At 40.8% G+C, this 57,671-nt stretch carries 60 protein-coding genes and 3 riboswitches (1 of these 63 running past the window's edge); of the genes, 42 read left to right on the top strand and 18 right to left on the bottom strand.

The window, feature by feature from the left end:
- The 4 genes from CZ434_RS09575 to CZ434_RS09565 form a co-directional block, all read left to right on the top strand.
- Positions 1-544 carry the 3' portion of a flotillin family protein gene (locus tag CZ434_RS09575; RefSeq protein WP_077622930.1) on the top strand. Its footprint begins 968 nt before the window's first position, so 544 of the gene's 1,512 nt are visible here — the last part of the coding sequence; its start codon lies off the left edge, out of view; it ends in the stop codon at positions 542-544.
- 89 nt (positions 545-633) lie between these two features.
- The gene (locus tag CZ434_RS22135; protein WP_179107233.1) at positions 634-801 is read left to right on the top strand and encodes a hypothetical protein; all 168 of its coding nucleotides are present in this window, start codon (positions 634-636) and stop codon (positions 799-801) included.
- 57 nt (positions 802-858) lie between these two features.
- Complete coding sequence (locus CZ434_RS09570; protein ID WP_077622929.1) at positions 859-1,299, top strand: NUDIX hydrolase; 441 nt, start codon at positions 859-861, stop codon at positions 1,297-1,299.
- A 191-nt stretch (positions 1,300-1,490) separates the two neighbouring features.
- The gene (locus tag CZ434_RS09565) at positions 1,491-1,757 is read left to right on the top strand and encodes a hypothetical protein (RefSeq protein WP_077622928.1); all 267 of its coding nucleotides are present in this window, start codon (positions 1,491-1,493) and stop codon (positions 1,755-1,757) included.
- A gap of 37 nt (positions 1,758-1,794) precedes the next feature.
- Here the strand turns inward: CZ434_RS09565 and ymzB are convergent, their stop codons facing one another.
- Positions 1,795-2,157 (bottom strand): protein YmzB, encoded by a 363-nt coding sequence (gene ymzB, locus CZ434_RS09560; RefSeq protein ID WP_077622927.1) that lies wholly within the window; start codon positions 2,155-2,157, stop codon positions 1,795-1,797.
- 137 nt (positions 2,158-2,294) lie between these two features.
- Here ymzB and CZ434_RS09555 point away from each other — a divergent pair, with 137 nt between their 5' ends.
- From CZ434_RS09555 to CZ434_RS09525, 7 genes are all read left to right on the top strand, one after another.
- Complete coding sequence (locus tag CZ434_RS09555; protein WP_095742912.1) at positions 2,295-2,522, top strand: hypothetical protein; 228 nt, start codon at positions 2,295-2,297, stop codon at positions 2,520-2,522.
- A 189-nt stretch (positions 2,523-2,711) separates the two neighbouring features.
- A complete protein-coding gene (locus CZ434_RS09550; protein ID WP_077622926.1) occupies positions 2,712-3,212 on the top strand; it encodes a GNAT family N-acetyltransferase in 501 nt (166 codons plus the stop codon).
- Between the two features lie 13 nt (positions 3,213-3,225).
- The gene (locus CZ434_RS09545; protein ID WP_179107232.1) at positions 3,226-3,999 is read left to right on the top strand and encodes a class I SAM-dependent methyltransferase; all 774 of its coding nucleotides are present in this window, start codon (positions 3,226-3,228) and stop codon (positions 3,997-3,999) included.
- Between the two features lie 94 nt (positions 4,000-4,093).
- Positions 4,094-4,783, top strand: coding sequence for a response regulator transcription factor (locus tag CZ434_RS09540; protein WP_077622924.1), 690 nt, complete (start codon positions 4,094-4,096; stop codon positions 4,781-4,783).
- Positions 4,780-5,787 carry a sensor histidine kinase gene (locus CZ434_RS09535; RefSeq protein ID WP_077622923.1) on the top strand — a complete coding sequence of 336 codons (1,008 nt, stop codon included), beginning with the start codon at positions 4,780-4,782 and terminating at the stop codon, positions 5,785-5,787. The genes CZ434_RS09540 and CZ434_RS09535 overlap by 4 nt, the downstream gene beginning before the upstream one ends.
- A 99-nt stretch (positions 5,788-5,886) precedes the next feature.
- On the top strand, positions 5,887-6,648 hold the full coding sequence (locus CZ434_RS09530) for an ABC transporter ATP-binding protein (RefSeq protein ID WP_077622922.1): 762 nt from the start codon (positions 5,887-5,889) through the stop codon (positions 6,646-6,648).
- Complete coding sequence (locus CZ434_RS09525; protein ID WP_077622921.1) at positions 6,638-8,584, top strand: ABC transporter permease; 1,947 nt, start codon at positions 6,638-6,640, stop codon at positions 8,582-8,584. The genes CZ434_RS09530 and CZ434_RS09525 overlap by 11 nt, the downstream gene beginning before the upstream one ends.
- Positions 8,585-8,691: 107 nt before the next feature.
- Here the strand turns inward: CZ434_RS09525 and CZ434_RS22130 are convergent, their stop codons facing one another.
- Positions 8,692-8,844, bottom strand: coding sequence for a hypothetical protein (locus tag CZ434_RS22130; RefSeq protein WP_179107231.1), 153 nt, complete (start codon positions 8,842-8,844; stop codon positions 8,692-8,694).
- Positions 8,845-9,056: 212 nt separating this feature from the next.
- On the opposite strand from CZ434_RS22130, the gene CZ434_RS09520 reads away from it, so the two are divergent.
- The 4 genes from CZ434_RS09520 (at position 9,057) to CZ434_RS09505 (ending at position 16,022) form a co-directional block, all read left to right on the top strand.
- Positions 9,057-10,613, top strand: a complete 1,557-nt coding sequence (locus CZ434_RS09520; protein WP_077622920.1) for a BCCT family transporter — start codon at positions 9,057-9,059, stop codon at positions 10,611-10,613.
- A gap of 187 nt (positions 10,614-10,800) precedes the next feature.
- Entirely contained in the window at positions 10,801-12,618 is a 1,818-nt protein-coding gene (locus CZ434_RS09515) for a sensor domain-containing protein (protein ID WP_077622919.1), read from the top strand.
- Positions 12,619-12,767: 149 nt separating this feature from the next.
- A riboswitch (purine riboswitch) is annotated at positions 12,768-12,871 on the top strand.
- A gap of 107 nt (positions 12,872-12,978) precedes the next feature.
- Positions 12,979-13,056, top strand: a riboswitch (ZMP/ZTP riboswitch).
- Between the two features lie 115 nt (positions 13,057-13,171).
- On the top strand, positions 13,172-14,368 hold the full coding sequence (locus CZ434_RS09510; protein ID WP_077622918.1) for a phosphoglycerate dehydrogenase: 1,197 nt from the start codon (positions 13,172-13,174) through the stop codon (positions 14,366-14,368).
- 178 nt (positions 14,369-14,546) lie between these two features.
- Positions 14,547-16,022 (top strand): Na+/H+ antiporter NhaC family protein, encoded by a 1,476-nt coding sequence (locus CZ434_RS09505; protein ID WP_077622917.1) that lies wholly within the window; start codon positions 14,547-14,549, stop codon positions 16,020-16,022.
- Between the two features lie 1,029 nt (positions 16,023-17,051).
- On the opposite strand, the gene CZ434_RS22125 is transcribed toward CZ434_RS09505, so the two are convergent.
- Positions 17,052-17,201 carry a hypothetical protein gene (locus tag CZ434_RS22125; RefSeq protein ID WP_179107230.1) on the bottom strand — a complete coding sequence of 50 codons (150 nt, stop codon included), beginning with the start codon at positions 17,199-17,201 and terminating at the stop codon, positions 17,052-17,054.
- A gap of 164 nt (positions 17,202-17,365) precedes the next feature.
- Between CZ434_RS22125 and CZ434_RS09495 the strand changes: the two genes are divergently transcribed.
- Both CZ434_RS09495 and CZ434_RS09490 read left to right on the top strand, forming a co-directional pair.
- A complete protein-coding gene (locus tag CZ434_RS09495; protein ID WP_077622915.1) occupies positions 17,366-17,710 on the top strand; it encodes an ArsR/SmtB family transcription factor in 345 nt (114 codons plus the stop codon).
- Between the two features lie 19 nt (positions 17,711-17,729).
- Positions 17,730-19,028 (top strand): arsenic transporter, encoded by a 1,299-nt coding sequence (locus CZ434_RS09490; RefSeq protein ID WP_077622914.1) that lies wholly within the window; start codon positions 17,730-17,732, stop codon positions 19,026-19,028.
- Positions 19,029-19,179: 151 nt separating this feature from the next.
- On the opposite strand, the gene CZ434_RS09485 is transcribed toward CZ434_RS09490, so the two are convergent.
- Positions 19,180-19,917, bottom strand: coding sequence for a DsbA family oxidoreductase (locus CZ434_RS09485; RefSeq protein ID WP_077622913.1), 738 nt, complete (start codon positions 19,915-19,917; stop codon positions 19,180-19,182).
- Between the two features lie 96 nt (positions 19,918-20,013).
- Positions 20,014-20,361 carry a winged helix-turn-helix transcriptional regulator gene (locus tag CZ434_RS09480; protein WP_077622912.1) on the bottom strand — a complete coding sequence of 116 codons (348 nt, stop codon included), beginning with the start codon at positions 20,359-20,361 and terminating at the stop codon, positions 20,014-20,016.
- Positions 20,362-20,826: 465 nt separating this feature from the next.
- Here CZ434_RS09480 and CZ434_RS09475 point away from each other — a divergent pair, with 465 nt between their 5' ends.
- Both CZ434_RS09475 and CZ434_RS09470 read left to right on the top strand, forming a co-directional pair.
- Positions 20,827-21,885 (top strand): LLM class flavin-dependent oxidoreductase, encoded by a 1,059-nt coding sequence (locus CZ434_RS09475; protein WP_077622911.1) that lies wholly within the window; start codon positions 20,827-20,829, stop codon positions 21,883-21,885.
- Between the two features lie 13 nt (positions 21,886-21,898).
- Complete coding sequence (locus CZ434_RS09470) at positions 21,899-22,465, top strand: NADPH-dependent FMN reductase (protein WP_077622910.1); 567 nt, start codon at positions 21,899-21,901, stop codon at positions 22,463-22,465.
- Positions 22,466-22,572: 107 nt separating this feature from the next.
- Here CZ434_RS09470 and CZ434_RS09465 read toward each other — a convergent pair whose 3' ends face one another.
- Together CZ434_RS09465 and CZ434_RS22485 are read right to left on the bottom strand one after the other, a co-directional pair.
- Entirely contained in the window at positions 22,573-23,538 is a 966-nt protein-coding gene (locus tag CZ434_RS09465) for a bile acid:sodium symporter family protein (RefSeq protein ID WP_077622909.1), read from the bottom strand.
- A gap of 157 nt (positions 23,539-23,695) precedes the next feature.
- Complete coding sequence (locus CZ434_RS22485) at positions 23,696-23,956, bottom strand: Parvovirus coat protein VP1-like protein (RefSeq protein WP_077622908.1); 261 nt, start codon at positions 23,954-23,956, stop codon at positions 23,696-23,698.
- 335 nt (positions 23,957-24,291) lie between these two features.
- On the opposite strand from CZ434_RS22485, the gene CZ434_RS09455 reads away from it, so the two are divergent.
- The 3 genes from CZ434_RS09455 (at position 24,292) to CZ434_RS09445 (ending at position 27,191) form a co-directional block, all read left to right on the top strand.
- The gene (locus CZ434_RS09455) at positions 24,292-25,281 is read left to right on the top strand and encodes a cation diffusion facilitator family transporter (RefSeq protein ID WP_077622907.1); all 990 of its coding nucleotides are present in this window, start codon (positions 24,292-24,294) and stop codon (positions 25,279-25,281) included.
- A gap of 123 nt (positions 25,282-25,404) precedes the next feature.
- Positions 25,405-25,833: a MerR family transcriptional regulator gene (locus tag CZ434_RS09450; protein WP_179107229.1), complete on the top strand. Its 429-nt coding sequence runs from the start codon at positions 25,405-25,407 to the stop codon at positions 25,831-25,833.
- Positions 25,834-25,886: 53 nt separating this feature from the next.
- On the top strand, positions 25,887-27,191 hold the full coding sequence (locus tag CZ434_RS09445) for a hemolysin family protein (protein ID WP_077622905.1): 1,305 nt from the start codon (positions 25,887-25,889) through the stop codon (positions 27,189-27,191).
- Positions 27,192-27,291: 100 nt separating this feature from the next.
- Here the strand turns inward: CZ434_RS09445 and CZ434_RS09440 are convergent, their stop codons facing one another.
- Positions 27,292-29,184 carry an LTA synthase family protein gene (locus CZ434_RS09440; RefSeq protein ID WP_077622904.1) on the bottom strand — a complete coding sequence of 631 codons (1,893 nt, stop codon included), beginning with the start codon at positions 29,182-29,184 and terminating at the stop codon, positions 27,292-27,294.
- A 202-nt stretch (positions 29,185-29,386) separates the two neighbouring features.
- Here CZ434_RS09440 and CZ434_RS09435 point away from each other — a divergent pair, with 202 nt between their 5' ends.
- Positions 29,387-30,391: a phosphotransferase gene (locus CZ434_RS09435; protein ID WP_077622903.1), complete on the top strand. Its 1,005-nt coding sequence runs from the start codon at positions 29,387-29,389 to the stop codon at positions 30,389-30,391.
- 63 nt (positions 30,392-30,454) lie between these two features.
- On the opposite strand, the gene CZ434_RS09430 is transcribed toward CZ434_RS09435, so the two are convergent.
- A complete protein-coding gene (locus CZ434_RS09430; RefSeq protein ID WP_077622902.1) occupies positions 30,455-31,585 on the bottom strand; it encodes a CAP domain-containing protein in 1,131 nt (376 codons plus the stop codon).
- 185 nt (positions 31,586-31,770) lie between these two features.
- Between CZ434_RS09430 and CZ434_RS09425 the strand changes: the two genes are divergently transcribed.
- Positions 31,771-32,493: a 3-ketoacyl-ACP reductase gene (locus CZ434_RS09425; protein ID WP_077625139.1), complete on the top strand. Its 723-nt coding sequence runs from the start codon at positions 31,771-31,773 to the stop codon at positions 32,491-32,493.
- Between the two features lie 362 nt (positions 32,494-32,855).
- On the top strand, positions 32,856-33,296 hold the full coding sequence (locus tag CZ434_RS09420) for a hypothetical protein (RefSeq protein WP_077622901.1): 441 nt from the start codon (positions 32,856-32,858) through the stop codon (positions 33,294-33,296).
- A gap of 245 nt (positions 33,297-33,541) precedes the next feature.
- On the opposite strand, the gene CZ434_RS09415 is transcribed toward CZ434_RS09420, so the two are convergent.
- Positions 33,542-33,973, bottom strand: a complete 432-nt coding sequence (locus CZ434_RS09415; RefSeq protein WP_077622900.1) for an Rrf2 family transcriptional regulator — start codon at positions 33,971-33,973, stop codon at positions 33,542-33,544.
- A gap of 130 nt (positions 33,974-34,103) precedes the next feature.
- Here CZ434_RS09415 and CZ434_RS09410 point away from each other — a divergent pair, with 130 nt between their 5' ends.
- The 3 genes from CZ434_RS09410 (at position 34,104) to CZ434_RS09395 (ending at position 37,298) form a co-directional block, all read left to right on the top strand.
- Complete coding sequence (locus CZ434_RS09410; protein ID WP_077622899.1) at positions 34,104-34,745, top strand: NAD(P)-dependent oxidoreductase; 642 nt, start codon at positions 34,104-34,106, stop codon at positions 34,743-34,745.
- 104 nt (positions 34,746-34,849) lie between these two features.
- Entirely contained in the window at positions 34,850-36,547 is a 1,698-nt protein-coding gene (locus tag CZ434_RS09405) for a DUF2207 domain-containing protein (protein WP_077622898.1), read from the top strand.
- A gap of 478 nt (positions 36,548-37,025) precedes the next feature.
- Positions 37,026-37,298: a hypothetical protein gene (locus CZ434_RS09395; RefSeq protein ID WP_077622896.1), complete on the top strand. Its 273-nt coding sequence runs from the start codon at positions 37,026-37,028 to the stop codon at positions 37,296-37,298.
- An 809-nt stretch (positions 37,299-38,107) separates the two neighbouring features.
- On the opposite strand, the gene CZ434_RS09390 is transcribed toward CZ434_RS09395, so the two are convergent.
- The 5 genes from CZ434_RS09390 to CZ434_RS09370 form a co-directional block, all read right to left on the bottom strand.
- Complete coding sequence (locus CZ434_RS09390) at positions 38,108-39,208, bottom strand: ABC transporter permease (protein WP_077622895.1); 1,101 nt, start codon at positions 39,206-39,208, stop codon at positions 38,108-38,110.
- Complete coding sequence (locus tag CZ434_RS09385) at positions 39,209-40,489, bottom strand: ABC transporter permease (RefSeq protein ID WP_077622894.1); 1,281 nt, start codon at positions 40,487-40,489, stop codon at positions 39,209-39,211.
- Between the two features lie 12 nt (positions 40,490-40,501).
- Positions 40,502-41,434, bottom strand: a complete 933-nt coding sequence (locus tag CZ434_RS09380) for an ABC transporter ATP-binding protein (RefSeq protein WP_077622893.1) — start codon at positions 41,432-41,434, stop codon at positions 40,502-40,504.
- A 154-nt stretch (positions 41,435-41,588) separates the two neighbouring features.
- Positions 41,589-42,224 (bottom strand): response regulator, encoded by a 636-nt coding sequence (locus tag CZ434_RS09375; RefSeq protein WP_077622892.1) that lies wholly within the window; start codon positions 42,222-42,224, stop codon positions 41,589-41,591.
- Positions 42,202-43,374, bottom strand: coding sequence for a sensor histidine kinase (locus CZ434_RS09370; RefSeq protein ID WP_077622891.1), 1,173 nt, complete (start codon positions 43,372-43,374; stop codon positions 42,202-42,204). The genes CZ434_RS09375 and CZ434_RS09370 overlap by 23 nt, the downstream gene beginning before the upstream one ends.
- 181 nt (positions 43,375-43,555) lie before the next feature.
- Here CZ434_RS09370 and CZ434_RS09365 point away from each other — a divergent pair, with 181 nt between their 5' ends.
- From CZ434_RS09365 to CZ434_RS09325, 9 genes are all read left to right on the top strand, one after another.
- Complete coding sequence (locus CZ434_RS09365; RefSeq protein WP_077622890.1) at positions 43,556-43,738, top strand: hypothetical protein; 183 nt, start codon at positions 43,556-43,558, stop codon at positions 43,736-43,738.
- A gap of 141 nt (positions 43,739-43,879) precedes the next feature.
- Complete coding sequence (locus CZ434_RS09360; RefSeq protein ID WP_425442094.1) at positions 43,880-44,695, top strand: DUF4037 domain-containing protein; 816 nt, start codon at positions 43,880-43,882, stop codon at positions 44,693-44,695.
- 11 nt (positions 44,696-44,706) lie between these two features.
- On the top strand, positions 44,707-45,252 hold the full coding sequence (locus CZ434_RS09355; RefSeq protein ID WP_342745678.1) for a GNAT family N-acetyltransferase: 546 nt from the start codon (positions 44,707-44,709) through the stop codon (positions 45,250-45,252).
- 4 nt (positions 45,253-45,256) lie between these two features.
- Complete coding sequence (locus tag CZ434_RS09350) at positions 45,257-45,811, top strand: class I SAM-dependent methyltransferase (RefSeq protein WP_425442028.1); 555 nt, start codon at positions 45,257-45,259, stop codon at positions 45,809-45,811.
- Between the two features lie 61 nt (positions 45,812-45,872).
- Complete coding sequence (locus tag CZ434_RS09345) at positions 45,873-46,460, top strand: kinase (RefSeq protein WP_077625137.1); 588 nt, start codon at positions 45,873-45,875, stop codon at positions 46,458-46,460.
- Between the two features lie 183 nt (positions 46,461-46,643).
- On the top strand, positions 46,644-46,823 hold the full coding sequence (locus CZ434_RS09340) for a hypothetical protein (protein ID WP_077622887.1): 180 nt from the start codon (positions 46,644-46,646) through the stop codon (positions 46,821-46,823).
- Between the two features lie 966 nt (positions 46,824-47,789).
- On the top strand, positions 47,790-48,338 hold the full coding sequence (locus tag CZ434_RS09335) for a 2'-5' RNA ligase family protein (RefSeq protein WP_077622886.1): 549 nt from the start codon (positions 47,790-47,792) through the stop codon (positions 48,336-48,338).
- Positions 48,339-48,388: 50 nt separating this feature from the next.
- Positions 48,389-48,568, top strand: a complete 180-nt coding sequence (locus CZ434_RS09330) for a hypothetical protein (protein ID WP_077622885.1) — start codon at positions 48,389-48,391, stop codon at positions 48,566-48,568.
- Between the two features lie 65 nt (positions 48,569-48,633).
- Positions 48,634-49,092 (top strand): GyrI-like domain-containing protein, encoded by a 459-nt coding sequence (locus CZ434_RS09325; RefSeq protein ID WP_245830956.1) that lies wholly within the window; start codon positions 48,634-48,636, stop codon positions 49,090-49,092.
- 85 nt (positions 49,093-49,177) lie between these two features.
- Here CZ434_RS09325 and CZ434_RS09320 read toward each other — a convergent pair whose 3' ends face one another.
- Together CZ434_RS09320 and CZ434_RS09315 are read right to left on the bottom strand one after the other, a co-directional pair.
- Positions 49,178-49,837 (bottom strand): hypothetical protein, encoded by a 660-nt coding sequence (locus CZ434_RS09320; protein WP_077622883.1) that lies wholly within the window; start codon positions 49,835-49,837, stop codon positions 49,178-49,180.
- A gap of 101 nt (positions 49,838-49,938) precedes the next feature.
- Positions 49,939-50,724 (bottom strand): SDR family oxidoreductase, encoded by a 786-nt coding sequence (locus CZ434_RS09315; protein ID WP_077622882.1) that lies wholly within the window; start codon positions 50,722-50,724, stop codon positions 49,939-49,941.
- Between the two features lie 180 nt (positions 50,725-50,904).
- Here CZ434_RS09315 and CZ434_RS09310 point away from each other — a divergent pair, with 180 nt between their 5' ends.
- Genes CZ434_RS09310 through CZ434_RS09300 form a run of 3 tightly spaced genes read left to right on the top strand, consistent with a single transcriptional unit; the run spans position 50,905 to position 52,770 of the window.
- Complete coding sequence (locus tag CZ434_RS09310) at positions 50,905-51,696, top strand: hypothetical protein (RefSeq protein WP_077622881.1); 792 nt, start codon at positions 50,905-50,907, stop codon at positions 51,694-51,696.
- A gap of 4 nt (positions 51,697-51,700) precedes the next feature.
- Positions 51,701-52,084, top strand: coding sequence for a GntR family transcriptional regulator (locus CZ434_RS09305; protein ID WP_077622880.1), 384 nt, complete (start codon positions 51,701-51,703; stop codon positions 52,082-52,084).
- The gene (locus tag CZ434_RS09300; RefSeq protein ID WP_077622879.1) at positions 52,081-52,770 is read left to right on the top strand and encodes an ABC transporter ATP-binding protein; all 690 of its coding nucleotides are present in this window, start codon (positions 52,081-52,083) and stop codon (positions 52,768-52,770) included. The genes CZ434_RS09305 and CZ434_RS09300 overlap by 4 nt, the downstream gene beginning before the upstream one ends.
- A 25-nt stretch (positions 52,771-52,795) precedes the next feature.
- Here the strand turns inward: CZ434_RS09300 and CZ434_RS09295 are convergent, their stop codons facing one another.
- A complete protein-coding gene (locus CZ434_RS09295) occupies positions 52,796-53,278 on the bottom strand; it encodes a divergent PAP2 family protein (RefSeq protein WP_077622878.1) in 483 nt (160 codons plus the stop codon).
- Positions 53,279-54,054: 776 nt separating this feature from the next.
- Positions 54,055-54,136, top strand: a riboswitch (ZMP/ZTP riboswitch).
- Positions 54,137-54,191: 55 nt separating this feature from the next.
- On the opposite strand from CZ434_RS09295, the gene serC reads away from it, so the two are divergent.
- Both serC and CZ434_RS09285 read left to right on the top strand, forming a co-directional pair.
- Positions 54,192-55,274 carry a 3-phosphoserine/phosphohydroxythreonine transaminase gene (gene serC / locus CZ434_RS09290; protein ID WP_077622877.1) on the top strand — a complete coding sequence of 361 codons (1,083 nt, stop codon included), beginning with the start codon at positions 54,192-54,194 and terminating at the stop codon, positions 55,272-55,274.
- A gap of 142 nt (positions 55,275-55,416) precedes the next feature.
- On the top strand, positions 55,417-57,033 hold the full coding sequence (locus tag CZ434_RS09285) for a BCCT family transporter (RefSeq protein WP_077622876.1): 1,617 nt from the start codon (positions 55,417-55,419) through the stop codon (positions 57,031-57,033).
- The last annotated feature ends 638 nt before the right edge of the window (positions 57,034-57,671 follow it).

The raw sequence follows: 57,671 nt of genomic DNA, 5'->3' as shown, positions 1-57,671 counted from the left end.
CTCGATTGCCGATGCCCAAGCTTATGAAGTGACGAAACGGGCAGAAGCGGAAGCTGAAACAGAGAGGATTAAAGGGGAATCAGAAGCAGAAGTCATCCGCCAGCGCGGTATCGCCGAAGCAGAGTCAAAAGAACGTATGGCGAAAGCGATGGAGCATTATGGCGAAGCAGCCATTGTCGAAATGCTCATAAATGTCTTACCTGACTATGCCGAGAAAGTATCTGCACCGTTGTCTCAAATTAAAGATATGAAAGTCATTGATTTGGGTGGATCTAACTCACAAGGGGGATCTTCCAGAATAACCAACAGTGTCACCTCCACTATGCTCGGCATCCAGGAATCATTGAAAGAGGCCACTGGAATGGATTTGAAAGCCATGCTTGAAAGTTATGTCTCAAGAGGAAACGTAAACAATTTTGATTCCGAAACGGAAAGGCCTTATCAGGAAATCTCTGCGACGACCGGGAATGAGAAGGAACAAGACGAAATAACGGAAACAGATAAAACTGCAGAAGATGAGAAAGATACAGAGGAAAACGAATAAAGAAAAAACGGGAAAAGGCGTGCATTTTTGCATGCTTTTTTCCAATGGCCAATCATAAGTCTTCTCCTGGGAAGGTGTTGTAAATAGAGATGGAATTGTACTTGATGATAGTATTAGGTGTTATTGTAGTCAGCCTGATAATGGGAGCATATTCAACCAAAAAACATTACAGAATAAAGGAGCAGGAATTAAAAATCGAACAGGAAAGACTTGAACTGGAACGTAAGAGGCTTGAATTGGAAGAAAGAAGAGTCTAACGTATTTTTAGGTTGGTTTTCCAACGTGCGATTTTAAAACACAAAGCAGGTGTGACCATGAAAAAATTATCGGCTGGTTTAATACTGACAGATGGCGAGAAGTTTCTTGGTTGTCATTCAACAGGGAACTGGTTTTATGATTTGCCAAAGGGAGAGATAGACAGTCAAGAAAGTCCGGAACAAACGTGCATCCGGGAGACAAGGGAAGAGACCGGACTCGATATATCCAAAGAAAAGCTTTTTGATCTTGGGATTTTTGATTACAATCCAAAAAAAGATTTGCATTTATTTTTGTTGCGGGTAGAACAACTACCAGATATAACGCTGATGAATTGTTTCTCTTGTTTTATCCATCCACTTACAAAAAAAGAGACAAAAGAGGTGGATGGGTACAAATATATTCCTTTCGAGACGGTAGAAAGCTTTATGACGAAGAATATGGTCAAAGTAATTCGTCGAATAATTGACGGAAAAATCTCAAATACGTCTCTCGATTAATATGTAGAGAACTTCCTTTCATTAGAAAGGAAGCTTATTTTATATAAATGAACTATAACGATAAAGCAGCTGTTCGGGGGTCTGGATAATCGTTATTCCCCCCACAATATCGTCCTTTCTTTCAAATACATATTCGTGGAGAAGAAAGGGACAATAATGTGTAGAATTCCAAATAAAACGGAGGAATCCAGATGTCCAATCAAAATTTACATGAGCAGTTGCAGCAAATCAGCAGGCACTTGCAAGAAGCGCAAAGCAGCATTTTGGAAGCAAGAGGAACTGATCCTGAACTAATGGCCCAAGCGCATGAACAATTGCAGAGGGTGGAGCAGGAGCTGCAAGATACACAGCATCAATCCGGAAAAGAGGCAACAGAGAATTCACAGTTTCAGCAGGCATATGAACAATTGCATGATACACGGCAGCAAATGCAACAACTCAAGCAAAATAATGACTAGATCAAAAAAAGGCGCTGCTTTCATGCAGCACCTTTTTTTAATGAGGGTCTTCCGTTGCTATTTCAATTGTATAAGTACCTCTATCGGTAACAAGGGTGAACTGAGAGTCACTGTACTGATAAAGGGTTGAGTCCTCTAGCGGTATTTCGTAATAAGAAGAAGGTATCGGCTGGAATTGCTCATCCCCGGTCTCGATTAATCCAGGTCCATTTAACTGTAATGTATGCATCGGTTCATAGTCATCTATTCTTCTCGTATCTTTCGAGTAGGATATGGAGTTCAATTCAATCAGCATGCTGTCTTGATCATTAAGTTCGCGTTTGGAAATCTGGATTGTTTTTCCGTTCCATTGTTGAAGCAGTTCATTGAATTCTTCTACAGATAAATATCGCTGTGTCATTATCTTCCCTCCTTGTCCTTAGACTTTCCAACAAATCGCCAATGATACGGAATTGTTTCGATGGAACAAAGAGTATGAATAAACGACAAAGGACAGAGAATTCTATCTATAAATACACTTGATAAGGGGATAATTGCGTGAAGTCCTATCTAATAAAAAACATGATTATCGATGACGACTTTTATGGCGAAGAAACAGTTACAGCAGGATTCACCCATAACAATCAAGATTACAGCATCAGTTTTAATAAAGCTGACATGGAATTGATCAACATTTGGGTATTTGCAAATGAAACCTCCGTTCCTGCACATTTGTCAGATGCGATGATCGACTCATTAAGAGAAGATGTGGGGAAGCTTATTTGAAATTTCATACGAATAGACAATCCATACCGGGATCTCTTTCTTTAATCGAAGGAGGTCCTTTTTTAAAGGGTTGTGTTGGCAAAAAGAAATAATGGTAAAATGAGAAATATTAGGAATGTTGATATTCATGAAGAATTGCTTGTGAGGTAAATCTTCCGGCATATTGGATATATAGGAGGAGAGCACACAATGAATCCGGTTATCATAAAGCCAAGAGTAGAACATACAGAAGCTATTGCCGCCATTTGTGCAAACGGCTGGAAACAAACAGTAAACGGCAAATTAAGTGAAGAATACCAGAATAAGAATATTGATTTCTGGTACAGTCACGACAAGGTTAGTCATGACATCCGGGAAGGAAACTATACGCATGCAGCCCTGTTTGAGAATAAAATTGCCGGAGTAATAGGAGGTGGCATAACGAAGCCTGGCAGGTGTGAAGTATTCGTTCTCTATGTTGATGAAAATCAACGTTATCAAGGCATAGGAAGCCTGCTTCTTGACGCACTGACCGAACAACAGCTCGAACAAGGTGCAACAGAGCAATGGGTTTCTGTTCAGGAAGGGAATCAGTTCGGTATTCCTTTTTATGAGGCTAGAGGTTTTTCTTTTAAACAGAGGAAGGTTTCCATAACAGAAACAGATGAAGAGCGAGTATCGCTTAGGTATTCAAGATTTATCGGTACATAGGAGAGGATGCGTAGTGGGCGAACTGTTTGATAATGTGGCTGATGACTTTAACAAATACCGGTCAGGCTACCCCCGAAAGTTTTATCAAAAGTTAATAAATGATTATGATATAACACTTAAAGGAAAAAAGGCTCTCGACATGGCTACTTCTAACGGCTTGGCGGCCAGGGATATTGCCAGACAAGGCTGCATGGTGACAGGTATAGATAATTCAGTTGAATTGATCAAGGAAGCGAAAAGGACAAATGAAACAGATAATTTACCTATAGACTATCTGGTGGGCGATGTAACACAATTGCCTTGGAACGAGCAGTCTTTCGATATCGTGTTTGCGGTTCAGTGCTGGGACGTGCTACCAGGAGTGGAAGCAGCGTTAGAAGTTTTCCGGGTGCTGAAAGATGATGGTTATTTTATCCTTGCTCAGTTTGATCAATTGGCGTCTGAAAGTGATATAGTTGATCGCACCGAAAAGCTAGTTTCCCAATATACGGAAAATAGCGAAAAACACAATCGATATGGTATGTATCCTGAATGGATGGAAGAAATGTATGAGACCGGTTTTTCAAGGGTGGAAACATTTACGTTCGATCAGGAGGTCACATACACACATGAGGAGTGGCGCGGAAGGATGAGGACAGACTCGGAAATTGGCGGCAATTTACCGAAAGAATTCGTTTCTGCCTTTGATAAGGATCTGGACAACCTTCTTGAAAAGTATTTTCCTGATCAAACACTGTCCATTCCCCATCGAATGTTTGCCGTCGTCTGTCAAAAAGTCAGGAAATAGTGGGCGGGAAACAGCATGTATTACTGCAAAAAAGCCAGCAAAGAACTGATTTATTGGAGAGCGAAATTATTAAGAGTTAAAGTGTGGTGATAGGTTGTTTAAAATTTTGTTAATAGAAGATGACACATCTTTGTTTAAGGAAATAAAAGAGCGGCTGGCCCAATGGTCTTATGAAGTTTATGGGGTAGAAGACTTTCAAAAGGTATTGAATAGATTTACCAATGTAAATCCGGATCTGGTCGTTATTGACATCCAACTTCCGAAATTCGATGGATTTCACTGGTGCCGGATGATCCGGGAACATTCCAGTGTTCCGATTATTTTCCTGTCATCGAGGGACCATCCGACTGACATGGTAATGTCGATGAATCTGGGGGCAGATGACTTCATACAAAAGCCTTTCCACTTTGATGTATTGATCGCCAAAATTCAGGCCATCCTCCGAAGGGTGTACAATTACAATACAGAAGTGACGGGTTTGAAAACCTGGTCTGGGGCTGCGATTGACAAAGAGAGAAATAGAGTAACAAATGATCAGGGAACGATTGAATTGACGAAAAACGAAATGTACATACTACTGCTGCTCGTTGAGCGAAAAAATAAAATAGTCAGCCGAGAAGAACTTATCAATCGATTGTGGGATGACCAACGGTTTGTCAGCGACAATACATTGACTGTCAACGTCAACCGTTTAAGGAAGAGGTTGGCAGAAATCGGTATGGGAGAGGCGATTCAAACAAAGGTCGGCCAAGGATACGTAGCAGTTGAGATGGAAAGAACATGATTAGAAAGTTTTTAGCAGAGCGAATCAGTTGGATATTATTAGTTCTTTTTTTACAACTCCTGGCTTTGTTTATGGCTTATTTAGATGCAGATCTGGGATTCGACTCTATGCTTTATTACGTTTTCTTATCTGTAGTTATTTTTGGAGTGTTTGCAGTGTTCCGATATCATAGGGAGACCAAATTTTACAAAGAACTTTCCGAACGGGAAAATAACTTTGATTTGGACAGTTTGCCGGAACCAGACAGCCCCTTTGAACAATTAATTGATCAAAGCATCACCCATCCCATCGAACGGTTGAAAGTGGAAGCTGCAAACAGCCAACAGCATTTGGAACAGGAGAAGGATGAGCTTCTCTCCTGGATTCACGAAGTTAAAACACCGTTGACTACCATGCATTTAATTATCGACCGGATCGGGGACAGTCAGTTGAAAGCTGAGCTTGTACAGGAATGGCTCCGGATCCACCTGCTGCTCGACCAGCAGCTTCACCGGAAGAGAATGCCTTTTATTGAAAATGATTTATACATAGAAGAGTTGGATTTAGAATCTCTTCTTACCCGGGAAATTAATATGTTGAGATCGTGGTGCATGAAAAAAGGCATCGGCATCGATGTGGGATTACCAGTAAGAACCGTTCTGAGTGATGCAAAATGGTTGGCCTTCATCATTCGCCAGCTGCTCACAAATGCTGTGAAATATAGTGTGTATGCATCCGAAATCCAAATAAAAAGCGGGTGGCAAAATGGGCAGACATTCCTGCAGGTGAAGGATTTTGGAAGAGGCATCAAATCGAAAGATCTCCCACGTATTTTCGACAAAGGTTTCACTTCAACAAGTCAGCACGAAGACAATACAGCCACCGGCATGGGTCTGTATTTAGCTAAAACAGCTGCAATCCCCTTGCAAATAGAAATATGTGCTGATTCAACTTATGGTTCTGGGACAACCATTACTCTGTCCTTCCCTGAAAAGAATACATTTGTGGATATAAGAGGGATGTGACGAAAGTGTCACATCCTTTTGTCATTTGTTAGGAGAATGAAAGGACATAAAACAGCAAAGTTATTAAAATGAAGATATCAATTCATTGGGGGTCTTCGTATGGATATTTTAGAAGCCAATAAAATCCGAAAAAGTTATGGAAATAAATTTACGAAACAAGAAGTATTGATGGGGATTGATTTGAACATCAAAAAAGGAGAATTCGTTTCCATCATGGGTGCTTCCGGGTCAGGGAAGACGACCTTGCTGAATGTTCTCTCATCTATTGACAAAGTTAGTCAAGGCACCATCAAAATCAACGGCGAAGAGATCACCGGCAGGAAAGAGAAACAGCTTGCTGAATTTCGAAAAAACCACTTGGGTTTTATTTTCCAGGAATACAACTTATTGGACACGTTGACGGTGAAGGAGAATATTCTTTTGCCACTGTCTATTATGAAGGTCTCGAAAAAGGAAGCAAATGAGAAGTTTCATGCTGTGGCCAAAGAACTGGGAATTGAAGAGATCAAAGACAAGTATCCAAATGAAATATCGGGAGGACAAAAACAGCGCACCTCAGCGGGAAGAGCGTTTATTCATGAACCGAGTGTTATCTTTGCAGATGAACCAACGGGTGCGCTTGATTCTAAATCGGCTTCCGATCTATTGGATAAATTGGCTGATTTAAATGAAAAACGGCAGGCGACTATTGTCATGGTGACCCATGATCCTGTAGCGGCGAGTTACAGCAGCCGTGTGATTTTTATCAAAGACGGTCATATTTATACCCAGTTGAATAAAGGAGAAGAAACTAGACAGACGTTCTTGAAGGATATAATGAAAACGCAAGGTGTTTTAGGCGGGGTTCAATATGAGCATTAATCAACTAATATTCCGCAACTTGAAAAAGAATCTGAAGAACTACTATCTATATGTGTTTGCGTTAGTATTTAGTGTAGCGCTATATTTCGCTTTCGTCACCCTTCAATATGATCCGGCATTGGATGCCGCCAAAGGTTCGATTAAAGGCGCAGCAGCGATTCGGACTGCATCCATTCTGCTTGTAGCAATTGTATCTATTTTTCTTTTGTACGCTAATACGCTCTTTATCAAGAGGCGCAGTCAGGAAATTGGTTTGTTTCAGCTGATCGGAATGACGAAAAACCGGATCTTCAGGATTTTGAGTGTGGAAAATCTGATTATTTATTTCGCCTCCCTCTTAATAGGAGTTTTCATCGGCTTTTCTTTCTCCAAGCTGATCACCATGATCTTGTTTAAAGTTACAGGAGTGGAAGCTGTGGCGGCTCTTCACTTTTCAAAGGAAGCACTTATCCAAACAGTGATCATATTCGGAGCCATTTATCTTCTGATCATGCTGATGAATTACTTATTCATTAGACGGCAAAGTATCCTTTCTTTATTTAGAGTGGTATCCCAGACAGAAGGCAAAGTGAAAGAAATTTCTGTTATGGAAATTATAATGGGAATTCTGGGGATTGGTTTAATAGGGACTGGTTACTTTGTATCCTCCAAGTTATTTGATGGTGATTTAATTTCGATGGCACAGTTATTCATGGCCATGATTTTTATTCTTGCTTCGGTCATTTTAGGAACCTATTTTTTCTACAAAGGTTCTGTCAGGTTTGTGGCCAATCTGATTCGCAAAAATAAAAATGGTTATATGAATGTTAACGATGTATTATCGCTATCCAGCATTATGTTCCGGATGAAGTCGAATGCCTTGTTGCTGACAATCATCACTACCGTTTCTGCTTTGGCAATTGGTTTATTGTCCTTGAGCTATATTTCTTACTATTCAGCCGAGAAAAACGCCGAAGATATGGCTGCTGCCGATTTTGCCTTAATAGACAATGCTCATGCAGATGCTTTTGGAGAGAAACTGAGTGAGAATGGAATTGAGTACAAGCAAAGAAACATCCAAGTGCTCGAGGCAAAGATAGATGTGGAGAAGGTGCTTGAACAGGATATTAGTACTTTAAACACAGACGATGGGTTGATGGGAGTGCCTATTGTCAAAGATACAGAAGTGGATGGAGTTGAATTAGCGGATGGGCAGATGTTGTTTACTGGGTACAGTGACGCCCTCCAGGGGATTATATCTTTTAAAGATTCAGGAGAAGTGGTCATCCATGGACTGAATGAAGAGTATGACCTTAATTTCATCGGAATGACCACAGAACATGTTATTTCCAATTATTTTTCAAGTGGCGGTCTCCCGACAGCAATAGTAGATGAAAAAGACTTTCAACATTTGCAGAATGATTTTGATCCTGAATTGCAGAATAAATCGACCATCTATATTGGTATTGACCTGGATGATGAAGAAAAGGGCGAGTCAGCAAATTCCATTTTTCAGAATATGCCCTTTAGTGAGGAATTTGGCTACTACTCAGTCTATCAGCTATCAAAAGATTTGAAGCTATCCATGGGTCTAACCATGTTCATCGTCGGTTTCCTGGGATTGGCTTTTCTTGTCACATCCGGTTGCATCCTTTATTTCAAGCAAATGGGTGAAAGTGAGGAGGAAAAGCCTAACTACACCATTCTCCGGAAATTAGGCTTTACAAGGAAAGACTTGCTGAGAGGTATTCAGGGAAAGCAAATGTTTAGCTTCGGCATCCCGCTTGTGGTCGGTTTATCACATAGCTATTTCGCTGTTAAATCTGGCTGGTTCTTCTTTGGGACGGAATTGTGGACACCGATGTTCATTGTAATGGGATTATACACAATTCTTTATTCATTATTTGCAGTTCTGTCTGTGCTTTATTATAAGAAAGTGATAAAAGAAGCACTGTGAAAGGGAATGTTTTATGGTGACGATGTCCGTCAGGCTAACGGCCGGGGCATCGTCATTTCTGCTTCTAATTTTAAGGCCTCGCCAGAAGCGACAATCTCTTGGTAATCTCAAGAAGCGATGTTTATATGTTCTACCCCTTCTTCCACATCCTTTTGAATATTGACGGTGCCAATAGAAATCTTCTTTATTTCATTCGTGATATTTTCGATACTGTGATTCACTTCCCCTATGGACCTTTTGACATAGAAGTTGACATTCATGTTCTTCCTCTCAGAATTAAATTTGAATTTAAGAATCTCGAATTCTAGATATATTGTAATTCTATCCATTCTAATAATCAAATTATAGGGTGCATAATAGGGAGAAAAGAAAGGGAATATTATCCACTGCGAAATTCATCTAGTTCCTTAGTTATATTTTTTCACTTAAAGGGTAAAGAGAAAAGGCGAGTGAAAAAGTAGAGGAGGATTCGATGAACAAAAAGAACTTAATCGATTATAAAATTTTCTTACCAGCACTGATTATTATCATCGCAATCAGTATTCCGTTTGCTTTATATGAAGCGGAATCTTTGGAACTGCTGAATTCCATATTTGATTATATTGTAAAAGTATTCAGCTGGGGCTATCTGTGGTACGGGGTTATACTCGTGGCAGCTGGTCTTTATTTATCTTTTTCTAAGTATGGACAAGTTGTGTTGGGGGATCCGACAGAAAAGCCGCGGTTCACGCTTTTTGAGTATGCTTCCATCTTAGTGGCAATGGGAGTAGGTTCGACAATCATGCGGACAGGAATGCTCCAGTGGACATCGGTAGCAAATGATCCGCCGGTTGGTGTTGAGCCTGGTTCGGCGGAAGCATTGATGTGGGGAAACTCCTACAGCATGTTCTTATGGAGTTTTCAAGTGTTCGCTATATTTGTCATGGCTGCACCAGCAATGGGATATATTCTTCATGTGAAGAAACGCCCGTTAATGAGAATATCGGAGGCATGCCGTTCTTTATTCGGCGATAAGTTTACCGACGGAATTGGCGGTAAGGTCCTGGATGTTCTTTTCTTGATCAGTATCTTGTCCGGAGCGGCGGTGACACTTGGCCTGGGAGCGCCAATAGTTACTTATAATTTATCCGCTCTTACAGGTATGGAAGTAACCTTTACAATGACCATCATTGTCACGATTATTTGGGTTATGTTGTTTTCCCTTAGTGCTTATCTAGGTATTGAAAAAGGGATTAAACGGTTGAGTACGATCAACATGTATTTGGCAGGGATTTTTGCTTTATTTATTCTCATAGCAGGACCAGGTGTGTTTATATTAAACTATTTTTCCGATAGTTTGTACTTCTTGTTTTCTAATTATCTGAATATATCATTGAACACGGATTCGGTTCATCAAGGAGAAGCATCCCACGTACAAAGTAACACTGTCTTCTGGTATGCCTACAGTGCGACATGGGCAATGCTGCACAGTGTCTTTGCAGCTAAAATCTCCAAAGGAAGAACAATCAAAGAAATGATTCTTACTTATTTATTGGCGCCGACCTTGATTTCCTGGTTTGCTACAGGGGTTCTTGGTGGATTGGGAGTGCACAGGTACCTGTCAGGAGATTTGTCCGTCTTGGAATTAGTTGAAAACAATGAAAGAATGGCAGCTATACCAGATATTCTGTCAACACTTCCAATGGGAGAAATTTCTATTATCATTTTCATGATTGTAGCTCTTATCTTCTTGACGACCACACTAGACTCTACGACTTATACGGTGGCTGCTTATACGAGTACAAAAGATATGAGTAAAAATGAACCGCCCAAAATCCTGCGTATTATCATAGCTGCAGTAATTACAGGTATGGCATTAGTGTTGATGCGGATTGGAGGACTCGCCCCGCTAGAAGTGATATCCGGCTTGATGGGTCTACCGATAATCTTGGTCCAATTCATCCTCATCTATGCAGCGAAAAAGATGATTGATAAAGACCAGGCGTGGAAGCACAATATTAGAAAGGATTCTAATTCTTACCAGGAATAATAATGCCAAAATAGCAGCACCGGTTTTCACAGCTGGTGCTGTTATTTATTATTTTATCTTAGGTCCATTTTTCAGTTTATATTCATAATATTAATAATACCAAGAATTTTGTCTTTTCATGTCTAATGGTGGAGGGTATAATTTACATAATTATATCCATAAAGCCCTTAAATGACGGAGGAATACGATGGCATACTTAGGAAGGGTCCTATGTCCGATACTTATAATGACAGTTAACATTACTTCTTTAACCTACAATGCTGCCTTTACGGCAGTCAGTTTAATGGTATTAATAGCAAATGGCCTGTTGGGTTTTTTCATAGGTATGATAATCGACAAATTCATTTTTTCATACAAGCAATTAAAGAGAGGGAAACTGGAACTGGAGCAATATAAGCAAAGCCTTCAAGCTACGACTGATGCAATAGGAATTACAGATGAAAACGGATATTTTGAATTTATGAACGAGTCACAGTTTAAGATGTACGGATACACATCTTCAGAGCTTAAGAATTGGAAAGACTGCTATAGCCAGGAAACGCTGGATTGGATAGAAGAACAAGTTATGCCGAAATTTCAGTTAACAGGACATTGGCGTGGAGAGCTAGAGGGAGTAAGAAAAGACGGTTCCACATTTCCACAAGAAATGTCCATCTCGAAAATTAACGAAACTGGCAAGGTGATTGCCGTAGTCAGGGATATCACCAAACTAAAAGAAAGCGAAAACCTCATACAACACATTGCATTGCACAATGATTTAACCGAAATTCCAAACAGACGCTCGATGTATGATAAATTAAATGAACTTATGGAAAAAGAAATCCCTTTTTCCTTATTCTTTATTGATTTAGATAGATTCAAGTACATCAATGATATGCTCGGGCATAACGCCGGCGATCAATTATTGGTAGAGACAGGCCGAAGACTAGAGGGATTGCAACAGGACATGTTGTCCGTTTACCACCTTGGGGGAGACGAATTTATTGTATTATCTTCAAAAACATCACAACGGGAAGTACAACAACTTGCAATGGATATTTCAAAGCAAGTTTCCTGGCCGCAACTGTTAAATGGGAATCAAATCCAAATCACACCTAGTATTGGTATAAGCCGCTATCCCGAAGACACCGACAATAAAGAAGAATTATTACAATTTGCTGATTTAGCAATGTATCATGGCAAACAATCTGGAAAAAATCGATTCGTCTTATATAACGATTCTATTAAACGTTGTCAGGAGCGAAAGTTAATAATCGAGCAGCAATTGGGAAATGCGATAGCAGAGGGAGAACTTTCCCTTTATTTTCAACCTAAATACGATATGGAGGCAAAATGCCTGGTTGGCTTGGAAGCATTGATCAGATGGGAAAGTGCGGTTTTGGGAGACGTGTCGCCAGCAGAGTTTATTCCAATTGCAGAAGAGTCTACCCTGATTGTTGATATCGGAAAGTGGGTTATCAATGAATCACTATCCCGCTTATCAAAATGGGAAGACAAAGGCTACCGTCCTGTCAAATTATCCGTCAATATTTCCAATCGACAATTGCAAGAGAAACAGTTTGTCTCCTTTTTAAGGGCAATGATGGAGGAATTTCAAGTTGATCCTCAGTATTTAGAACTGGAAATCACGGAAACAATTACAACCGAAGCAAACATTATCCCGTTGTTGAATGCTATAAAAGACCTCGGGGTTGGTCTATCCATTGATGATTTTGGGACAGGTTATTCTTCTCTGAGTGTTTTGAACTACCTTCCAATCGATACACTGAAGATCGATCGTAGCTTTGTACACCATATTTCATCGGGAAAATATGGAGAAGAAGTTATCAAAAGTATCATCGATATAGGCAGGAATATGGATTTGGTTGTAGTAGCAGAAGGGATTGAAACCGAAGAACATTTCAATTTACTTAGAAAGTTGAAATGTCCAATCGGTCAAGGCTACTATTTCGGCAAACCGGTAAGTTATGAAGAGATTGAGTGGAAGCTGAAGCGTATATCATGAATAGGAATTTTCTAAGTGATGGAAGGCGGGATTTCCTATTCACAATATGTGTGTGGAGAATTTCTTTTTCTGATCCCGGCTATCTTTAATCTCAAATCTGCCAGAAAACTTATTGAAACTATTTGGTGAATCTGCTATATTATCCATGTAATCTATTTACATATATTACTCGTATATTCTCGGTAATATGGACTGAGTGTTTCTACCTGGTTCCCAATGGAAGAACCAGACTACGGGTTAAAGTATTTATTGAATTTATTAGATATCAGCACCTTCGTGCTTCTTCTTAAATACTTTGACTTCCGTAGGTCGGGAAAGGAATGCACTTTCCGGACCTTTTTCCGTCAAAAATAAAAAGACAATACTATGTGTGACTGGCGAACGCGGAAAACCGTGAGGGAGCACATAGTGTCGCAGCCGTTCGCCTGGGCAGAGGTAAGGGAAAAATTCCCTTGCCTCTTTTTGTTTTCTAGGGGGGATATATGTAAACTGTTCTTAGAATTTAGGACGCCCTGTTCGGAAGTTATCTTTTTAATCAAGAGGAGGAAACAGAATGAGCTCAATATTAATGGAAAAAAGAAGGACAATCAAAACACTAAACAATATAGCAGATAGCGGACTGGATGTGTTCAGTGGCGACTATCATTTGGATGATAACAGTGAAAATCCGGATGCTATTGTGGTGCGAAGCTTTAATATGCACTCAATGGAGTTTGGAAACAATCTGAAGGCAATCGCACGGGCCGGGGCGGGTGTCAACAATATTCCGGTTGATAAGTGTACAGAAAAGGGAATCGTCGTCTTCAATACACCCGGCGCTAATGCAAATGCGGTAAAAGAACTTGTCTTATCCTCTCTGATGGCGTCTTCACGAAACCTGTTTGATGGCGTAGCCTGGACAAAGACTCTAGGAAACGAAGGTGATCAGGTTTCAGGACTGGTGGAAGCAGGAAAAAAGCAATTTGTTGGCAATGAGATTGCCGGCAAGACACTGGGAGTAATTGGTTTAGGTTCTATCGGTGCTTTGGTGGCGAATGATGCACTTGCATTAGGGATGGATGTCATTGGCTTTGACCCGTTTATTTCCGTTGACACAGCCTGGAACTTGTCCAGCCATGTGCAGCGTGCAGAAACAATGGAGCAGTTATTTGCTAAGTCTGACTTTATAACAGTACATGTTCCATATACTGACGGGACAGCTGGAATGTTCAACGAGGAAACATTTAATCTGATGAAGCCAGGTGTTCATCTATTGAACTTTTCACGGGGCGAACTTGTGAATGAAAAGGACATGAACATGGCACTCGACACCGGGAAGGTCGGTAAATATATAACAGACTTCCCGAATGAAAAGGTCTTGAAAATGAAAAATGTAATTACCATCCCGCATCTTGGTGCTTCAACAAAAGAATCAGAAGTAAATTGTGCAAAAATGGCAGCCCGTCAGGTTAAAGAATTTTTGGAAACTGGGAATATTAGAAATTCTGTCAACTTCCCTAACACATATTTACCTTATTTAGGGAGAAGCCGTGTTGCTGCATTTCATAAAAATGTGCCGAATATGGTCGGCCAGATTTCTTCTGTTATTTCAACTTCCGATTTGAATATAGCCGATATGGTTAATAGAAGCCGAGGAGACTATGCCTATACAATGGTTGATATCGAAAACCATGTTGAAGACGAAATCATTCCTGAATTGAAAAAACGGATGGAACAAATCGACGGAATGGTGACAACCCGGATTATTTAATCAGTCAACGAGGGGCACAGTAAAGGACCAAGAAAAATTCCAACTGGAATTTTCCTGGTCCTTTTTTATTTGGAAAAACCATTAATTGTCAGATAGGGAGTCGGAGCAATCTGTTTCTATTCTGATTTTTCTCTGATAAAATATTTCCCATTAGAGATTTATATTGCAGGAGGTAATGATGGAGAAAAGTAATGAAGAACTTGCACGCGCAGTTGGTAATTCGCGTGTACAGAAATTAGAATTTAGAACAGGAGCATTCGGGGCGGCGGTCCCGTTACTATTTTTTGTTATCTGGGCTATTACGACAAGTGTGCTCCAAATGTCATCTGAAATTGGTCTGGTTATGGGGGCGGTTATTGGCCTTACCCTAGGTTTGTTCTTTTGTAAAAGTAAGTGGGAGGATTATGCACAAGGATTATTTGATGGATTGGCTCAACCAATCGGTGTTATAGCCATGGTTGCCTGGTTCTATGCGGGTATGTTCTCACAAGTGCTGCAAGTCGGAGGATTGGTTGAGGGGCTTGTCTGGATTGGAGCTGTCACTGGTCTTACAGGAGGTTTGTTCGTTGCCCTTACGTTTCTTCTTGCAGCAACCTTTTCTACAGCAGTCGGGACAGGCTATGGTACTACAGTAGCTTTTTGTACGTTAATGTATCCTGCTGGCATTGCGGTGGAAGCCGATCCTGTTATGCTGTTTGCAGCTATTCTGGCTGGGGCTGTGTTCGGTGATAATCTGGCACCTGTATCTGATACAACAATCGTATCGGCTACTACTCAGGATGCGGATGTCCCGGGAGTTGTTCGTTCCAGGTTCAAATATTCCATTCTGGCAGCTGTGCCTGCCGCCATTCTATTTGCCGTTTTTGGCGGGGGAGAAGCCGCACATACAAACGAGGCCGCGATTGCAGAAATGTCCGGCTCGACGAACCCTGCAGGCTTGGTAATGTTGATACCTTTTGCGGTTGTTCTCATCCTTGCTTTATCCGGACAGCATCTCATTACATCACTAACATGGGGGATAGTCTCCGCGGTTCCTTTGATATTGCTCATGAATCTGGGTACATTAGGAGATATTATCCGCTTTAACCCGGAATCAGATGCTGTCGTAGAAGGTGCTTTGATCAGCGGTATATCAGGCTATATAAATATGGCAATTCTGATCTTGCTCATTGTGGCAGCTGCACACTTGCTAAGGCTTGGCGGAACAATGGAAGCAGTGATGAGCGGCTTGGTGAAATGGGTGAAGTCCTCTATCCGACGTGCCGAACTTTCCATCTGGGGAATCGTAGCCTTAATGAACAGTGCAATTACTATTAATACCGCTGCGGAAATAGCCGCTGCTCCGTTTGTAAAAGAACTTGGGGAAAAGTACCAGATACATCGATATAGAAGGGCGAACATGCTTGATGCACTGACATCGGCTCTTGGTTATATTTTTCCATGGGGGGCACCGGTTTTATTAGGGTGGTCTACAATTAAAATGATGCAAGAGCAGTATGACTGGCTTCCAGTTGTAGAACCAACTGCTGTTTTTCCATTTGTATTTCAGGGCTGGTTCCTTGTAATTGTCATGTTTATTGCTGCAATTACCGGCTGGGGATTGCGGTACGAAGGTAAAAGAGGAGAAGAGCTGAAAGAAAGGCCACGCGATTAAAGCTGGCTTTTCTTTCACATTAATCAACTGCAGTAACTCGCGTCTTCGTGAGCACTTGTCACTTGTTCTATAAAGTTTCAAAGAAGAGGGGAAATGCGAACTAGTGAAAATTCACTTTAGTGAGACTTCCTTACGTTCTGATGATAGTGAAAAGGATATACTCGCTGCGGCAGAACACTTCGCTTTCCGCGGGCACGGCCTCAGCCAGGGGAATACTAGAATAAGCTTCCTTGCTCCCTTTGGGACTGCGATTACTCGCCCCATCGAAGAACATTTGGGACTGCGATTACTTGTCCCATCTAAGACCTGCGCTATTCCCACAGGATAAGGAAAGCTTCGTCAGCATGGCATCGCACGAAGAAAATCGTTTTGTATTTTCGAGGAGTCTGTGTGTTCTGCCTTCGCTGGTAGGGATTTTCTGAATTTCGATTTTAGTGAAATTATAGGATGTCATCTCAATTAATCAAAGATCTATGTTAGGCAGCGGAAATTATTTATGCTACTATGTAGTTCGATTTTTTTCTTGCCGTATAAATTGATGGGATGCCTTTTAAGATATTGGACTTCGGATATTAGTAAATGCTGTTCTGCAAGGGTCTTAGGGTTCTGCCTCTCGCTACGTAAGATTTTTCTCCATTTTTGTTAAGGAGAGCCTTGTTAGACATATACCAGGATCCCTTCTCGCCTAATCAGAAAAACTATACCAAGCTGCGGAAAAATGCGAGACTCCTTGAAAATAAAGTTCGATTTTCTGCGTGTCGTGTAAATTCATCGAGGCCTTTTCAAAGTCCAGTGGGAAAGGAACAGTCTGAAGACCCCGCAGGGCTCTTTTCCCGAGGAGGCTGAAGCGTTCCCCACGGAAAGCGAGTGTTTTTCCGCAGCGCTGGACCACCTCTTAATCAGAAAAGGATGGTAGAAAGCCACGTTTAGTGAAGCTAGTTATGTCGCATTATATCTATTTTGTGCACCATTTACTAGAATATAGTCATACAGAAAAAAGGCGGCTCCTGAAGGATTCGCCTTTTTTGGTTATTGGGGTCTTTTTGTTTGGATGCCGTCCTGTTCATTTAGCTGTGACGTTTTATTTTTGGTACTTTGAAATGGAGAGTCAAGGGGGGCTAAAAGACCTTTAGCAGCCATGACTTCCCTGAAAGCTCTTTTCCGTTCATCTTTGTTCATTGTTCATTACCTCCCTGTCATTTCTTCTTTATTTTGGATGGAAAAATAATAAAATATCCACTCTTTTGAATAAAGTTACTACCAAGCTCACAAGGCTTGACAATTTGCTTATATAAGCAAATTATTATATATTAATATACGAATGAAAAAGGAGATGTTTTGTCATGACAAAAACAACAATCGAAATGGAAAAGGCGGCCATGATTTTAAAATTGCTTGGTGATAAGACGAGACTCACGATGGTTAAGATTCTTGATGATAGTGACTGTTGTGTCTGTGAGTTTGTAGAGATTTTCCAAACTAGTCAACCATCAATCAGTCAGCATCTTCGAAAATTACGAGATGTCGGATTGGTTAAAGAAGAGAGAAAGGGTCAGTGGATTTTTTACTCGATCAATAAAGACAATGAATATTATTCCTTTGTGGAATCTGTCCTAAAGCAGCTTCCCGATCAAGGATACAAACTAAGAGAATTAGAAAAGAATGGAACGAGAATAACTTGTTGCTAATTAAGAGGGGGAAACGATTTTGTCAGCTTCAGTCATACTAGCATCCATCATATTCCTGGCTACTTTAATTTTGGTTATTTGGCAGCCAAAAGGGTTATCCATTGGGTGGTCAGCTTGTGGTGGTGCTATTCTTGCTCTGTTAGTAGGAGTAGTAGGATTTAACGATGTAATAGAAGTAACGCAGATTGTCTGGAATGCAACGCTCGCCTTTGTAGTAATAATCCTTATTTCTTTAATATTGGATGAAATAGGATTTTTTGAATGGGCCGCTTTACATATGGCCAGGGCTGCAAAAGGGAATGGAATAAAGATGTTTGTATATGTCAGTCTTTTAGGTGCAGTGGTGGCAGCCTTTTTTGCAAATGACGGTGCGGCGCTTATCCTGACGCCGATTGTTTTGGCCATGGTCCGTAACTTGAATTTCCAAGAAAAAATGATCTTTCCTTTTATCATGGCAAGCGGGTTTATTGCCGATACAACCTCCTTGCCTTTAATTGTCAGTAACTTGGTAAACATTGTTTCAGCAGATTTCTTCAATATAGGCTTTGTTGAATATGCCTCACGAATGATTATACCGAACTTTTTTTCACTTGCTGCAACAATTGTGGTCTTATTGATTTATTTTAGAAAAAGTATTCCTAAACAATACAATCTATCACAACTGAAGAAACCAGCAGAAGCAATCAAAGACTTGAGAATGTTCCATCTTTCCTGGTATGTACTGGCAGTACTGCTAGTCGGTTATTTTGTCAGTGAATTTATAACTCTTCCAGTTTCCATAGTCGCTGGAATCATCGCGATCTTTTTCTTACTGATGGCAAGAAAGAGTAAGGAAGTCAATACAAAAGCTGTCATCAAAGGAGCTCCATGGGAAATTGTCTTCTTCTCTATCGGCATGTATGTTGTTGTCTTCGGCCTTAGAAATGCCGGATTGACTGATTTGCTGGCAGGATTGATCGAGGCAAGTGCCGAACAAGGTTTGTTTGTGGCAACGATAGCAATGGGATTCATTGCTGCTATACTTTCTTCAATAATGAACAATATGCCGACAGTCATGATCGATGCCATTGCAATTGCGGATACCGAAACTTCCGGTGTGATGAGGGAAGCATTGGTTTATGCAAATGTGATCGGTTCTGATTTAGGTCCGAAAATCACCCCGATTGGTTCCCTTGCGACATTATTGTGGCTTCATGTCTTGTCACAGAAAGGAGTCAAAATTTCTTGGGGAACATATTTCAAAACAGGGATTATCTTAACGATACCGATACTATTTATTACATTGTTAGGGTTGTATTTAACACTTTTAGCACTTTGAGTGGTAGACACTAGAAAATTTATCACTTAGTGGTTGTTGAAGGTATATGGGGAACCAGTATTACCAAATAAATCACCAAACTAACCATTCATTATTGAAATCCTCCTCCAAAACATATTTGGAAGAGGATTTTTTTACAGACGTAAAACATCTAATCATTGTTGTTAATGGGTGGTACGATACAATCCGTATCAGTACAAACTGTATCTTCTCCGCTGCTAGCTGACAGGTCCTGGAATTCTGTCTTAGCTTTTTCTTCTTCCCAAATTTTTTGAAGAGCAGAAGAAAAAGTACTTTGAGGCTGGGCACCGGAAATGACGTATTTTTGATTAATGACAAAATACGGAACTCCTGAAATTCCCAGTTGTCTTGCCTGGTTTTCATCTTGTCTTACTTCTTCCGCATATGCATTATCATCTTTTAAAACTCTCAAAGCTTTCATTTTGTCGATACCTGTATCTTCAGCAATTTCAGAAAGTGTATCAATATCCCCCACATTCCTGGAGTCTGTGAAATATCCGTATAACAACTTTTCTGTGAGGATAGCTTCTTTGCCAAGCGTTTTCGCGTATTTGGCCAGTCTATGGGCATAAAATGTATTGGTTGGTTTCATATTATCGTAATGATAGGTGAGACCAATTTCTGCAGCTTGTTGGATAAGTCCTTTATTCATTTGTTTTACTTGCGCTTCGCTTGTTCCGAATTTGGCAGCAAGTGCTTCATAAATGCTCTGGTCTGTATGTGTCGGTGCTTCTGGGTCTAATTCAAAACTTTTATATTCAATGTCAACTTGGTCTTTATGTGGAAACTGGTCGAGCGCGATTTCCAATCTCCGTTTGCCGATATAACAAAATGGACAGACAAAGTCTGACCAGATTTCAATTTTCATCATTGACCACCTCGATTTTCCCGAATCATTGTTGCTATTGTAGCATATGCAGAGTGCAAGGCTATAAAAGCCTGCTCAGGCGAAAGGCAGCTTTTTTCAGGAACTTTTATTTTTCCATTTGTTCTGTTTATGCAATGTATGTTTCTTACCCCATTCATGCATTGCTTCTAATATCGGTTCCAAACTTCTGCCATACTCGGTTATGGAGTACTCTACTTTCGGGGGGACTTGAGGATACACGACTCGTTCGATGATATCCTCCTCCTCTAATTCGCGCAATTGCTTTGTCAGCATTTTCTGGGTGATGCCAGGCATGCTGTGTTTTAATTCGCTAAACCGTTTGGTCCCTTGTTGTAACAGGTATAATAAAATAATTGGCTTCCATTTTCCGACCAAAATCCCAAGTGCATCTTCGACCTGGCAATTCTCTGGCACTTTCTCCATATTTGTTCCTCCTAAGTATCTTTCGGGATACTATACCACTTTAAAGTGCGTACTTATCATGTGGAATATTATTAACTATAATAACATTTGGGAATGGTAATAGGGAAGGTATTAAACATCTACTCACCTGTTACCATGTATTTAATATTTTCTGTTCTATCATAAAGCATCGATTGTTGCTACAAAAATATATAACTGCGACCTAACTTTTATGGCTTTCTTTCCATTCTTTTGAGATTAGCGCTCTTTGCTGATGAGGAGGCTGAGGCCGTGCCCGCGGAAAGCGAAGTGTTCTGCCGTAGCGAGTACCAACACTCAATAAACATCAGAATGAGAGAAAACGTCACAAAAAGTAATTTTCACGCGGCTCCCTCAACAGGGACTTATAAACGATTAGGGCTTGTACACAGATGAATTTTTTAAAATATATAAGGACACATACCAGGAAAGACAGGTGATTGTTACATGGAAAAGTATCGTATCGATCAAAGTAAAGGATTGGAGTTTGGCATTTATACATTAGGGGATCATTTGCCAAATCCCGTTACCGGTGAAAGAATCTCTGCAGAGGAACGGATTCAGGAAATCATCGAATATGCCAGACTGGCAGATCAGGCAGGATTGGACTTTTTTAGTGTAGGTGAAAGTCATCAGGAGTTTTTTGCCACCCAAGCGCATTCTGTTGTGCTTGCAGCGATTGCACAAGCAACGGAAAACATTAAAATAGCGAGTTCTTCAACCATCATCAGCACCTCTGATCCTGTCCGGGTTTATGAAGACTTTGCGACTCTGGATTTAATATCAAAGGGGCGCGCTGAAATAATAGCAGGTCGTGCATCCAGAATAGGTTTGTTTGATTTATTGGGGTATGATTTGAAAGATTATGAAGGGCTATATGAAGAAAAGTTTGACTTATTACGGAAGATAAATGAAGAAGAAGTGGTGAACTGGTCAGGAGAATTCAGGGCTCCATTAAGAAATGCCAAAGTCCTGCCTCGTCCTCAAAATGGATCCATGCCGATTTGGCGTGCAGTCGGCGGAACACCAGCCAGTGCAATAAGGGCAGGTTATGCTGGAGTGCCGATGTTCATGGCACATTTGGGAGGATCAGCCTCCGTATTCAAACGAACGGTTGATGCATACCGAGAAGCGGCCAGGAGTCAAGGATTCAATCCAGATGAGCTGCCTGTTGCAACTGCCGGTTTCTTCTATGCAGCAGAGTCTTCCCAGCAGGCGTTAAAGGATATGTATCCACATATTAACGAAGGAATGAAGCGGACGAATGGACAAGGATTTCCGAAACAACACTTCGCGCAGGGCGTTGATCCACATAACATCATGAATATCGGAAGTCCACAGCAAATCATTGAGAAAATCCTTTATCAACATGAAATGTTCGGACATCAACGTTATATCGCTCAGATCGACTTCGGTGGTGTGCCGTTTGAACGTTTGCAGAAAAATATTGAGTTAATCGCCACAGAAATCCTGCCTGCGATTAAAAAATATACAGCGAAGAAGTAGGGGGTTACAGAATATGAAGGTTGTAGCGTTATCAGGTTCGAATGTCGGCTCGAAAACGAGAACAGCTATGGATTATACTGTACAGTTTCTTTCTGAAAAATATCCGGAAACAATAGTGACATTAATCGACTTAGCAGATTATGACGTGCAATTCAGCGATGGAAGAAATTACTTGGAGTATGAAGGGGACACAGGATATGTAACAAAAGCAATTATGGAGGCTGATGCTATTATTATTGGTACACCAATTTTCCAGGCGTCCATACCTGCTACATTGAAAAATATTTTTGACCTGCTTCCTGTAAATGCCTTTCGTGACAAAGTTGTCAGCATGGTTGCAACAGCTGGATCTGCCAAGCATTATCTGATTGTTGAACAGCAATTAAAACCGATTTTGGCTTATATGAAAGCACAGCTGGTTCAAACCTATGTATTTATCGAAGAGCAGGATTTTTATCGCAAAGAGATCACCAATGACGATGTCTTGTTCAGGATTGACCGATTGGTGGAAGATACCGTTGTTCTGGCGGAGACTTTTGCCAAGATCAAAGAAGAAAAAGAAGCACAATACGATTTCTGAAGATATTGATGATCTAAAATGGATGAATGCACTCGATTTTACGATTGTAAAAAAGAGCTGCCGGTTTAAAATTCCCGGCAGCTCTTTTTTTACTTTTCTTGGTTGCCTCAGGCGGTGAACCGTGTATTCATGTCATTATTATCTTCATTTTCCTGTTGCTTCCGGAAGATAGTTGCAATGATTGGTCCTGAGATGTTATGCCAGACACTAAAGATGGCGCTAGGTACTGCTGATAATGGACTGAAATGGGCAGTGGCCAGTGTTGCTCCCAGCCCGGAATTCTGCATTCCTACCTCGATGGATACAGCTTTTTGCTGTTTTGGCCCCATTTTCAATACCTTTCCTAATCCATATCCAATAATATAGCCTAATACATTATGAAGGACGACAATTGCGAAAATAAGCGCACCGGTTTCAGCAATCTGGGCCTGATTGACACTGACAACTGCAGCTACAATTGCTACGATTCCGATTACCGATACCAATGGAATGGATTTTACCCCTGCTTCCACTTTGTCTTTTAATATTGATTTGATGACTAATCCCAACACTATTGGTATCAATACGATTTGGACGATTGAGATAAACAAAGCACTTGCAGAAACAGCGAGCCACTGACTGGCAAACAGGAGGATCAGTGCCGGTGTCAAAATAGGCGCCAAGACGGTTGATACCGCAGTAATTGAAACAGAAAGGGCTGTGTCTCCTTTGGACAAGAAAGTCATAACATTGGAAGAAGTTCCTCCTGGACAGCATCCAACCAGGATAACACCGACCGCGACTTCCTCGGAAACGGGCAAAAGTGTTGCAAGCCCAAAGGCTATTAAAGGCATGATGGTGAATTGGCCAACCACCCCGATCGCTACTTCCTTTGGACGCTTAAATGCTTCTTTAAAATCACTGGTTGACAATGTAAGCCCCATACCGAACATGATGATGCCCAATAAAATGGTGATGTAGGAAGCGATCCAGGTGAATCCGGAAGGGAAAAGGAAGGATAAGACCGCAAATAGCAATACCCAGATCGCGAATGTGTTCCCGACAAAGCTGCTAACCTTTTCTAGTGTTTTCATGATAATTCTACTCCTCTCGTGATGAATATTCACAGATTATACAATAAATTCTGAATATTTAAAATAGGTGTGGAGTATTTTGTTAAATTTTTTTACAAGATGCTTGTTAAATTGTAAGAAAACAAAAGAGGTGCTGAGTGCACCTCTTTTGTTGGTCTTATAAACGAGGGGATATGTCGCCCAGGCGCCGTTTCAACAACATTGCACGATACATAAGCATGGCATCTCTTCCCAATTTATCTCTCCTATGGATAAAAGGTCGGAGCCTGTTCAGAAATAACTCATCGCAATTTCTGTGGGTGCCAGAACGGAGATAGCAGGAATCATGCTGCCGGCAAAGGGCGTCAAGCTGATTTAACGGTTTACCAGGCCCTCTACAACCTGGCCCGCAGTAACGATAGCCGGGTAAGCAAACCATCAACTTCCCTCCTTTCCAATAGCTATTCGAAACTGAAGTGCCTGAACACAAACTATAGAAAGCTCTACATACTTTCAATACTACTATTTTATGTTTAAGTTATTTGGAAGAATAGACGGGTTAATCAATGTATTAGTGGATAATATAAGACAATAACCATACATGGCGAACTAAAAGGAAAAAATCCAATAGGCGACAAGTGTTTTGTTCCCGGTAATTAATGGTATAGGTGGGATGTACAAAAATATTTTCAGTGTAGAAAATAAACACCTTCTACTTTATTTGCAACTAGCTGGTGAAGTTGAATATTACTAATAAATTGAAAGGGTTTTTCGATGAAAGAATTTTTTGGACTATTGAAAAAAGGAAATCAATCTGCCTTAATGGCAAGCATCATGAATACGATAATAGCGATTATAAAAGGCATTGCCTACGTTATCACTGGTAATGTGGCGATGTTTGCCGAGTTGATGCACAGCATTGGCGATGCGGCGAATCAATTCTTCGTTTTTATTGGCTCTGCTTTAAGCAAGAAAGCGCCGACCGATCGTTTTCCGGGCGGCTTTGCAAGATTGGTCAACTTAGTATTGCTGGGAGCGGTATTAGTGGTGGGAATCCTTGCGTATGAAACGGTTAAAGAGGGTTTTCATCATATAATGGAACCTCCAGAACCAAATCAATGGTTCTGGTTGAACATCGGAGTGTTAGGGCTTGCGGCTATTTTAGAAGCAAGTGTTTTGGTCAAAGCGATGAAAGAAATAACAGCTGAGCTGGCAGATGAAGATATAAAAGGGTTAAAAATCGTGACGAAGAGCTTCCAAAATATAAGTCATGCAAAACCTGCTACAAAACTTGTATTCCTGGAAGATTTAGTGGCGACGGGCGGAGCGGTAATTGCTATATTATCTATCATCATTGCCACATTTACACCATTCCACCAAGCTGAAGGCTATGCCTCTATTCTCATTGGTCTTGCCTTGTTTTACGTAGTGGGACGGATTTTTCTGGATAATGCGGCAGGGGTGCTTGGCGTTGCAGACGAAGATATGGAGAGAAAAATCGGTCAGATTGTTTTTCAAGAACCTCACATTAAAGACATTCAAGAACTGATGGTAGTTAAGGAAGGCGAGGAATTGCATGTAGAACTAAGAGTGGAGCTGGATCCAGATATGTCCATTGGGACTGCTTCAAAAATCCTTGCAGGTATGGAGAAAAAGATATTAATGGAAAAAGGTGTAACTGAAGTGATCATTGAATCAGATAAAGATGATCAAATTCAGACATGGAATGAAACTGATGAAAAAGCACCCGGCAGCTACCAATAGCAGATAAATCACCATTAAATCCCGGCATGACAAGGAATAAATACAGGCGACAAAGCATAACGTTCTACTGTACAGTTTGAATAATCTGAAATATAATTATGAAGAGGTGAGTACATTGGGAAGTTGCTTAGAATAGGGGAGTTAGCAGAAGCATGTCATGTATCAAAACGGACAATTGACTATTACACAAGGTTGGGTCTGTTGAATTGCAGACGTTCGGATTCCAATTACCGATTATACGATCAGGAATCCGTCAGCGACTTGAGATTTATCATTCAATGTAAGAATAACAATATGACATTGGATGAGATAAAAAATAGATTGATTTTAAGGAAGTCTGACGAAATCAAGCAAGAAGAAGTCCATATACAAGTCGAAGTGATTGCCAATAAGATTGAATTCTTACAAGCCGAAGTGGAAGAACTATATGCTGCAGTTAAAAAAATGAACGAAAAAGACCAAAAAGTATTATTCGGCAATATCAAGCCCGAGACAGCTGCTTTCCTACAGTCGCTGATTTCGAATACCACTCAAGACATTATTACGATATAATATATCAAAACAGTTACGATTTGAAAAAACATTAATTAGGAGTGTGAAATTCTTTGGACGATGTGCCGCTGAATTCAATTATTTTGTTAGTTTCATTAATTCTTTTATCTGCTTTTTTTTCATCAGCCGAGACCGCTTATTCCAGTGTGAACAAGATAAGGCTGAAAAACTTTGTGGATGAAGGGAAAAGGGGAAGCAGAAAGGCTCTTCACATTGCAGAAAACTTTGACAAGACATTATCAACAATCCTGGTGGGTAATAATATTGTGAACATAGCAGCTGCCAGTATATCAGCCGCCTTGGCGACAGAGATGTTCGGGGGCAATACAGGCCTGGTCATCAGCACTGTGGCCATGACCATCCTGATTTTGATTTTCGGTGAAATACTTCCGAAATCATTGGCAAAAGAGCATGCAGATTCTTACTCACTGGCAATTTCAAATGTGTTGTTTCTATTAATTCAATTGTTGACACCAGTCAATTTCTTTTTTATCAAATTAAAATCAATCGTCTCCAAACTCTTTTCGAAAGGGAATGACATGCCTTCCGTAACCGAAGAAGAAATAAAGGTTATGCTCGACATAAGTCAGGAAGAGGGAGTTATTGATAAAGAAGAAAGGGAATTGATTTACAGGTCTATGGATTTTAATGACACTTTGACAGGGGAGGTGCTGACTCCCCGGATTGATATGGTGGCAATTGATATCAATATGCCAATTGAAGAAATAAAAAAAGTTTTCTTCGAAGAACGTTTTTCCCGTGTCCCTGTCTATGGAGAAGGAATTGATGACATTATCGGAATATTGACGGAAAAAGAGTTTTTCACTCATTTAATAAAATACAACGATGTGGATATAAAAGCGTTATTGAGAGAACCTCTGTTTGTCGTCGAATCCATGAAAATCTCTTCGCTAATGCCATTGTTGCAAAAAGAAAAGATCCATATGGCGATCGTATTGGATGAATTTGGCGGGACATCCGGACTGGTGGCCTTAGAAGATGTCATAGAGGAAATTGTCGGTGAAATTTGGGATGAACAAGATGAAAAGGTCAATGCCATGTCTAAGGTGAAGGAAAATGTTTATGCGTTTGATGCACAATATCAATTAAACGACTTTGCAGAAGTGATGAACATTTCCTCACCAGACAGCTCATACCATACATTAGGCGGTTGGGTTATCGAAAATTTGGAAACTGTTCCTGACCAAGGTGACTTTTTTCACTATGAAAATCTGAAAATTATTGTGGAAGAGGTTGTAAACAGACGGGTGAAGAAGGTACTCATTGAAATAGTGGATGGAGAAATAATCAAGAGCAATAATTTTTTCCCTGCTAAGTATGTAAGTGAACTGCAGTAAAAAAAGAAAGGGAGATATCCCGGCAGTGGGGATGTCTCCTCTAAATTTAAAACCCCCCTCCCTGAATCCAAACAGGAATTACAGGGAGGGGGGTTTTTGCTTATTCTTCCGTTTTTTCTGTTTCACTTTCCAGGAAGCGGAGTAAATCACCGTTGACTACTTTGTCTGAATAATTTAGTTCCGTTTGGGCTTCCTGTTTTAATGGCGCACAGGCTTCTCCATCTATTTCTTCACCTGTTTCTTTGTCATAACATAATTCTGCTTCCGCGGCATACACATATTTATCTGTTACCACACTGCCATCACGAAGGATTGTTTTATCCTCCCTGTCTTCAGAAAATAAATCCGTACCAAATTGAACATCGTTGTTCTCATCGATTCCCAATAAGTTCAATATAGTCGGTTTCAAGTCGATTTGTCCGCCGACTGTTGTCATTTCTTTCCCTTCCATACCAGGGATATGAATGATCAATGGTACTTTTTGAAGCTGGACATGCTCAAATGGCCGTATTTCCTTTCCAAGGATCTCGCTCATCGCACGATTATGGTTTTCGGAAATTCCATAGTGATCACCGTATAGGATGAAAATGGTGTCTTCATACTCGCCTTGTTCTTTCATCATTTCAAAGAATTTCTTCACAGATTCATCCATGTAACGGACAGTCTGGAAATAACGGTCCACAGATCCATCACCGGTTTCAGCCGGTTCGATCATTTCCATATTTTCATTATTCGTAACATATGGATAATGGTTTGTCATTGTAATGAATTTTGCATAGTAAGGCTTGTCCAATCCTTTGATCATCGGCATCGACTGTTCAAAGAAAGGTATATCTTTCAGTCCGTAGTTAACAGAGTTTTCATCTGTTACATGGTATTCTTCTTTGGAATAAAAGTGATCGTATCCAAGCGTTTTATACATGGTATTACGATTCCAGAAGCTGTCATGGTTTCCATGCAAACTTACAGGTGTGTAGCCATGTTCTTTAATGATTTCCGGAGTAGCGTTATATTCGTTATTCGCATTAGTAGTAAATACTGCGCCTCTGGATAAACCATATAAAGAGTTGTCGATGATAAACTCGGAGTCGGATGTTTTTCCTTGGCCTGTATTATGGTAAAAATTACTGAAATAGAAACTGTCATCAATCAAATCATTCAAGAATGGAGTGATTTCCTGGCCATTCATTTTTCTGTTGATGACGAAATTCTGAGTCGATTCCAGGGAAACCAGTACAACGTTTTTGCCTTCTGCTTTTCCGAAGTATTCCCCATTTACTCCGGCTTGTCCCTGTTTGGAATTGACATAGTTCAACACCTCGGTCAATTCGTTACTGTCCGCAAATACTCTGCTGGAAGACGTTTTTGCTGTCATGACACTATCATAAATATGATAGTTGTAGATTCCCAACAACTTGACAAGTTTTGCACGGTCAAATGTTCTTACCAGAAGTTCCGGACGTTCCTGTTCGGCAAGATTCAAGTTTACAGCTGCTATTCCAATGACAGCAGCGTAAATCATTCCGATAGTACGTTTTCTGAAGGCAAGCGCCGGTTTAGCTTTGCTGCGCAACAACCAGATTAATAGAATCGCAAAGTCAACCCAGTAAAGCAAGTCCATTGGATGCATCAGCGACTTCGCACTTCCCCCGAGATCCAGAAAGTTTTTGTATTGCATAAGCACCGGAAGAGTAATGAAATCATTGAAAAACCGGAAATACACTACGTTTGCATAAAGCACGAAAGACAAAAGAAAGTAAATAGTCATAAATGCTTTATTCCGCCGTTTCGGCGAGAAGAAGAATGCTAGTCCAAGAAAGAATAAAATGGAACTTATCGGAGTGATTATTAAAATGAATTGTTGTATGCTGTTTTCAATATCTAATGTAAAAGCTGTTTTCAATCCGTAATAGGTTTTTGCCCACAAAAAGAGGACGGCTACTGTAAAGAATAACCAACCTTTATTTAACCATTCTTTATAGTTTTTGTTCATGATGAATGAAACCTCCTATGTTTCTATCATGTAGGATAATATATAAATTTAACAAAAAATCTCTTGGAAGTAAACCCTACTAAAAGCCTATTATGATGAAAAAGTTAAGAAAAAGTTAAGAAAAAGTGCCGATAGGATTGCACAGGCGTGATGGAGAATATAATATCATAGGATTTTGTTGTAAAGGAAGAAGGGAAGAGAGATGGATAAACATTTTCTCAGTGAAATGCCGGTCTGGAGTGAACTTGATCAAAGATGCATGGCGGATTTTTGCGAAACGGTTTCCGTTTGGATTAACAAGGAAATCGCAAAAGCCGGACTGATAATAATAGGAAAAGGGAAGCAGGTAAAAGCAAATGACTATTGTTTGGTTCAACGGATTCCTACCAATAAAGGGGATGTTTACTTTAAAGCATCAGGACCAGCTTCCCTTCATGAGTCAATTCTGACGAAACATTTAGCATCCACCTTCCCGGGAAATTTGGTATCTGTCATTGCGGCTCAGGAAAAAATGGGCTGGTTGTTGATGAAAGACTTGTGCGGGGAGGCTCTGCGTGAAAAAAAGGACAAAAAATTATGGCAGCGGGCTATTCAGGAATATGCCGAGATTCAAGTTTCGGAGGCAGATAATGTGCATTTATTATTATCCATGGGGATACCAGACCGAAGAATGAAAGTTTTGAAAGAAGAGATTTTTAATCACTTGGCTGGTATGTGCACTACAGGACTGTCGGCAGCAGAAACAGTAAAAATCATGTCACTCAAACAAGAGCTGATGGAAGCTTGTGATGAGCTTGATTCCATTCTGCCTCCCTCTATCGACCATGGTGATTTGCATTCGAATAATATCAGACTATCAGAGGGCAGGTTGGTTTTCTTTGATTGGGGTGACGCTTCTGTAACACATCCGTTTTTCAGTACACGTGTATTCTGGAATGCGTTGGATGATTTAGCGGCATCCGAGCTTGAGTGGCTGGAATTGATAAATGAATTCCGGCCATATTATTTAGAACCATGGACAAAATTCGCCTCTATCGATAATTTGGAGAAAGCCTTGTTGATTTCGGATGAACTGGCTTGTGTGCAGCGGGCGTTGAGCTGGTACTTATACTTGTCGCCAAGCAAGGATAAGATATCCGATTCCTTCACCAAACCCGCTCAATGGCTGCAGCTATACATGGAGCATCGGACTTTGATTGGAAAATGAGGAAGAATCAAAGGAATAAAAAATGGAGAGCCCGTGTAACAGGTCTCTCCTCCCATGTTTTTATTATTTTGTAATGAAATTCTCGGTGTAAAACGGACGTGACTCTTCATTAAATGCCACCCCGACCGCCAGCGATTTATATCCTTCCTGCAAAATATTTTCCCTGTGCCCTAGTGAATTCATCAAGCCTTCATGGGCATAAATGCTGCTTGGCTGGCCCGATGCAAGGTTCTCACCGGCCATCCTGTAGGAAATGCCATCTTCATCCAATCGGTCGAAAGGGGATTGTCCTTCCGGGTTTGTATGGCTGAAGTAGTCGTTAACAGCCATGTCTTCACTATGGTCCCGTGCCGTAGTCTTGACTGTCTCATCCCAGGAAAGGACGGAAAGACCGTGATTCACCCTTGCCGCGTTAGTGAGATCGAACAATTGATATTCAAAACCTTCCCTTAGTTCATCATTTCCTTCAGCGAAAAATTTCTTTTTTTGCTGCTCTAGTTCCTCGCTGATTATCTGGACGGCAGTCACTGAGTTACCCTCGTGTTTGTCATAAAACACCGTCACATAAGAGTTGTCCATCAAAAATGTGTCATATTCCCCGTTGTTTTGGATTTTATAGCGGACAAGTCCTTTTCTTATTCCATCGACAGGTTCTCCCAACGAAGAACGAACGGATTCTTTTGAACTGTCTATCGTAATTTCTTGCTTAGAAGCAACTAAATCTTGATTAGTGTATAGTCCGATGACAGTATCATTCTCATTGTAAGCAACCATGAAAAAATTCCGATAGTTGTCATGGTAGGCTGTCCAGTTGACTCCGTATTGATTTAGAGTAGATCTTTCAGGGGGACCTGTTTCTTCTTCAATTTCTGAACGACTATCGCCTAGTTCAACATTGTGGATGGAAAATGATTGATCGGTCGGGGCAGTTAAGTCGGGCTTTTCAGGATCCGGCTGACCTGGCTGTTCACTTCCTTGAATCTTCTGAGACAGTTTATCCAGCCATATCTGCATTTTTTCATTGAAAGTCTCAATAGCAGCAGCTACTTTTGGATCACTGATGACGCCACTCACGTCGGAACGGATTTCATTTGCCACGCCTTTTACACCAGAATCATTAAATGTATCTCCATAAAAATGCCAAAGTGCTCCTGCAACAAGTAGTAAAGCAATGATGTTTCTTATCTTCGGCAAAAAATCTACACTCCTGTCTACTTAACAGTATAGTAACTCAACTTTATTGTAGCAGGGAACGGGCGTTTGGACAAATGAGGCCTTGATGGTGTCTGTGTTGTCATATTAGCGGTTCCTTTTTCTGGAACCTTTTTACGGGAATCTTTACAATTATCAATAAAGGATGTTTAGAAAGGATGATGAAAATGGGACAGGAAATTAAAGGGAAAATTGCTTATATCACCGGAGCGGGAAGCGGTATTGGACGCTCGACTGTTTTGGAACTAGCAAAGGAAGGTGTTCATGTCGGATTGATTGCCCGGACAGAAAGCAAGTTAAAGGAAGTCGCCGAAGAAGCAGAATCAATTGGTGTCAGGACGAGCATTGCGGTTGCAGATATAAGCAGCATGGAAGAGGTAGACAAGGCAGTAGCAAGTTTAAAGAAGAGCCTCGGACCGGCTGACATATTGATCAATAATGCGGGAATTGGACTGAAAGGTTCTTTTTTGGAACTTGAACCAGAAGAATGGAAACGAGTTTTTGAAGTAAATGTATTTGGGACATATTATGTTACACGTGCAGTCCTTCCTCAAATGATTGAAAGAGAACAGGGAGATATCATCAATATCTCTTCAAGCAGCGGTATAAAAGGGACGGCAGGTTCTACTGCCTACAGTGGTTCTAAGTTTGCGATCCAGGGAATGACCGAAGCGCTTATGCAGGAAGTTCGCCGACACAATATACGGGTATTCACCCTGAATCCAAGTCTTGTAGCGACAGGTCTTGCATTCGGGGATCAGCTGGAAGAAAAAAATGAAGACAAATTTATGCAGCCTGAAGATTTAGCTGAATATATGGTTGCACAGTTGAAGCTTCACCCACGTATCTTTATTAAGCAGTCCTTACAGTGGGCGACAAATCCATTTTAATCTTGATAGCAAACGGCCGAGGGTTGGATACCCGCGGCCGTTTGCTGTTTTTTAATTATGAATTCCATAAGACTAAGACTATCGTAGGCCGAAAAAGTGTAAGAGGGAATAGTAGTGAATATCAAGGTACCGGCTGGTAACCGTCAAATCTGAAACAATCTATTTCATACATATTACGGTGAAATTGCGCTAATTTGAGGATTTCTGGTACAAATGAAACCAATTTTTAAAGTGCACTATTTCCGGCTGTGTGGATACAGGGGTTTTTATCTTTGTAAAAATAATATATAATATTAACTGTTTTGTGATTCCGGGATAATAAAAACATAAATGTGTAAGTTTAAAAAAGGGAGGAGAGAAGGATGAATTCTGCCAAATTATCATTCGGAGTATTTTTGTTGTTTATGGTTTTGATAGCCGTGTTTTCCAATGACCAAACCACCGAACGACAGGAAGCGTATGATGGGGAAGAACTTCAATTAGCCTTGATTGGTGACTCCCCTGAGATACGGAACGATCGGGTTGAATTTGAAAAAATAAGTTTAGAAGAGTTACGCAAATTGGAATATGGAACGTTCGATGGTGTGCTGATTATGGAAGACCAATTGTCAGAAGCTGCCAGGCAAGAGAATAGGGATATTTATAAAGAATTACAAATCCCGTTGTTTTTTGTTGGGTCTCAAGCCAATGTTATGCCCTTTATTGATATGGAAAGTCAAATTTCATACGAGGAGTATGCGCAAAGAGTGAACGATAAGCAAACATTTATTTCTGGTTTGTGGTACCCTTCTGGAAAAGAATAATATCAAACATTTGGTTTTAGTTATCCTGAAGATGACAGTGAATTACAAAGTGAAAGTACGGAAGCAATCTATTCTTCAGTCTTTAAAACTATTGAAAAAGCAAAAAATATTTGAGCAGCCTGATAGTTAACATTACCCGTCTTGGAAACTACAGTCCTGTTCATACACAAAATAAATATTCCAGAGAAAAGAGCGGCTGTCATTGCAGCCGCTCTTTTCTCTCTGAAACTTCATCTTAAGCTCGATCAGTCTCTATCATTCAATTTGATGTCTTCCCATATATCTTCTATTGTGACACTACCCAGTGCTTTCTCCATAGCAAGCTGCGCTGTGCCAAAAAGTGGAAGGATGGCGTCTTGTATGTTTCTGCCTACAGGGCACTGAGGATTGGGGCTCTCATGGATACTGAACAATTCTTGTTCCGGTACAACATTTACCGCCCGATAGACATCGAGAAGTGTTATGTCAGCAATATTTTTTGCTAGCTCTGCTCCTGCCACACCGGGCTGAACTTTTACTAATCCCGCTTTTTTCAGCATTCCCATGATTTTTCTGATTACCGCCGGGTTGGTATTGACACTTCCGGCCAAGAACTCGGAGGAATTGACGCCTTTCTTATTAAACTCAAGCAGAGTGAGAATATGAATTCCAACAGCAAATCGGCTGCTAATGGACATTTTTTCACCTTCCTTAGTCACACTCATTTTTCTTGTCAAGTAGATTATACCTTATCGTTGACAAACAGTTAACCTGTAACTAAAATGATTACAAGTGAATAGAATTGAAAATATGATGGGAGGAATCAGCATGAAGATTGGAATAATAGGTGCAAGTGGAAAAGCAGGAAACTTGATTTTGAAGGAAGCAATTGGGAGAGGACACCAAGTTACGGCGATAGTGAGAAATGCTGCGAAGGTTCAAAACAAGCAAGTAAGTGTATTGGAAAAAAATATATTTGATCTGGGAGCAGACGATTTAAACAGTTTTGATATCGTAGTGAACGCATTCAATGCTGCTCCTGGTGAAGAACATTTCCATGTCGAGGCCGGTAATGTGTTGATTGAGGCGCTGAAAGGAGCACCGAGAACTAAACTTGTAGTGGTAGGCGGAGCTGGAAGCTTGTTTGTGGATGAGGACAAGCAAGTACAGTTATATGATACACCTGATTTTCCGGAGGCATATCTCCCAACTGCCAAGAATGCCGGTAAAAATCTGGAGGCACTTCAAAAATCGGAAGGCATTTTATGGACGTATATAAGCCCGGCAGCATTCTTTGATCCGGACGGAAAACGTACTGGTTCCTATAAAAAAGGGAAAGATCAGCTCATCACGAATTCAAAAGGTGAAAGCTATATCAGCTATGCGGATTTCGCAATTGCGGTAGTAGATGAAATAGAAAGACCGGAGCATGAAAATGAACGTTTCACAGTTGTAGGAGAAGCAGAATAAGATAGAAGCCATCAGTTACTTGCTGATGGCTTTTTAAATTTGACAGGAAAACGAAACCACAGCCCCTACTGAATCGTAAGTAAGGTAGAAAGGGGTCGCACGATATGAAAAAAATCTTTTTTTTCCTGCTGTTCATTACGACAGTTTTAGTGTTGCCTGTTCAAACTTATGCATTGGATTTTTCCATCGAGAATTCGCGCATCGATGCACGGTTGATGGAAAATGGAAATGTAGAGGTAACAGAATCACATACGTATGAATTTGAAGGAGAATTTAATGGCATAACCCGCTCATTAATTCCCAAACAGGGAACATCCATCGAGGATTTTCAGGCTTCCGAACAAGGGAACTCTTTACAAGTTGAACAGGATGAAGAACTTTATAAAGTTTACCGGAGCGGTGACGATGAAGTGGTGACGGTCGATCTTACTTATACCATTATAGATGGGGTAAAGGTGTATCAAGACATGGGGGAGTTCAGCTGGCCGTTTATTGACACATCTAATGAATCAACTTATCAAAATATGGACATCTATGTTCATCCACCGAAGCAGACGGAGAATGTACTCGCTTTAGGAAAGGATGAAGCATGGAATACGGAAGAAACTCAAAGCGATGGAACTGTTCTCTTTGCCATGGGCGAAGTGGAGGATGGAGAAAACGGGGACATCCGGGTAGCATATGACGCTGACTTGTTTCCGGCTGTTGACCACACAATCAACTCCACGATCCGCGATGAAATTATAGCTGAACAAGAAGCAGCCGTACAAGATGCTGAAGCTTTCTCCAAACGGCAATCGATATTAAGCACTTCCGCCCCATTTGTTGTTGGTGCTTTTGGAATGTATCTACTTATTCTGTTCATTAACGCCTGGCGACATAAACAGGCTGTCAGATTTGAAGCGGAGCGAAGTTCCATCCACCATTCTCTGCTGCCGAAAGAAGAGATGAGTCTGCCTGCAATCATTTATCAGACAAAGGGCATTCAGGATAACGGCAATTTTCTGACCGCAGCCTTGCTTAATTTAGTACGGAAAGGGCTTGTAGAACAAATAAGTGACGATACATTTCGGAAAGTCCGCGATTCCGGCTCTACAATTGAACAGGAAAAAATGATGATTGACTGGCTTTTTCACAAAGTTGGAAATAAAGGCACCTTCTCGTTGAATGACTTGGAAGTTTATTTAGAAGACAGTGACAATAAGACAACATATCATGAGGACTATCAGCACTGGATTGGAGCGGTTAAAGAGGAAGTGTCCGAAAACGGGCTTTATGAATCAAAGTCCAAAACACGCTGGACTGCAGGCTTGACCAGCATTCTACTGATTCCGTTCGTGATATTCTTTGCCATGCATGATTTATTTCAATGGATGTTTGTATCCATCCTACTGTTTGCTGGCTTAATGGGATTCGCCATTGCCTATTCCCCGAAAACAGTGAAGGGAGTCCGATTAAAGAAACAGTGGGAGAAGCTTGAAGATAATTTTGAATCTATTGACGAGAAAGAATGGAATAAATGGATGAACGATGAACAAATGCAGGCATTTATATACAGCTTGGGCAGCAATAATAAATCCATGTTGAACAAGAACAAGCGCTTAATTGATGAACATCAATTACCGCTTCCTGACTCTTCAGCAATGGATATGGCAATGTTTGTAATGATTTCAGCTAGTCTGTCTACTCAATTTGAAGAGGCCGACCATACGGTTCAAGCAGCAACAGCTGCTTCCTCCGGAGGAGTTTCGGGTGGAGGAACAGGAGTTGGCGGTGGTGGCGGCGGATCTGGTGCATTTTAACTATTTACCATCAGTGTTTGAGCTGATGGTATTTTTATGTTCCTTGCTTTAACTCTTACTGATTGTTAAAAGGCTGTCTGAGTTACTTCTTTCTCCTTTTTCTTAAATAGCGTGATGATACAAACTCACTAACATAAAAAACGATTAATCCAGTTATTAATAATTGATATGAGTTAATCTGTATCTCGTTATGAAAAAAGTCAAGGATGCTATTCATTAATAAGAATCCGGCCCAATAAATGAAAGTACAGTAAAAAGCTATATTGACGCTTTGTTTATCTATATTTCTCGTTGTTTTAAAGAACAAGAAGGCATCATCTCCTTAGCAATTTCATCAGTGATCAAATCCAATGGTTCCAGAATTTTAGTTTTCTATATCTTACCATAACACAATTAGCTCTCTACGGACCTTTCTGTGATCTCCTATTATAAGAAACAAGGGTTCTGGATATCCTGTTTACTAAATAGGAGTGATGATATGTGGAAACCGATTGCTTTTCCTTGTGAAAAAGTCCAATATTTGTCTGGTAAAGAAAAGGAATTGCTTGCTTATTACAAACAGAAAGAGAAGGAATCCCAAAGCCCTGGTGAATCAATGTATTATCTGGGTCAGATCCATGCAGTTTATCAAATGGCTGATTCCCTTTACACTGAACGCTTGAAGGCATCGAGGAAAATCATTCTCTTGGAAAAAAAGTTGAAGATCCAACAGCAATATCAAACACCTATGGGAGAGCAACATCCTATCTAACTAAAATTCTTACATATTAATTAATGGAATGTGTCGTGCATATTATTTTCAATAAAAAGACTGGATTATCCTATAATCCAGTCTTTTTATCACTCTTGAGTAATTGGATTAATATGGTAAATTGAAGAGAACAGGGATTAATGGATAAAAAAGAATAAGGAGAGAGCGATAGATGAGGGAATGGCGTAAAAGGAGAATGGAAAGGAAGAGGAGAAACGGAAAGGATGTTACATTTCGGGATATGGTACTGGAGGTATTATTTTGGATTCCTGAGATAATCATTTTTCCGTTCCGGATTGTTTTTGGCTGGTAAAGGGATTAGGCAGGATAATCGGAAACTTGTTTGACGCCTTTTAATTATTCTATCTTTCTATTTATTATCTGTTAATTGTGTGAGGTAAATAAATTTATTATACATAGATCACAATAACTTAAAGAGCGGGAAACCATGGCCTATGTTTTATAGGGACTTTGTTAATCTTGTTTTCTCTGTTGACAGTTAAGAAAATAAAAAAGGAAACCAGAGTACAACATTCTTTAGAGAGGCTTAAACGGAATAAAACATCGAACCGGCTGGAACATAAGCCAACAAAGAAATGTTACTAAATCAGAGGAAAATCTTATAAAGTCTATGGAAAGTTTGCGCCTGAATTCAAAAGCAGGAGAAATAAACCGGCAGAATTACCTTTATATAAACAATAGGGATATGAGTGCCGTACAGGCTGCCCAATTGATTAGAAGTGAATTTAACTTGTAAAAAGACAGTCCATTGAATTGGACTGCCTTCAAGTTAACTCTGTAGTCTTGTGTTATGCTTTCCTTTCCATCAAGTTGATTCCAATCCCCATACATACTACACCGATGACAATTAAAATCGACAAGGGTTGTGCCAGAGAGGCAAGGTTTTGCCCGACGGAAATCCCTTTCAATGCTTCCATCCCGTATGTGACCGGCACAACCTTGGAAATCCCTAATAGAACTTCATTGCTGACTGCTTCAATCGGCCAGTATGCTCCGCCAATCATCGCCATACTGGTGGCTATAATGGGAACTAGGGCGTTAAGTTGTTCAAGACTTTTGACCAGTCCGATTAATAGCATGCCCAAGGCTACGACCGCGAAAGTATAACAAGCGACCGACAACAAGATTAGACTGAAGTTGTCCCCGATTTCATAATGAAAGAGATACCGGAAAAACAAAAACATTATCGCAATTTGCAGAAAGCCAATCATAAACGAATAAGTTAAATGCCCGATATACAAATGAAATTTCCGGACAGGAGACAATATCACCCGGTTCCAAGTACCGGTCCGCTTTTCTTCGGCAACTTTTCCCAGACTGAATATGATGGTATAAATCGCAAAGAACAGCGTCATACCAAACAAAAACTGGTTACGCTGGTCATACCCACCGGAACTGGATGCACCTTCGGCAGTTTTACTGGTTAAGGCTATGGGAGGGTCCTCTAAATATTCCGAAGCTTTATCACGAAAATCGGGAGCATCTGAAACGGCCTCTACATCCTGCAGGCGTAGTTCTTCTCGGTATACCTGCTTCACATACTGATCGACTAGTGCTTGATTTGGATCATCAGTAGCTGTCAACATCCGGTAATCATCTGACAAGGCTTCGATAGCGAATGCAATCTCTCCTAAAGCCACCTGTTTCTCGGCGGTTTGTTTATCTGTTTCAGTAAATACATAGGTGTCAGATTGATTTAAACGGTCCAGTATTATTTCCTGCTCATCCTCGTTCATGGTTTGAGTGAAATAAATGGGGACATCGACATGATCGGATGCTCCGAAACCGCCCAGAAAAAAGACAAAGGCAAAAGTCATTCCCATCATCGACAGAACGAGAGAGGGCTCACGGCGAAGTCTTGTTAGCTGCAATGCAAAAATCGATTTCATCTATGCTGCCCTCCTTTTGGAGAAAATCAACAGGCTTAAGCCTGTCAGTACAAACGTTATTAAAAGCAGCCGGATCATTAATGGAGCTAAATAAGCAGTTCCCAACCCTTGGGACCATTGTAAAGTTGCGGTAAGCATGATTCCGTTCGGCGTCCAATCACCGATACTTGTAAAAATCTCCGGCATACCGGAGACCGGGAAAAAGCTACCGCCAAGCATGGCCAACACCGACACAATTCCACCTGAGAAAATACCGGGAACGACATTGCTTTTTGCTTTCAAGGTAATGGCAGTCAATAGAGCTCCTAGTGAGCCGATGCAAAAAGAAAATAACAAACCGATGGCAATCATCCCAAGCCAGAATTGCAGAGAGTTATCAGAAAATGCCTGAAGTACAAACCTTGCCATCCCAAATAATATGGCAAGCTGGATAAAAACGAGTACGGCTGTAGAAATAGCTTTTCCGGATAAATAGAGCAGTGGATGTTTTCCTGATAACAAAATCCTGTCAAATACATATTGATAGTTTTCCACATAAGCTTTCGAAGCAATAGTAGAAGCAACAAACATAGCGAACATGACCGCCATTCCGATGGAATAATATTCGATGGAAGTGATCGGCTCTTGTTCTGTTACCGTGACAATGCCTCCTATGCTTTTGCCTTCATCCGGATCAGTGGTATTTGACGTATCTGTTGAATTGCTGGCTTTGGAAATCGCAGTTTCAAAATTCATGGTATCGACAAATCGTTCGATCATATCATGAAATATCCCGGCCAGTAACGAAGACTCTTTACCTTCGATTACGACTAACTCGCTGCCATTTCCTTGATCGAGCAACATGCTGTTCAACGATAAGTAAGTAAAGTTCTCTGGGATTTTCAATAAAGCGGTAATTTCTTGGTCTTCTAAGGCTTGTTCTGCTTCTGCTTCCTCCATGTACTCTATTTCTATTATTTGGCTGATATCTTCGTTTTTCAGCATTTCGGCTAGCAAATTGAAAGGTTCGGAAGTGATTGCGGCCTCGGTAAGTTGCTTTTGGGCTTCGTTAGGAAGAGAAAGCTTACTGACTTCTTCGTGAAATCGTTCGATGCCGGCCTCCCGGTCATTTTGATTTACAATAGCTACTTCCATGTCAAAAGACGAAAAGCTGCCGTTAAACATTCCTTTTAAAGCAAACCCTAGAATAACAGTCAAAATAATGGGCATTAACAATAAAACGAGCAGTTCAGTCCGGTCTCGTATTAGAACAAGGACATCTTTTTTCAAAAATGAGAACAATGGATTTCCCTCCTAATCCCTCAACTTGCGGCCGGTTAAATGTAAAAATACATCTTCGAGTGTCGGTATTTGCACATTCAAACTGACTATCTGTGCCTGTTGACGTTCAGCAGCTTGAAAAATGCTGCCAAGAAGCCTGCTGTTCTTAGGGGTGATTAATTTAATACCTTTTTCCGTTTCGATTACACGCAGTACTCCTTCTATCTGTTCGAGTTCTGTAATTAAAGCAGGATAAGGGCGGTCAAGCTCGATTAGTATCGATTCTTCACTCGAAAGAATGCTGGTAAGTTCTTGTTTCGTACCGGCCGCAATTATTTTTCCATGGTCCATAATGTAAATCCGGTCACAAAGCCGTTCAACCTCTTCCATGTAGTGGCTAGTGTAGAGGACCGTCATGCCTTTTTCCTGATTGAGTTGTTGGACCATTTCCAAGATGTAATTGCGTGACTGCGGGTCAATTCCGACGGTTGGTTCATCCATGATGATGAAATCCGGTTCGTGAAGCAGGGCAACAGCAATATTGATACGTCGCTGCATACCACCGGAGTAATGTTTCACAAGCTCATCTTTCCGTTCGGTCAGACCGACTATTTCCAGGACTTTTAGGATTTGTTTTTCGAGAGCTTTTCCTTTCAAACCGTATATCCTTCCGAAAAATCGCAAATTTTCCATAGCGGTCAACTCTTTGTAAAGAGCTATTTCCTGTGGCACTACTCCTAAGTGCATCCGAATAACATTAGGATCCTTGACAACGCTTTTTCCATGCCAAGTGACATCACCGGCTGTCGGTTTGATCAAAGATGATATCATGGAAATAGCGGTCGATTTACCAGCCCCATTCGGCCCAAGGAGGCCGACAGACTCACCCTTTTCCATATATAAATTAACATCGGAAACGGCTGTGTTTTTTTTGAATACTTTCTTTAAATTAATTGTTTCCAACACCTGGACTCCCCCTTGTTTCAAGTTTTATTTTTCACGCTTGAAAATCAAGATGATTTCAATTTTAAATCCCTTTTAAAGTATAAGAAAAAGGAGACAGCCAAAACACTGTCCCCGGTCATAAAAATTAGTCATAACCATGACTTGAGTCATTTTTCTAAACATAATCGTTGCGGATGGCATAGATGGCCAGCTGTGTCCTGTCCCGAAGGCCCAATTTATCAAGCAGTTGTGAAATATGGTTTTTCACGGTCCCAACCGACAATGCAAGCTCCGCTGAAATCTCCTTGTTGCTTCTGCCTTCACCAATTTGTTGCAAAATATCCATTTCCCTCGGTGTTAAGGAATGCCTCGGTTTTGAATCGGCTTTCTTGGTTTGAAGAAGTCTCGGCATTACTTTGGCTGCCACCTCTCCTTGAAGCTGAAGGCCTCCGACCAGGCATTTTTTGACCGTATCGATTAGTGTCCCGGCATCCGCATCCTTGAGCATGTAACCATGTGCTCCAAGCCGCAATGCTTCTAAAGCGTATTCATCGTCATTGAATGTGGTCAGCATTAAAACTTTCATTTCTGGCCAGCGCCTGCGTATAACCCTGGCCGTTTGCAGGCCGTCCATTTCAGGCATGCGGATATCAAGGACGGCAATGTCGAAATGCTGCTTTTCACACAAATCGATGGCTGCTTTACCGTGTTTGGCTTCACCGGTCACCCTTAATTCATCATCGGTTTCTATCATCATCTTCAATCCTTGAGCTACTAAGACCTGATCTTCAGCCAACAGAATCCGAACCATTTGTTGCATCATCCTTTCCTTGCAGTGGAAATGTGCCCCGTACGATAAATATCTTGTTATACGCCAATACATCCAGTCTGCCTCCTGACTGTTGAACCCGTTCTCTCATAGCAGACAACCCATACCCTTCTTTGTAACTGTATTTCAAAGGAATCGGGTTGGACACTTCAAATCGAAATATCCTTTCTCCGGGTGATTCGAACAAGACAAAGGTTTCTCTTGCGTAACCATGGCGCATTACATTTGTCAGAGATTCCTGGACAGCACGATAAACGGCAACAGTCTGATCGGGAGAAAGCTGTGCTGAGAAGGCACGATTTTTTACCTCAAAATGAATTCTGATGAAATTTTCCGCTTCAAGCTTTCGTATCAAGCTAATGATGGCGGCTATTCCTCCTATTTCATCCTGATTCAGCGCTTTGACAGCTCTGCGCGTTTCTTCCAGACTTTCCTGGGCCAGTTCTTTCAACAAATTGATCCGTTGTAAGGCAGCCCCGTCCGATTTGAGTCTGGCAACCTCAAGCTGCATTAGCAAATTGGTAAGTTTATGGCCGACGCTATCATGGATTTCCCTTCCGACCTGTGTCCTTTCCTGCTGTCTGGCCATTTTTTCATTTGAAATAGACATCCGTTTTACCCCGCGATATTCATGAAGCAAGGCATCATAACGGGCTTCTGTTTCGGAGGCATCATGAAAAAGCCTGTGAAATATCTGGAGCGCCAAGCAAAGCAGGGCAAGGTAGAAGATAAGAAACGGAGCAGAAAAATATTCCCCGCTTTCTGAAATGCCGGGCAGAATAATGCTGATGGCAATCACTATTCCAGTAATTATCGCCTGCTTAGCATGAAGCCGGTAAGCTGCTTCTCCAGCCAGATAACCAAACAGCAATAATATAAAATGATTTGGTTCTTCTCTATGTAAAGGCCAGAACAAGACCATCACCAACAAACTTAAGCAGCTTATAAGAGTTGCTTGTAAAATCGGCCGTTTCCGGAACAATGGAAGCATGAAATACAATGCGAAAAACAAAGCACTGCTAAACCAGCCGGCAGGGGGGACATTGGATAGCCCTTGCGATTGATCAGCCAGGGCGAATCCCCAAATTCCTATTATTATTGCAAAGAAGAACCAAAAATTATTAGGGTACATCTAATCCTCCAGTGGACAGCTTTGTTACTACTATATCATTGAATGTCCCGATAAGGGATGGTTTTTCCTATCAGAAGAGACCCTTAAATAAAAGGTTCTGAATTTTAAGAAAATCTTAATGAAATTATGTTAAAATTTAGGTGACAAATCCGAAGGGAAGAACCAAAAGGGAGGTTACAAGGTGAACATATTCATCGGGATTCTGTTTATCTTATGGGGACTGCTCATACTGTATGCTGCATTATTTAAAATGGAAAATCGGGAATATTACCATGATCAGCCATTAGGAATAAGCGGGTATCTTGAGTTTGAATTCCTATTTAAACTGTTAAAACGGTTTCCAGTGAATGTGATCAAGGGGTGAATGTGATCAAGGGAGTCACTCTTGGAGTGGGTTTTGTTTTTCTAACAGGGGGGTTATGGCTCCTCTAACAGTTTATTCAACAAGGGATGGGGAGATTTTGTGGATTTAAGATCACTTGCATCAAAGATATCTGCTATTTATATGCAAAATGCCAAGGTGGAAGGTGTCCTTCTGGGAGGATCTGTTTCCCGGGGATGGCAGGACAAATACTCTGATATAGAATTATTTATTTTTTGGAAAGAATGTCCGGATGACGACGATAGAAAGGCACCGATTCAGCTTAGCAATGGTACTATACTCGAATTTTATCCATACGAGGATCAGGAATGGTCTGAGACTTACATAACACAGGGGACAAAATTAGAAATAAGCAATTTTTTAACGGACACTGTCAGTGAAATTATTGATGAAGTAACACTGCAAAATGACATCGATCTGGAAAAGCAATGTCTGGTGGCTGCTGTACATGATGGAATTGTCTTAGAAGGCCCGGAAGCCATTAATCGTTTGAAGCAAAAAACCGCTGTCTACCCAGTTGAATTAGGGAAGAATATGATCATTCATAACCTGGATTTGGGCAGCAAATGGAGTAATCGAGCTGCACTGCTTGCACGTAAAGATTGGTTGATGCTTTATGAGGTGGTTGTTTCTGTCCAGACGAAGCTGATGAAAATTCTATTCGGGTTAAACAGGACATATGTTCATCACCCTTCATTCAAGTGGCAGAAATATACTTTAAAGGAGATGGAACTTGCGCCGGAAAACGCATCAACTCGTCTTACCTCTGTTTTATTAGGGCATCCAGAAGATAGTTTGAAACAAATGGAAGAGATTATACGGGAGGTTTATCTGCTTGTACAAAATGAGTGGACTGATATAGACCTTTCAAATGCTATCGAGAAATCGGAAAGTTTAAGGCCGGAGAATTATATGGCAGTTCGAGAGGAGGGGCACTAATCCCAAAAAAATTGATTTCTTTATCTAGTGAACAGTTGGTTTTAAGAGAGATAAAAATCGATGATTGGAGAAGTGTGCACAGTTATGCTTCACAAGCAAAAGTATCCCGGTTCCAACCATGGGGACCGAATACAGAAGAAGACTCCAAATTGTTTGTAGAACAAGCAATCAAAGACGCGGAAAATAATCCACGTACAAGGTTTGTATTTGCGATTATTCACAAAGAGGATGGGAAGATGATTGGGGTTGTCGAATTGAATATCCGGGATATTTCAAATAAATCCGGTGAAATTGCCTATATTGTCCATCCCGATTACTGGGGAAAAGGAATTGCAACGGAAGCAGGCAGTCTTTTAATCGAATACGGCTTTGGAAAAAGGGGGTTACATCGGATTTATGCCACTTGTGATCCAAGAAACACCGGCTCATCAAGGGTGTTGGAAAAAATCGGAATGTCTAGAGAAGGGAGAATGCAGCAGCATCTGCTTATAAAAGATGGCTGGCGTGATTCTTACTTATACAGCGTTCTGGAAAATGAACTGCAGAAAGGATGTTAGGGCATTGGATAAGGAAATCAGGATTGTCATTGGAGCAGGCGAATACAACAATAATCCAGGCTGGATTCACACGCAGGAAGAAGAAATCAATCTAATAGATGAAGATACTTGGAATAGGAGGTTCGACTGTCAGTCTATTACTGCTATTCTTGCAGAACATGTATGGGAACATCTTTCATATGAAGAAGGGAGGATGGCAGCCAGGATTTGTTTTGACTATTTAAAACCTGGTGGATATCTGAGATGCGCTGTCCCGGATGGTTATTTTCAAAACGAAGAATATCAGCACATTGTCAAGGTAGGCGGGCCAGGGCCTTTAAGTCATCCGGCGGCAAGCCATAAAATTGTCTATAACTATAAATCCTTGACAGAATTGTTTCAAATAGCTGGGTTTGAGGTCAAGTTACTTGAATACTGTGATGAACAAGGGAACTTTTATCAAAACGATTGGAAAGCAGAGGATGGAGTGATTTTCCGTTCGAAACAATTTGATCCAAGGAACCAAGGCAAGGAGCTGGTTGCTCCTTCTTTAATATTGGATGCCATTAAAACGGTTTGAGAGAAGGATAACAGCTATATAGTTGGAAGATCAAGAATTACAAATGGGACGAGGCTTTAAAATGGACAGAAAAGCATATCGATTATTAAAAGAATTACCCATCTTGAAAAATAATCAACGTTACATAATTGGTGTTGACGGTTTAAGTCGATCAGGGAAAACTTCTTTTGTAACCCAGTTGGAACAGTGTCTCTATAAGGTTCCGGTTATCACTTTTCATCTAGACGATTATATTGTAGAAAAGAAAAACCGATACTATACGGAATATGATGAATGGTATGAATATTACTATTTGCAATGGGATGTCGAAACATTAAGAATGCAATTGTTTGAAAAACTGAAGTCCGAAGACGACCTACACTTACCTGCATACCACGCTGACCTTGACACATTAATCTGCCAATCAGTAAAAATACCGGAGTCTTGTTACATTATTATAGAAGGCGTATTTCTGCAGAGGAGAGAATGGAAGGGTTTTTATGATTATTTAGTGTACATAGATTGTCCGAGAGATAAGCGGTTTAACAGGGAAACGGCAGCTACCAGGAAGAATATGCAAAAGTTTATAAATCGATACTGGAAAGCGGAAGATCATTATTTGCAATCGATTAATCCTATACAACACGCCGACATGATCATCCAAGGGTAGACAAGTATCGTGTAGCGTTTAAGCTTAGAATACTTCCCAGGCAAAAATTGATTCTATTGAAACGAAACAAGCTTAGTAGACGTATAAAAAGTATAAAAATAAATTGGAATACATTAGATTATCTCCATAGCAGGACAGAAAGGTTCATAGAAATGGTGCGGAACGACTAAAGGAGGAATCAAATTGCTCAAGCAAGTCATCAAAACGTGGATTCCTTATGTAATTGGTGTGTTTATCGTTCTTATTTCCATAAGTATTTGGCAAGGTGAAGAATTCCAATGGGGCCATATGGTCACTTTGACAATAGCCGGATTGATCGGTTCATTCATAGGTTCCGGTCTGAGGAAGTTTTCGAAAAAATAGTAAGAGATATGAACGATAGAAAGTTGCAACCTGGTTATCAATATTCATTGTGTTGTCTGTTGTTGGTTTATTGGCTGCTTCGGATGTTTATTATAAATCTATAGAAGACAAAAAGAGATAATATCTTTGTCCCTTTACAGTAGAGAGAAACTGCGACATAGTGACAATTCACCTTGGAGAGACTTTCTCTAATCCTTTACAGGTTGAGTGCTAACCCAGCGCTACGAAAAAATACTCGCTTTTCGTGGGGAACGCTTCAGCCAGGGTACTACATGAGTAGGCTCCTTTGCTCCCTTGGGACTGCGATTCCTCGTCCCACCGAAAACCATGCGTCGAGGAAGCTTACTTCGAAGCGATACTAGAAGACGCAGGCGCATCACTGCGGGGTCTTCAGACTGTTCCTTTCCCGCAGCACTTTGAAAAGACCTCCTTGAATTTAAACCGCACGCAGAAAATCAAGCTTTATTTTCAAGGAGTCTCGCATTTTACCGCAGCTTGTAAGGGCATTCTGTAATAGTAGAGGAAATAACAGTTGAGAAGTTATAGAGATTTTTCTTCCCAAAATGCAGAAACTGACAAACAGCGGAGGCAGAAAACACTTCTTTCCATGTGGACCGCCTTAACCAGGGGACTACTAGATATTAGACATATTTAAGGAACACTTATCGCTTAATCAGAAATCTATTGAAAGCGAAGGAAAAATGCGACACTCCTGGGGGAAGAGCAGCTTCCGAAGACCCCGCAGTGAGTGCATTTTGCTCACGAGGAGGCTGAGGTGCTGCCCCCGGAAAGGGAGTATTTTTCCGCAGCGCTAGACTACCACTCAATCCGAAAAGGATGGGAGGAAGACTTGCTAAAGAAAGTTAGTTCGCAGTTTATGGTTTTTGCGCTAATAGAAAAAAATTATAGGTTGGTTTGACAATTTGTAGCAATGTGTGAAGGAATAAAAAACGAAGGGGATTTTACATGTATTGGGTTGTTGGTTTATTTGATGAAAAAACAGAGCATACAGTGAAAAAGATTTGGGACGAATTGAGTGTCATTACACATTCATCCCAAGAAATTAAGGATGGAAGACCCCACATCACGTTAGGAAGTTATAATGATCTGGAAACCGAAGAATACATCATGTTAATGGACAGATATTATGATACCAAACCTCCAATCAAAATCACATTCAATACACTAGGCACTTTCCTGAATTATCGAACATTGTTTTTAACTCCCACAGTAACCACTGAATTGTTGGCTTTTCATGCCGACCATCATGAATACTTCAATAAGTTCAACAAAAGCGCTAATCCTTATTACTTGCCAGATAGTTGGATTCCTCATTGCACGCTTGCCAATAAATTATCAACAGGGAAATTGACCGAGGCATTTCAACATTGCATACACAGACAAGAAACGATAAACGGGATAATAAAAGAGATTGCTTTGATTGAAATGGCAGGAGAAGAGGAAGATTGCATCCATGCGCCTATTATATTTTCAAAATCATTAACAGATGAATAGATGATGTCGGAAAAGGTATAGTTAATTAATATTTTCAGGATGGTGGTATAGTGAGATGGACCTTGTTAGTAGGGCTTTTGATCGGTTTTACCATTGTCTTCCTATGGAAAGGCTTTATGGGCGGGGACTTCATGTGGGGACAATGGATAGCCTGGGTTGTTGGCGGGACAATCGGATTTTTTATTATTTCGTTTATTGTTACTAAAAACACAACCAAGAACAAGGAATGATGAAGGGATAGTAATCATGGAATTAGGCTTAGGAAAAGCAGAGATTCTTACGGGAGGTAAAGATATTGAGCGGCAAAGTAAAGAAACTTAGCGAGTTGAAGTTAGCGGTTTTTCGTGTTTTATGTCCTGGAGATCAATATTTACACGAAATCAAGAAAGCATCCATTCGTTTAAAAGAAAGGATGGGTGATATGAAACACTTGGTTAATCCCTCTGTACTAATAGGTGCATTTAAGGTTGCTGATTATTCTGACGATGAAGACGGGTATTGGATTGGCGTCCAAGTGGAAGAGTATCTTGATATTCCAGAAGATATGATTACTTTGACTATCCCGGCACAAAGTTATGTAACGGGGATGCACCACGGGCCAAATCATCAGATAATGGACACCTATTCGCAATTGCATCGATGGATGGAAGCTAACCAACATGACAGGGCGCTATATAAATGGCATATAGAAATACATCACAGCTGGAGTGACGTTAACAAGCTGGAAATTGAATTGTTGGATACTATTGAGTAGTACAAACATGTGATTGCAGGATTTGCACAAGCATCATTAATGTATACAAAGAAGTATTGCAATGGAACTCCTTATGGGAAAATTTCTAATGAATTTTATTATCTTGAAAGGCTTTTGTAGCAAGCAGACTAACCAACAGGATTAGTTCAAATAAATTTGTCAGCGCATTTGTAGGGAAGGGAATGGTCACAGTACTCCCTGTTATCATGAGCAATGTTCCGATCAGGAAGAAACTCCATCCCTGTTTCCGCCAAATGATAAAAGAAGTTAACAAAAGGACTGTTGTGACTCCCAAAATCATTATTGGAGGCCCGTCGGAAGCAGCTGTATTCTGATAACTTAATACCCCGTAATCCCAGTTTGCTTCAAGGCTGATATCTGCCACTTCACCAACGAGCTCGATACCAATCAGGGCAAAAGTCAAAAGGAAGAAAGCAACTTTGGTTATCGTCCACTCTGCCCATTTGCAGTCTGCCTTTTTTAAAGTGCTCCACGCAAAGATGACTAGCAAAGGAGTTAGAAAGGCATGCAGCAAGTATCTAGCCAAGTTGAGCGATTCCAACAATTCTCCTTCTCCGACATAGCGACCAACTGCAAGGATGCTGTTGTCATAAATCAATCCGACAAGGACTGCAAGTAAAACATTCGCCGGATCTGCCCACCCGTGCTTGTTCGCCAGGCCGATGCCTATAAAAAGCAATATCAGGTAGATGCTTGTATAGACTATGTAAAATATTGTATCCATAAATCTTCTCATCCTTTGTGATTATAAATGAAAGCAGAGCCTGCCCGGCACGACTGGCTGCTACTTTCATTTATATGAGAAATATAACAAGTCAGTACTCTTTAGATTTCTTTATCCCAGTTCCCGGCTTCTTCCTGTTTCATTTTCTCTTCTGTTTCCGGGGGATAAACCGTACGGAAATTATGGTGATCTTTTGGGATAACTTCTACCATTTTGGCAATCATTTCCTCTGGGTCGAATTGATTTTCCATTCCTTCCTCCATTTTTCTCATTTCGTCTGCTGGAGAGTAGTGGATGTCACTGTTGAACCATTTCCATTTTGCTTCCACTGCCCGGTCGTTAAAGCCTGTTGCAAATGGACCAGAGTTAATGGTGGCCACTTGCACACCGAAGTACTCCAGTTCTTGCTGCATCGTTTTTGCAATTGCTTCTAAAGCATGCTTGGATGCTGAGTAAAGACCTGTATAAGGAGAAGTCATTACACCCGCCATAGATGACATGAAAATTATTTTCCCTTTGCCTTTATCCACAAACTTTTCAGCTGCAATCTGAGCAGTTTCGAGTGTGCTGAATACATTCACTTCAAATATTTCACGAAAAATAGACATGGGAACTTCCCCGAGTGGTCCCCCTTCATTGATGGCAGCATTCGCCACGAATATATCGAAATCATAATTCATCATACGTGTTTGATCTTCTGGATTTGTAATATCCATTTTGAATACTTCCAATTCGACTCCTGCAGATTTTGCTTCTTCGCGTAAAGAAGTTACTTGCGCATTTATCTCAACCGGTGCAATGACACGATGGCCTTCTTTAGCCAATCCAATAGCAGTTCCTTTTCCAAGGCCCGTTGCTGCTCCTGTAATAAAAATGGTTTTTGCCATATTCTCGCCTCCTGGAATTGAAATTTCATGTGTCTTTTATTCCCTGACAAAAGCTGGGTAAACATGAGGGCTGTTCATAAAAGTTGGGCGGCAACCTATTGACTGTCATTATGTATTAGTGTACTATTTAATTAATACACTAACACTGTTAGGTAAAAAGTATTTATGGAGGTAATGTTTATGTCTGCTTGGTTAAGTTTGACAAGGAAAGAAATTCGCTTGGGGCTGCCAGTATTTCTAGTCCCGGTTGTTGCTTTCTTTCTTTTAACAGGAATCGCATATTATATTGGCAACCGCCAGGGTTTTGGCTGGGAAGCTGTTGTAGGTGTAAGTATTGCAGCTGTCGGCGTTCAGGTGTTTTATCTGGTCTTCTATTTGTTTTGTAGTTTGCAGTCTGAAAGGAAAAGGTTGCACTTGTGGCTGCATAATCCGATGCCTGGTTATTTGCTTTTACTAGCCAAAATAGCGGCCGGATTCCTGTCTCTGTTAGTAACGCTGCTCGTAACTGGTTCTACACTGTTAATAGCCTTTAATCTAGCGGATAGCATCAGCGAGCATCTTCAAATAGCAAATTTTCTGGAGATGGTATTTTTCATTGGCAGTCACATTTTGTTGATTGCACTCAGCTTCGCAGCGTTGTTCCTATTTTTCTGGATGATCTTTCTTGTGTTCACTCGTTATCTGGGCACATTCTTAAGCTTTCTGTCCACTTTTATTCTATTTATCGCTACAGCCACTCTTTATAGTTGGTTTAGCAGTTCGATTGTTTATGAAAAGCTGAACAACTGGGGTTTGTTTGAATTGAATATGCTTGAAGGCATCTCCATCAATGTAGAGAATGGCAGCACCCAGGTTTTTACGGAAACAGATACTATTAGTCTTTATGCCGGCACGTACTTATTTGAAACGGTAATTGCTCTTCTGCTGTTCTTAGCCGCAAGCTGGCTGCTTGATAAGAAGGCAGAGGTGTAAGCCTATGACAGACACTTTTCATTCTTCACAGCCAATATACAGTCAGCTAGCAGACCGGATTAACAGACAAATATTGCGCGGTGAACTAAAACCAGGCGATAAATTGCCGTCTGTACGAGAAATGGGTATTCAGGCCAGCGTGAACCCGAATACCGTTCAAAGGACATATCGAGAACTAGAGGGGATGAAAATTGTGGAGACAAAACGTGGGCAAGGGACTTTCGTCACCGAGAATACCGATATTCTGAATGAGATGAGAGAACGATTAAAACAGGAAGAAATTTCGGACTTTGTGAAGGGAATGCATGATATGGGTTACACTGATTTGGAAATTCAGACAGGTCTCCAATCGTTTTTGCGAAACGGAACGGGAGGCGGAGATAAATGATCAAATTCGAAAATGTTACCAAAAAGTTCATGAGAAAAACAGCTCTCCAAGGAGTCAATCTTGAATTGACAAAAGGAAAAATTGTCGGGCTTGTCGGAGAAAATGGGAGCGGAAAATCAACTACATTAAAACTGATCGCCGGGTTGACTCATCCGACGAAAGGCAGGATAACGGTTGAGGGAATGCAAGCAAATCACCGTATTTCAGAGCATGTATCGTATTTGTCGGAGTTGGACGTTTATTACGGTTTCTATAATGTCGGGCAGACAATCGAATTCTATGCGTCTCAGTTTTCCGACTTTAATAAGGAGAAAGCAGATGAAATCCGGGAATACATGAAGTTGGATTCCAATGCAAAATTGAAGCATCTCTCCAAAGGAAATCGAGGACGTTTAAAAATTGTTTTGGCTTTGGCCAGGCAAGCTCCAGTAATTTTGCTGGATGAGCCCTTGTCAGGACTTGATCCGATGGTGAGGGATTCTATCGTAAAAGGGTTGATTTCTTTTATCGATTTAGAAAAACAAGTAGTGTTGATTACAACGCATGAAATCAAAGAAATCGAAATGATCCTCGATGAAGTCATTGCCATCAAAGACGGGGAAATTATCGGACATCATGACGTAGAGAAGCTTCGAAGCGAGCAAAACTTGGGGATTGTCGACTGGATGACAAAAATTTATGAATAGATATTCAGAAAAAAATCAGGTACTGTCATGTACCTGATTTTTCACTTATTTTTCTATCTGTTAAATAACTCACTGCTCCTAATCCAATACCTAATAATGCCCCACCTGCTACTTCGATCGGCAAGTGTCCAAGCATTTCTTCCAACTCTTTTTCCCGTTTTTGATGGTTGACTTCCGGATGGTGGCTGGACAGTTGTTCCAGTTGTTTGTTCATCGCATTTACTGCAATTGCTATTTCTCCGGTTTTCCAACGGATTCCCATTGCATCATACATGACGATCATACCGAATACACTGCTGACACCGAAATCAACCGATTTAAAGCCGCTTCTCAAGCCTATATAAGTAGTCAGGGATGTCACTGCAGCGGAATGGGAACTTGGCATGTCACCAGTTCCGATCATCTTGGACCAGTCCCATTTTCCTGTTTCTAAGTAATTTAAAGGCACCTTCAGGAATTGAGCAGTACCTATTCCAATTAACGCTGTTGTAAGTACACGATTTAACATACCAGTCACCTCTAAGTTAAGATGAGAAAAAAACCCATCTTTTATTCTTAGGCATTTTTCTAAAAGAATGTTACTTTTTCACAAAAACCATAGACTGTGACATAACTTTTTTGTGACTTCCTTCCATTCTTTTCGGATTGAGTGGTAAGCCGACGCTGCGGAAAAATACTCGCTTTCCGTGGGGAACGCTTCAGCTTCCTCGGTGCAAAGACCGCTCCTGCGGGATCTTCAGACTGTTCCTTTCCCACAGGACTTTGAAAAGACCTCGATGAATTTACACCGCACGCAGAAAATCGAACTTTATTTTCAAGGAGTCTCGCATTTTTCCTCCGCTTCGTTAGTTTTTCTGATCAAGTGAGAAGTTGTTCTAAAGTATGTCTAACATGAGGTATTCCTAACATCAAAATTCAGAAAAATCCCTACCAGCGAACTGTTCTGCCGCAGCGAGTCCATGCACTCAATGATCATCAGAACAGAACAACTAGAAATAAAATTGTCACTATGTCGCAGTTTCTCTCAATTGTGAAGTTGCAACAAAAATCTAAAAAAGCCTGTAAATAGTATCAGGAAATAAGTTCATCTTGTGAAATTATCTCTTTTTTATACCTACAGCAAAGATTCCCAAGATGGTACATGGCTAAACTTTTTATCAAATCGGCGGAGGGAGGAACGATACCTCCAGTTTTGAGCATTTGCATAGCTTCGGGATTTTTTAAGTTTTTTACAGTATTCCATTGAGTATTTCTTCAAGGATTGATAAAATTACTCCAAAGCAAAAGGCTGTATGTGACTGGCGAATCGCGGATAACCGCAAGGGAGCATGCAGTAGCGACAAAGCCGTTCGCCTGGGCAGAGGTAAGGATAAATTCCTTGCCTTTTTCTGTCTATATATTGATGAAGGAGTTGTTTTACGTTGAAGAGAGCTTATAATTTTTCAGCAGGTCCGTCTATGCTGCCACAGGCCGTTCTGGAAAAAGCACAAAAAGAATTACTCAGCTATCAGGATTCAGGTATGTCTGTTATGGAACTCAGTCACCGTTCAGGTTTGTTCACTGAGGTGATTACAGGTGCAGAGCAATTGCTACGTGATTTAATGGACATTCCGGATAATTATAAGGTTTTGTTTTTGCAAGGTGGCGCATCCCAACAATTTTCCATGGTACCATTGAATTTATTCCGTAATAGCGGTAAAGCGGATTTTGTCAATACAGGTTCATGGTCGAAAAAAGCGATCAAAGAAGCACAGAAATTCGGAGACGTTCGGGTGATTGCTTCTTCGGAGGATGAGAAATTCACTTACATACCGCAAGTGGACAAGGGTATGATCGATCCTGAAGCAGATTATGTACATATCACAACGAATAATACAATCGAAGGAACTGCTTTCAGGCAGATTCCCGACACAGGTGATGTCCCCTTGGTCGCCGACATGTCTTCAAATATTTTGTCCGAGGAAATGGATATCTCCAAGTTTGGTTTGATTTACGCGGGGGCACAGAAAAACATCGGTTCAGCCGGTTTAACAGTAGTCATCATACGAGAGGACTTGATCGGCCATGCAAAAGAAAACTGCCCGGTCATGTTAAATTATCAAACACATAGTGACAGTGGTTCTTTGTATAATACACCTCCGACATTTGCTGTCTATATGGCAAAGCTTGTATTTGAATGGCTTGAAGAGCTTGGTGGATTGAAAGCGATGGAAAAGATCAACGAAGAAAAAGCAGCTATCTTGTACGATTACATTGAACAATCAGATTTCTACGGATCACCTGTTCAAAAAGACAGCCGTTCGATCATGAATATTCCGTTTATTATACCGGGACGGGATTTGGATGCTGCATTTGTTAAGCAAGCTCAGGAAAATGGTCTGGAAACGTTGAAGGGCCACAGGTCTGTGGGCGGTATGCGTGCCAGCATTTATAATGCGATGCCAAAAGAAGGCGTGGAAGCATTGGTAGGATTTATGAAGGATTTCGAATATAGCAATAAATAGAAAAAAGCTGTAGTCCAGGGTAACGCTCGGGATTACAGCTTTTTTTCCTTAAATGGTCCGGATAAATAAAATAGCCAGTTAGTGATAAAACTAACCGATATATTCCTGCTCCATCAACTGCGAAAAAGGAAAGGAAGATACGATGGAAAAAAATCGGTTAATCGACTGGCCAACGTTTATTGGGGCTCTTATTTTATTATTGGCAGTAGTAGTTCCACTTGTTATATTTCCTACAGAAGGGGAAGAATTCGTTCTGGCAGCCAATGATTTTGTAACGCAGAATTTTGGCGTCCTCTATTTGCTGGTAGGATTTGGGTTATTCTTCTTTCTTATTTATGTTGCTTTTAGTGCGAATGGTCATATTAAGTTAGGAGATAAAGAAGAAAAGCCGGAATTCAAGACGTTCTCCTGGGCAGCGATGTTGTTTTGTGCCGGAATCGGCTCTAGTATTTTGTATTGGGGAACAATCGAATGGGCTTTTTATTATCAGGGGCCGCCGTTTGATATTGAACCTGGTACAAGGGATGCAATTGCTTGGGCGAGTTCCTATGGCATCTTTCATTGGGGACCAATTGCCTGGGCTATTTATACACTTCCAGCATTGCCAATGGCTTATTTTTATTATGTAAGGAAGAAACCGGTGCTTAAAATCAGTGAAGCATGCCGCCCGTTGATCGGCAGACTGGCTGATGGTCCTGTCGGCAAAATCATTGATGTATTGTTTATGTTTGGACTGATGGGCGGAGCGGGGACGACTTTAGCCCTTGGTGCCCCGATGATTGCCCAAGGTGTAGCAAGCATTACCGGTTTAGAACCGAATATGACAATGCAGACGATAATTTTGGTGTTATGTACGACGATTTTTGCTGTGAGTGCATATTCTGGGTTGCGGAAAGGAATTAAGGTTCTCAGTGATATCAATTTATGGCTTGCGATTTTCCTGCTTGCTTTTGTTTTCATATTCGGGCCGACTCTGTTCATAGCCGAAACTACTACAAACAGTATCGGTTTGATTTTGGATAATTTCTTTCATATGAGCACATGGTCGGAACCATTTAATAACTTAGGACCTTTTGAACGGACTGGATTTCCTGAAGGCTGGACGGTTTTTTATTGGGCATGGTGGCTTGTATATGCTCCGTTTGTCGGTTTATTTGTTGCCAAAATTTCTCGGGGACGGACCATCCGGCAGATGATTTTAGGAACGATTATCTATGGAACGCTGGGCAGTCTGTTGTTTTTTGGAATAATGGGCAACTTCGGTTTATATTTGCAGCTCACTGGTCAATTCGATGTAATCGGTGTTCTGGATGCACAAGGAGCTCCTGCTGCCATCATCAGTGTGTACAATCAATTGCCGTTTGCCCCTCTTATAGTTTCGTTATTTACGATATTGGCAATCATCTTCCTCGCAACAACGTTTGATTCAAGTTCATATATTTTAGCTTCTGTCGTGCAGAAAGAAGTGGAAGATGAGCCATTGCGCTGGAACCGTTTGTTTTGGGCCTTTGCACTCTGTCTTATGCCACTCGCTCTTATGTATATTGGTGGTTTGTCCACTTTGCAGACGGCAAGCATTGTCGGTGGTTTTCCGTTATTGTTCATTATGTTCATGCTTGCCTGGTCGTTTATGAAGGCGTCCACGGGAGATTTGAAAGAGTCGGAACACTACAAACCGAAAACAATCACACTGGACTCCAAGAAGATCATGCAGCGTTTGAAGAGAAAACGAAAGAAAGAAGAAGAAGAGAAAGCTTAAGCAAAATTTTCTACAACCCCTCCCGCCTCTTTTGAAAGGATGGAGGGGTTTGTCTATTTTTTTATTCCGCAAAATATATAAACTGCGACATAACTTTCTTTAGCATGGCTTCCTTCCGTCCTTTTCTGATTGAGTGGTAAACCGCCGCTGCGGAAAAATACTCGCTTTCCACGGGGAACGCTTCAGCCTCCTCGCTGGAAAATGCACCAGCTGCGGGGTCTTCAGACTGTTCCTTTCCCGTAGGAGTCTCGCATTTTTCCGCAGCTCGGTATAGTTTTCTGATTAGGTGAGAAGTGATCCTGAAATGTATCTAACATTGTCTCCTTTATAAGAATGGAGAAAAACCTTACGTAACAAGAGGCAGAACAAGTTGACTCTTGCGGTTACAGCACTTCCTGGTTCTGGTACCCCAGAATTTTGAAAAGACATCCATTCATTTACACTGCAGAAAATTGACCTTTACATTTCAAGGAGTCTGCATTTTTCCTTCGCTTTGGATAGAACTTCTAATCAAGTGGGAAATGGTCCTAGATTTGTTTAACATGGGATATTCCCTAGCCAGTATTCAGAAAAAATCTAAAAGCGAAGTGTTCTGCCGCAGCGAGTCCATGCACTCAACGATCATCAGAACAACTAGA

Origin of the sequence: Sediminibacillus massiliensis (assembly GCF_900156915.1) — a bacterium.
In the GTDB taxonomy this organism is placed as follows: domain Bacteria; phylum Bacillota; class Bacilli; order Bacillales; family Amphibacillaceae; genus Sediminibacillus_A; species Sediminibacillus_A massiliensis.
This window is presented reverse-complemented; position numbering and strand designations above follow the sequence as displayed.

Coding starts and splice junctions, on each gene's coding strand:
- CZ434_RS22135 (WP_179107233.1), top strand. CDS start 634: ATGGAATTGTACTTGATGATAGTATTAGGTGTTATTGTAGTCAGCCTG.
- CZ434_RS09570 (WP_077622929.1), top strand. CDS start 859: ATGAAAAAATTATCGGCTGGTTTAATACTGACAGATGGCGAGAAGTTT.
- CZ434_RS09565 (WP_077622928.1), top strand. CDS start 1,491: ATGTCCAATCAAAATTTACATGAGCAGTTGCAGCAAATCAGCAGGCAC.
- ymzB (WP_077622927.1), bottom strand. CDS start 2,157: ATGACACAGCGATATTTATCTGTAGAAGAATTCAATGAACTGCTTCAA.
- CZ434_RS09550 (WP_077622926.1), top strand. CDS start 2,712: ATGAATCCGGTTATCATAAAGCCAAGAGTAGAACATACAGAAGCTATT.
- CZ434_RS09535 (WP_077622923.1), top strand. CDS start 4,780: ATGATTAGAAAGTTTTTAGCAGAGCGAATCAGTTGGATATTATTAGTT.
- CZ434_RS09530 (WP_077622922.1), top strand. CDS start 5,887: ATGGATATTTTAGAAGCCAATAAAATCCGAAAAAGTTATGGAAATAAA.
- CZ434_RS09525 (WP_077622921.1), top strand. CDS start 6,638: ATGAGCATTAATCAACTAATATTCCGCAACTTGAAAAAGAATCTGAAG.
- CZ434_RS22130 (WP_179107231.1), bottom strand. CDS start 8,844: ATGAATGTCAACTTCTATGTCAAAAGGTCCATAGGGGAAGTGAATCAC.
- CZ434_RS09520 (WP_077622920.1), top strand. CDS start 9,057: ATGAACAAAAAGAACTTAATCGATTATAAAATTTTCTTACCAGCACTG.
- CZ434_RS09515 (WP_077622919.1), top strand. CDS start 10,801: ATGGCATACTTAGGAAGGGTCCTATGTCCGATACTTATAATGACAGTT.
- CZ434_RS09510 (WP_077622918.1), top strand. CDS start 13,172: ATGAGCTCAATATTAATGGAAAAAAGAAGGACAATCAAAACACTAAAC.
- CZ434_RS09505 (WP_077622917.1), top strand. CDS start 14,547: ATGGAGAAAAGTAATGAAGAACTTGCACGCGCAGTTGGTAATTCGCGT.
- CZ434_RS22125 (WP_179107230.1), bottom strand. CDS start 17,201: ATGAACAAAGATGAACGGAAAAGAGCTTTCAGGGAAGTCATGGCTGCT.
- CZ434_RS09495 (WP_077622915.1), top strand. CDS start 17,366: ATGACAAAAACAACAATCGAAATGGAAAAGGCGGCCATGATTTTAAAA.
- CZ434_RS09485 (WP_077622913.1), bottom strand. CDS start 19,917: ATGAAAATTGAAATCTGGTCAGACTTTGTCTGTCCATTTTGTTATATC.
- CZ434_RS09480 (WP_077622912.1), bottom strand. CDS start 20,361: ATGGAGAAAGTGCCAGAGAATTGCCAGGTCGAAGATGCACTTGGGATT.
- CZ434_RS09475 (WP_077622911.1), top strand. CDS start 20,827: ATGGAAAAGTATCGTATCGATCAAAGTAAAGGATTGGAGTTTGGCATT.
- CZ434_RS09470 (WP_077622910.1), top strand. CDS start 21,899: ATGAAGGTTGTAGCGTTATCAGGTTCGAATGTCGGCTCGAAAACGAGA.
- CZ434_RS09465 (WP_077622909.1), bottom strand. CDS start 23,538: ATGAAAACACTAGAAAAGGTTAGCAGCTTTGTCGGGAACACATTCGCG.
- CZ434_RS22485 (WP_077622908.1), bottom strand. CDS start 23,956: ATGGTTTGCTTACCCGGCTATCGTTACTGCGGGCCAGGTTGTAGAGGG.
- CZ434_RS09455 (WP_077622907.1), top strand. CDS start 24,292: ATGAAAGAATTTTTTGGACTATTGAAAAAAGGAAATCAATCTGCCTTA.
- CZ434_RS09440 (WP_077622904.1), bottom strand. CDS start 29,184: ATGAACAAAAACTATAAAGAATGGTTAAATAAAGGTTGGTTATTCTTT.
- CZ434_RS09435 (WP_077622903.1), top strand. CDS start 29,387: ATGGATAAACATTTTCTCAGTGAAATGCCGGTCTGGAGTGAACTTGAT.
- CZ434_RS09425 (WP_077625139.1), top strand. CDS start 31,771: ATGGGACAGGAAATTAAAGGGAAAATTGCTTATATCACCGGAGCGGGA.
- CZ434_RS09420 (WP_077622901.1), top strand. CDS start 32,856: ATGAATTCTGCCAAATTATCATTCGGAGTATTTTTGTTGTTTATGGTT.
- CZ434_RS09415 (WP_077622900.1), bottom strand. CDS start 33,973: ATGTCCATTAGCAGCCGATTTGCTGTTGGAATTCATATTCTCACTCTG.
- CZ434_RS09410 (WP_077622899.1), top strand. CDS start 34,104: ATGAAGATTGGAATAATAGGTGCAAGTGGAAAAGCAGGAAACTTGATT.
- CZ434_RS09405 (WP_077622898.1), top strand. CDS start 34,850: ATGAAAAAAATCTTTTTTTTCCTGCTGTTCATTACGACAGTTTTAGTG.
- CZ434_RS09395 (WP_077622896.1), top strand. CDS start 37,026: ATGTGGAAACCGATTGCTTTTCCTTGTGAAAAAGTCCAATATTTGTCT.
- CZ434_RS09390 (WP_077622895.1), bottom strand. CDS start 39,208: ATGAAATCGATTTTTGCATTGCAGCTAACAAGACTTCGCCGTGAGCCC.
- CZ434_RS09375 (WP_077622892.1), bottom strand. CDS start 42,224: ATGGTTCGGATTCTGTTGGCTGAAGATCAGGTCTTAGTAGCTCAAGGA.
- CZ434_RS09370 (WP_077622891.1), bottom strand. CDS start 43,374: ATGTACCCTAATAATTTTTGGTTCTTCTTTGCAATAATAATAGGAATT.
- CZ434_RS09360 (WP_425442094.1), top strand. CDS start 43,880: ATGCAAAATGCCAAGGTGGAAGGTGTCCTTCTGGGAGGATCTGTTTCC.
- CZ434_RS09345 (WP_077625137.1), top strand. CDS start 45,873: ATGGACAGAAAAGCATATCGATTATTAAAAGAATTACCCATCTTGAAA.
- CZ434_RS09335 (WP_077622886.1), top strand. CDS start 47,790: ATGTATTGGGTTGTTGGTTTATTTGATGAAAAAACAGAGCATACAGTG.
- CZ434_RS09320 (WP_077622883.1), bottom strand. CDS start 49,837: ATGGATACAATATTTTACATAGTCTATACAAGCATCTACCTGATATTG.
- CZ434_RS09315 (WP_077622882.1), bottom strand. CDS start 50,724: ATGGCAAAAACCATTTTTATTACAGGAGCAGCAACGGGCCTTGGAAAA.
- CZ434_RS09310 (WP_077622881.1), top strand. CDS start 50,905: ATGTCTGCTTGGTTAAGTTTGACAAGGAAAGAAATTCGCTTGGGGCTG.
- CZ434_RS09305 (WP_077622880.1), top strand. CDS start 51,701: ATGACAGACACTTTTCATTCTTCACAGCCAATATACAGTCAGCTAGCA.
- CZ434_RS09300 (WP_077622879.1), top strand. CDS start 52,081: ATGATCAAATTCGAAAATGTTACCAAAAAGTTCATGAGAAAAACAGCT.
- CZ434_RS09295 (WP_077622878.1), bottom strand. CDS start 53,278: ATGTTAAATCGTGTACTTACAACAGCGTTAATTGGAATAGGTACTGCT.
- CZ434_RS09285 (WP_077622876.1), top strand. CDS start 55,417: ATGGAAAAAAATCGGTTAATCGACTGGCCAACGTTTATTGGGGCTCTT.